General features: G+C 69.6%; 54 protein-coding genes, 2 tRNA genes and 1 pseudogene (1 of these 57 cut by a window edge). 35 read left to right on the top strand and 22 right to left on the bottom strand.

Going from position 1 to position 55,552, the window contains the following annotated elements; all coding sequences use genetic code 11:
* The 5 genes from ASG60_RS06040 to ASG60_RS06020 all read left to right on the top strand — a co-directional run.
* Positions 1–610 carry the 3' portion of a hypothetical protein gene (locus ASG60_RS06040; protein ID WP_056168412.1) on the top strand. The gene continues 104 nt to the left of window position 1, outside the view, so only the last 610 of its 714 coding nucleotides appear in the window; its start codon lies off the left edge, out of view; the stop codon is at positions 608–610.
* 101 nt (positions 611–711) lie between these two features.
* On the top strand, positions 712–3,108 hold the full coding sequence (locus tag ASG60_RS06035; protein WP_244474215.1) for an RNA degradosome polyphosphate kinase: 2,397 nt from the start codon (positions 712–714) through the stop codon (positions 3,106–3,108).
* A gap of 85 nt (positions 3,109–3,193) precedes the next feature.
* Positions 3,194–4,678, top strand: coding sequence for an exopolyphosphatase (ppx, locus tag ASG60_RS06030; protein WP_056262729.1), 1,485 nt, complete (start codon positions 3,194–3,196; stop codon positions 4,676–4,678).
* A gap of 17 nt (positions 4,679–4,695) precedes the next feature.
* Positions 4,696–5,718: a zinc-binding dehydrogenase gene (locus ASG60_RS06025; protein ID WP_056384498.1), complete on the top strand. Its 1,023-nt coding sequence runs from the start codon at positions 4,696–4,698 to the stop codon at positions 5,716–5,718.
* A gap of 120 nt (positions 5,719–5,838) precedes the next feature.
* Complete coding sequence (locus ASG60_RS06020; protein WP_056262619.1) at positions 5,839–6,819, top strand: lipid A biosynthesis lauroyl acyltransferase; 981 nt, start codon at positions 5,839–5,841, stop codon at positions 6,817–6,819.
* Between the two features lie 113 nt (positions 6,820–6,932).
* Here the strand turns inward: ASG60_RS06020 and ASG60_RS06015 are convergent, their stop codons facing one another.
* From ASG60_RS06015 to ASG60_RS06005, 3 genes are all read right to left on the bottom strand, one after another.
* Complete coding sequence (locus tag ASG60_RS06015; protein ID WP_056384497.1) at positions 6,933–8,207, bottom strand: aminopeptidase; 1,275 nt, start codon at positions 8,205–8,207, stop codon at positions 6,933–6,935.
* A 62-nt stretch (positions 8,208–8,269) separates the two neighbouring features.
* A complete protein-coding gene (locus ASG60_RS06010; protein ID WP_056168259.1) occupies positions 8,270–8,563 on the bottom strand; it encodes a DUF2218 domain-containing protein in 294 nt (97 codons plus the stop codon).
* Positions 8,564–8,848: 285 nt separating this feature from the next.
* Positions 8,849–10,324, bottom strand: a complete 1,476-nt coding sequence (locus tag ASG60_RS06005) for an FAD-binding oxidoreductase (RefSeq protein WP_056358838.1) — start codon at positions 10,322–10,324, stop codon at positions 8,849–8,851.
* 191 nt (positions 10,325–10,515) lie between these two features.
* Between ASG60_RS06005 and ASG60_RS06000 the strand changes: the two genes are divergently transcribed.
* The 5 genes from ASG60_RS06000 (at position 10,516) to ASG60_RS05980 (ending at position 13,349) form a co-directional block, all read left to right on the top strand.
* Positions 10,516–11,214, top strand: coding sequence for a fumarylacetoacetate hydrolase family protein (locus ASG60_RS06000; RefSeq protein WP_056384496.1), 699 nt, complete (start codon positions 10,516–10,518; stop codon positions 11,212–11,214).
* Positions 11,215–11,216: 2 nt separating this feature from the next.
* Positions 11,217–11,702 carry an NUDIX domain-containing protein gene (locus ASG60_RS05995; protein ID WP_056168254.1) on the top strand — a complete coding sequence of 162 codons (486 nt, stop codon included), beginning with the start codon at positions 11,217–11,219 and terminating at the stop codon, positions 11,700–11,702.
* 149 nt (positions 11,703–11,851) lie between these two features.
* A tRNA-Gly gene (locus tag ASG60_RS05990) sits at positions 11,852–11,926 on the top strand.
* A 100-nt stretch (positions 11,927–12,026) separates the two neighbouring features.
* A tRNA-Gly gene (locus tag ASG60_RS05985) sits at positions 12,027–12,101 on the top strand.
* A gap of 333 nt (positions 12,102–12,434) precedes the next feature.
* Positions 12,435–13,349 carry a hypothetical protein gene (locus tag ASG60_RS05980; RefSeq protein ID WP_056384495.1) on the top strand — a complete coding sequence of 305 codons (915 nt, stop codon included), beginning with the start codon at positions 12,435–12,437 and terminating at the stop codon, positions 13,347–13,349.
* 111 nt (positions 13,350–13,460) lie between these two features.
* On the opposite strand, the gene ASG60_RS05975 is transcribed toward ASG60_RS05980, so the two are convergent.
* Positions 13,461–15,794 carry an NADP-dependent malic enzyme gene (locus tag ASG60_RS05975; protein WP_056168249.1) on the bottom strand — a complete coding sequence of 778 codons (2,334 nt, stop codon included), beginning with the start codon at positions 15,792–15,794 and terminating at the stop codon, positions 13,461–13,463.
* Positions 15,795–15,878: 84 nt separating this feature from the next.
* Here ASG60_RS05975 and ASG60_RS05970 point away from each other — a divergent pair, with 84 nt between their 5' ends.
* Both ASG60_RS05970 and ASG60_RS05965 read left to right on the top strand, forming a co-directional pair.
* Positions 15,879–16,493, top strand: coding sequence for a CatB-related O-acetyltransferase (locus tag ASG60_RS05970; RefSeq protein WP_056384494.1), 615 nt, complete (start codon positions 15,879–15,881; stop codon positions 16,491–16,493).
* A gap of 47 nt (positions 16,494–16,540) precedes the next feature.
* On the top strand, positions 16,541–16,795 hold the full coding sequence (locus tag ASG60_RS05965; protein ID WP_056384493.1) for a DUF3297 family protein: 255 nt from the start codon (positions 16,541–16,543) through the stop codon (positions 16,793–16,795).
* Between the two features lie 6 nt (positions 16,796–16,801).
* Here the strand turns inward: ASG60_RS05965 and ASG60_RS05960 are convergent, their stop codons facing one another.
* From ASG60_RS05960 to aspS, 7 genes are all read right to left on the bottom strand, one after another.
* Entirely contained in the window at positions 16,802–17,497 is a 696-nt protein-coding gene (locus tag ASG60_RS05960; RefSeq protein WP_056384492.1) for a hypothetical protein, read from the bottom strand.
* Positions 17,498–17,550: 53 nt separating this feature from the next.
* On the bottom strand, positions 17,551–18,240 hold the full coding sequence (locus tag ASG60_RS22530; RefSeq protein WP_156398808.1) for a hypothetical protein: 690 nt from the start codon (positions 18,238–18,240) through the stop codon (positions 17,551–17,553).
* The gene (locus ASG60_RS05950) at positions 18,237–19,271 is read right to left on the bottom strand and encodes a hypothetical protein (protein ID WP_056384490.1); all 1,035 of its coding nucleotides are present in this window, start codon (positions 19,269–19,271) and stop codon (positions 18,237–18,239) included. Before ASG60_RS05950 ends, ASG60_RS22530 begins: the two co-directional genes overlap by 4 nt.
* Before the next feature lie 126 nt (positions 19,272–19,397).
* On the bottom strand, positions 19,398–19,709 hold the full coding sequence (locus ASG60_RS05945) for a hypothetical protein (protein ID WP_056384489.1): 312 nt from the start codon (positions 19,707–19,709) through the stop codon (positions 19,398–19,400).
* On the bottom strand, positions 19,706–20,770 hold the full coding sequence (locus ASG60_RS05940) for an acyltransferase (RefSeq protein ID WP_056384488.1): 1,065 nt from the start codon (positions 20,768–20,770) through the stop codon (positions 19,706–19,708). Before ASG60_RS05940 ends, ASG60_RS05945 begins: the two co-directional genes overlap by 4 nt.
* Positions 20,767–21,651 carry a glycosyltransferase family 2 protein gene (locus ASG60_RS05935; RefSeq protein WP_056384487.1) on the bottom strand — a complete coding sequence of 295 codons (885 nt, stop codon included), beginning with the start codon at positions 21,649–21,651 and terminating at the stop codon, positions 20,767–20,769. Before ASG60_RS05935 ends, ASG60_RS05940 begins: the two co-directional genes overlap by 4 nt.
* 261 nt (positions 21,652–21,912) lie before the next feature.
* On the bottom strand, positions 21,913–23,727 hold the full coding sequence (gene aspS, locus ASG60_RS05930) for an aspartate--tRNA ligase (RefSeq protein ID WP_056384486.1): 1,815 nt from the start codon (positions 23,725–23,727) through the stop codon (positions 21,913–21,915).
* 214 nt (positions 23,728–23,941) lie between these two features.
* Here aspS and ASG60_RS05925 point away from each other — a divergent pair, with 214 nt between their 5' ends.
* The 3 genes from ASG60_RS05925 (at position 23,942) to ASG60_RS05915 (ending at position 26,590) form a co-directional block, all read left to right on the top strand.
* Positions 23,942–24,361, top strand: a complete 420-nt coding sequence (locus ASG60_RS05925) for a hypothetical protein (protein WP_244474213.1) — start codon at positions 23,942–23,944, stop codon at positions 24,359–24,361.
* Positions 24,362–24,503: 142 nt separating this feature from the next.
* On the top strand, positions 24,504–25,655 hold the full coding sequence (gene rnd / locus ASG60_RS05920; protein WP_056168216.1) for a ribonuclease D: 1,152 nt from the start codon (positions 24,504–24,506) through the stop codon (positions 25,653–25,655).
* Between the two features lie 20 nt (positions 25,656–25,675).
* Complete coding sequence (locus ASG60_RS05915) at positions 25,676–26,590, top strand: LysR family transcriptional regulator (RefSeq protein ID WP_056384512.1); 915 nt, start codon at positions 25,676–25,678, stop codon at positions 26,588–26,590.
* A gap of 30 nt (positions 26,591–26,620) precedes the next feature.
* Here ASG60_RS05915 and ASG60_RS05910 read toward each other — a convergent pair whose 3' ends face one another.
* Both ASG60_RS05910 and ASG60_RS05905 read right to left on the bottom strand, forming a co-directional pair.
* The gene (locus ASG60_RS05910) at positions 26,621–28,420 is read right to left on the bottom strand and encodes a hypothetical protein (RefSeq protein ID WP_056384485.1); all 1,800 of its coding nucleotides are present in this window, start codon (positions 28,418–28,420) and stop codon (positions 26,621–26,623) included.
* 141 nt (positions 28,421–28,561) lie between these two features.
* On the bottom strand, positions 28,562–28,888 hold the full coding sequence (locus tag ASG60_RS05905) for an iron-sulfur cluster assembly accessory protein (RefSeq protein ID WP_056384484.1): 327 nt from the start codon (positions 28,886–28,888) through the stop codon (positions 28,562–28,564).
* A 96-nt stretch (positions 28,889–28,984) separates the two neighbouring features.
* Between ASG60_RS05905 and ASG60_RS05900 the strand changes: the two genes are divergently transcribed.
* The 11 genes from ASG60_RS05900 (at position 28,985) to ASG60_RS05850 (ending at position 40,939) form a co-directional block, all read left to right on the top strand.
* Positions 28,985–30,232, top strand: coding sequence for a deoxyguanosinetriphosphate triphosphohydrolase (locus ASG60_RS05900; protein WP_056168207.1), 1,248 nt, complete (start codon positions 28,985–28,987; stop codon positions 30,230–30,232).
* Between the two features lie 86 nt (positions 30,233–30,318).
* A complete protein-coding gene (argS, locus tag ASG60_RS05895) occupies positions 30,319–32,082 on the top strand; it encodes an arginine--tRNA ligase (protein WP_056384483.1) in 1,764 nt (587 codons plus the stop codon).
* A 30-nt stretch (positions 32,083–32,112) separates the two neighbouring features.
* Positions 32,113–33,576, top strand: coding sequence for an SPOR domain-containing protein (locus tag ASG60_RS05890; RefSeq protein ID WP_056384482.1), 1,464 nt, complete (start codon positions 32,113–32,115; stop codon positions 33,574–33,576).
* A 186-nt stretch (positions 33,577–33,762) separates the two neighbouring features.
* Positions 33,763–34,770: a glycoside hydrolase family 3 protein gene (locus tag ASG60_RS05885; protein WP_056384481.1), complete on the top strand. Its 1,008-nt coding sequence runs from the start codon at positions 33,763–33,765 to the stop codon at positions 34,768–34,770.
* Between the two features lie 196 nt (positions 34,771–34,966).
* Positions 34,967–35,218, top strand: coding sequence for a twin-arginine translocase TatA/TatE family subunit (locus ASG60_RS05880; RefSeq protein WP_056168191.1), 252 nt, complete (start codon positions 34,967–34,969; stop codon positions 35,216–35,218).
* A 131-nt stretch (positions 35,219–35,349) separates the two neighbouring features.
* Positions 35,350–35,850: a Sec-independent protein translocase protein TatB gene (gene tatB, locus ASG60_RS21820; RefSeq protein WP_082531630.1), complete on the top strand. Its 501-nt coding sequence runs from the start codon at positions 35,350–35,352 to the stop codon at positions 35,848–35,850.
* The gene (gene tatC / locus ASG60_RS05870) at positions 35,847–36,647 is read left to right on the top strand and encodes a twin-arginine translocase subunit TatC (protein ID WP_056168184.1); all 801 of its coding nucleotides are present in this window, start codon (positions 35,847–35,849) and stop codon (positions 36,645–36,647) included. Before tatB ends, tatC begins: the two co-directional genes overlap by 4 nt.
* A gap of 108 nt (positions 36,648–36,755) precedes the next feature.
* Positions 36,756–38,033 carry a serine--tRNA ligase gene (serS, locus tag ASG60_RS05865; protein WP_056384511.1) on the top strand — a complete coding sequence of 426 codons (1,278 nt, stop codon included), beginning with the start codon at positions 36,756–36,758 and terminating at the stop codon, positions 38,031–38,033.
* Positions 38,033–38,797, top strand: coding sequence for a 5'/3'-nucleotidase SurE (surE, locus tag ASG60_RS05860; RefSeq protein ID WP_056168181.1), 765 nt, complete (start codon positions 38,033–38,035; stop codon positions 38,795–38,797). The genes serS and surE overlap by 1 nt, the downstream gene beginning before the upstream one ends.
* 13 nt (positions 38,798–38,810) lie before the next feature.
* Positions 38,811–39,464: a protein-L-isoaspartate O-methyltransferase gene (locus ASG60_RS05855; protein WP_056262565.1), complete on the top strand. Its 654-nt coding sequence runs from the start codon at positions 38,811–38,813 to the stop codon at positions 39,462–39,464.
* A gap of 116 nt (positions 39,465–39,580) precedes the next feature.
* Positions 39,581–40,939 (top strand): M23 family metallopeptidase, encoded by a 1,359-nt coding sequence (locus tag ASG60_RS05850; protein WP_056384480.1) that lies wholly within the window; start codon positions 39,581–39,583, stop codon positions 40,937–40,939.
* 81 nt (positions 40,940–41,020) lie between these two features.
* On the opposite strand, the gene ASG60_RS05845 is transcribed toward ASG60_RS05850, so the two are convergent.
* From ASG60_RS05845 to ASG60_RS05815, 7 genes are all read right to left on the bottom strand, one after another.
* Positions 41,021–41,923, bottom strand: coding sequence for a YncE family protein (locus tag ASG60_RS05845; protein ID WP_056384510.1), 903 nt, complete (start codon positions 41,921–41,923; stop codon positions 41,021–41,023).
* Positions 41,924–41,991: 68 nt separating this feature from the next.
* The gene (locus ASG60_RS05840; RefSeq protein WP_056262559.1) at positions 41,992–42,525 is read right to left on the bottom strand and encodes an SRPBCC family protein; all 534 of its coding nucleotides are present in this window, start codon (positions 42,523–42,525) and stop codon (positions 41,992–41,994) included.
* Between the two features lie 31 nt (positions 42,526–42,556).
* Positions 42,557–43,153 carry a DUF447 domain-containing protein gene (locus ASG60_RS05835; RefSeq protein WP_056168166.1) on the bottom strand — a complete coding sequence of 199 codons (597 nt, stop codon included), beginning with the start codon at positions 43,151–43,153 and terminating at the stop codon, positions 42,557–42,559.
* A 4-nt stretch (positions 43,154–43,157) separates the two neighbouring features.
* Complete coding sequence (locus tag ASG60_RS05830) at positions 43,158–44,711, bottom strand: DUF6513 domain-containing protein (protein WP_056384479.1); 1,554 nt, start codon at positions 44,709–44,711, stop codon at positions 43,158–43,160.
* Complete coding sequence (locus ASG60_RS05825) at positions 44,708–45,286, bottom strand: uridylate kinase (protein ID WP_056168160.1); 579 nt, start codon at positions 45,284–45,286, stop codon at positions 44,708–44,710. Before ASG60_RS05825 ends, ASG60_RS05830 begins: the two co-directional genes overlap by 4 nt.
* The gene (locus tag ASG60_RS05820; RefSeq protein ID WP_056384478.1) at positions 45,283–46,011 is read right to left on the bottom strand and encodes a (5-formylfuran-3-yl)methyl phosphate synthase; all 729 of its coding nucleotides are present in this window, start codon (positions 46,009–46,011) and stop codon (positions 45,283–45,285) included. The genes ASG60_RS05825 and ASG60_RS05820 overlap by 4 nt, the downstream gene beginning before the upstream one ends.
* Before the next feature lie 143 nt (positions 46,012–46,154).
* On the bottom strand, positions 46,155–46,691 hold the full coding sequence (locus ASG60_RS05815) for a DUF3280 domain-containing protein (RefSeq protein ID WP_056304028.1): 537 nt from the start codon (positions 46,689–46,691) through the stop codon (positions 46,155–46,157).
* 225 nt (positions 46,692–46,916) lie between these two features.
* Between ASG60_RS05815 and ASG60_RS05810 the strand changes: the two genes are divergently transcribed.
* The 9 genes from ASG60_RS05810 (at position 46,917) to ASG60_RS05770 (ending at position 53,501) form a co-directional block, all read left to right on the top strand.
* On the top strand, positions 46,917–48,158 hold the full coding sequence (locus ASG60_RS05810; protein WP_082531629.1) for an ABC transporter substrate-binding protein: 1,242 nt from the start codon (positions 46,917–46,919) through the stop codon (positions 48,156–48,158).
* A 146-nt stretch (positions 48,159–48,304) separates the two neighbouring features.
* A complete protein-coding gene (locus tag ASG60_RS05805) occupies positions 48,305–49,306 on the top strand; it encodes a YVTN family beta-propeller repeat protein (RefSeq protein WP_056384477.1) in 1,002 nt (333 codons plus the stop codon).
* A 79-nt stretch (positions 49,307–49,385) separates the two neighbouring features.
* Positions 49,386–49,820, top strand: a complete 435-nt coding sequence (locus tag ASG60_RS05800) for a hypothetical protein (protein ID WP_056168148.1) — start codon at positions 49,386–49,388, stop codon at positions 49,818–49,820.
* 9 nt (positions 49,821–49,829) lie between these two features.
* A complete protein-coding gene (locus ASG60_RS05795) occupies positions 49,830–50,072 on the top strand; it encodes a hypothetical protein (protein ID WP_156398807.1) in 243 nt (80 codons plus the stop codon).
* Positions 50,069–50,827 carry an ABC transporter ATP-binding protein gene (locus ASG60_RS05790; protein ID WP_056262544.1) on the top strand — a complete coding sequence of 253 codons (759 nt, stop codon included), beginning with the start codon at positions 50,069–50,071 and terminating at the stop codon, positions 50,825–50,827. Before ASG60_RS05795 ends, ASG60_RS05790 begins: the two co-directional genes overlap by 4 nt.
* Complete coding sequence (locus ASG60_RS05785; protein ID WP_056304026.1) at positions 50,824–51,699, top strand: ABC transporter permease; 876 nt, start codon at positions 50,824–50,826, stop codon at positions 51,697–51,699. The genes ASG60_RS05790 and ASG60_RS05785 overlap by 4 nt, the downstream gene beginning before the upstream one ends.
* 8 nt (positions 51,700–51,707) lie before the next feature.
* Positions 51,708–52,328: a hypothetical protein gene (locus ASG60_RS05780; protein ID WP_056168376.1), complete on the top strand. Its 621-nt coding sequence runs from the start codon at positions 51,708–51,710 to the stop codon at positions 52,326–52,328.
* 374 nt (positions 52,329–52,702) lie between these two features.
* Positions 52,703–53,101, top strand: coding sequence for a calcium-binding protein (locus tag ASG60_RS05775; protein WP_056168372.1), 399 nt, complete (start codon positions 52,703–52,705; stop codon positions 53,099–53,101).
* A gap of 40 nt (positions 53,102–53,141) precedes the next feature.
* The gene (locus ASG60_RS05770) at positions 53,142–53,501 is read left to right on the top strand and encodes a hypothetical protein (protein ID WP_056262539.1); all 360 of its coding nucleotides are present in this window, start codon (positions 53,142–53,144) and stop codon (positions 53,499–53,501) included.
* A gap of 64 nt (positions 53,502–53,565) precedes the next feature.
* Here ASG60_RS05770 and ASG60_RS05765 read toward each other — a convergent pair whose 3' ends face one another.
* Positions 53,566–54,924, bottom strand: a complete 1,359-nt coding sequence (locus ASG60_RS05765; RefSeq protein WP_056384475.1) for a leucine-rich repeat-containing protein kinase family protein — start codon at positions 54,922–54,924, stop codon at positions 53,566–53,568.
* A gap of 61 nt (positions 54,925–54,985) precedes the next feature.
* Positions 54,986–55,552: pseudogene (locus ASG60_RS05760) on the bottom strand (sugar transferase); the annotation flags it as partial.

The following is a 55,552-nucleotide window of genomic DNA, read 5'->3' as shown; positions in this document are numbered from 1 at the left end:
CGGCCTCGTGGAAGCCTGGCCGAACTGGCCCGACACGGTCTGCGTCCTCACCGGCCCGCCCGGCAGCGGCAAGAGCCACCTCGCCTCGATCTGGGCGACGCGGGCCCATGCCTGGACCGCCTCCGTCGCCGAGGTCCAGGCCGCACGGGTGCCGCACCTCGTCTCCAACGGCGCCCTCGTCATCGAGGACATCGACCGGCCCGAGGGTCGCGACGAGGCGGCCCTGTTCCATCTCCTCAACCTCGCGCGGGAGCATGGCAGCCCCGTCCTCGTCACGGCGGCGCAAGCCGTGGAGGCCATGGGCCTCGCGACGGCGGATCTGCGCTCCCGCCTGCGCCTGGCGCCCGGCGCCACCATCCTCGCTCCCGACGATGCGCTCCTGCGCGCCGTCCTCGTCAAGCTGTTCGTGGATCGCCAACTCGTGGTCGATCTCGCCGTGGTCGAGGCCTTGGCCCTGCGCATCGACCGCTCGTTCGGCCTCGCCCGACAGGTGGTGAGCGAACTCGACCGCGACGCCCTTGGGCGCGGCCGGCGCATCACCCGGCCCCTGGCGCTGGCCGTGCTCGCCCGCCTCGGCCTCGATGCCACCGACGACGAGGCCGACGATTAGAGGCTGCGGACCGGAAACTGTCATCGAACCGTCAAGAACCGCGCCTTCCCGCATGCTAGGAAGCCGCCCCTCAGCTTTCAGGAGACAGACACTTGGCGGACATGGAATCGGACGCGACCGCATCGGAGACCGGACCCGCCGAGGCCGAGACCACACGTGCGGTGGCCCGTCCCCGGGCCACACGGTCCGCGCCGAAACGCGTCGCTCAGGAAAAGCCCGCGATCGGTGCGGACGGGCCCGCGGCCCTCGCGGCGGAGGCCGGGCCGGACGTCGATCTGCCCCTGGTGGAGGCGCCCCTGCCCGAGCCGGCACCCGACTTGCCCGCCGCCGCCGACGTCCGCGGCACCGTGCGCGAGGCCGGCCTCGCGCTGCGCCACTCGCCCGAGCGCTTCGTCAACCGCGAGCTGTCCTGGCTCCAGTTCAACCGAAGGGTTCTGGAGGAGGCCTCGAACCCCAACCACCCGCTGCTCGAACAGCTGCGCTTCCTCTCGATCTCGGCCAACAACCTCGACGAGTTCTTCATGGTGCGTGTCGCCGGCCTGCACGATCAGGTCCGCGCCGGCCTCGTCGCGCCCTCGCAGGACGGCCTGAGCCCGGCCGAGCAGCTCGCGCGCGTCGGTTCGGACGTGTCGCGCCTGGCGCTCGACCAGCAGCAGCGCTGGCGCGAGTTGCGCGGTGAACTCCTCGGCGTCGGCATCGAACTCGTCGAGCCGGCCGGCCTCACGCCGGAGCACAAGGCCTGGCTGGAGGAGTACTTCCTCAGCCACGTCTTCCCGGTGCTGACGCCGCTCGCCATCGATCCGGCCCATCCGTTCCCGTTCATCCCGAACCTCGGGTCGACCGTCGCCCTGATGCTCATGCGTCCGCGGGACGGGCGGGTGCTGCGCGCCCTCATCCGCCTGCCGGCCCTGGTCGACCGCTTCGTGCGCCTGCCCGATGCGGACGGGGACGCCACGGCGCGGTTCATCGCCATCGAGCAGGTCATCGTCCTGTTCACCGGACGCCTGTTCCCGGGCTACTCCCTGCGCGGCCACGGGGCGTTCCGGGTGATCCGCGATTCCGATCTCGAGATCGAGGAGGAGGCCGAGGACCTCGTCCTGCATTTCGAGACGGCCCTGAAGCAGCGCCGCCGCGGCATCGTCATCCGCCTCGAGGTCGAGGCCGGCATGTCGGAGGATCTGCGTGCGTTCGTCGCCGACGAACTCGAGATCGGCCCCGATGCGGTCTTCATGGTCGAGGGCATGCTGGCGCTCAACGAACTGTCGCAGATCGTCGGGATCGACCGGCCGGAGCTCAAGTTCAAGGCCTACAATCCGCGCTTCCCCGAGCGCATCCGCGAGAGCGGCGGCGACGTGTTCGCGGCCATCCGGCAGAAGGATTTCACCGTCCACCACCCCTACGAGTCGTTCGACGCGGTGGTGCAGTTCCTGGCGCAAGCCGCCCGCGACCCCAACGTGGTCGCGATCAAGCAGACCCTCTACCGCACCTCCTCGAACTCGCCCATCGTGGCGGCCCTGGCGGAAGCTGCCGAACTCGGCAAGTCGGTCACCGCCCTCGTCGAGCTCAAGGCCCGCTTCGACGAGGAGGCGAACATCCGCTGGGCGCGCAACCTCGAGAAGGCCGGCGCGCAGGTGGTGTTCGGCTTCGTCGAGCTGAAAACCCACGCCAAGCTGTCGATGGTGGTCCGGCGCGAGGGCGACAAGCTCGTGAGCTACTGCCACGTCGGCACCGGCAACTATCACCCGATCACGGCGCGCATCTACACCGACCTGTCGTTCTTCACCGCCGATCCGGTGGTGGCCCGCGACGTGTCGCGCATCTTCAACTACATCACCGGCTACGCCGAGCCCGCGGGTCTCGAGCGCATGGCGGTCTCACCCCTGACCCTGAAGCCCCGCCTCCTCGAGAACATCGAGCAGGAGATCGCCCACGCCAAGGCCGGGCGCCCGGCGGCGATCTGGATCAAGTGCAACTCCCTGGTCGATCAGCAGATCATCGACGCCCTGTACGACGCCAGCGCGGCGGGCGTGCAGATCGATTGCGTGGTCCGCGGCATCTGCTGCCTCCGGCCGGGCATCCCCGGCCTGTCGGAGACCATCCGGGTGAAATCCATCGTCGGGCGCTTCCTCGAGCACGGGCGCATCTACTGCTTCGGCAACGGCGTCGGGCTGCCTCACCCCAAGGCGACGGTGTACATCTCCTCGGCCGATCTCATGAGCCGCAACCTCGATCGCCGGGTCGAGGCGCTCCTGCCCATCACCAATCCCACGGTGCATCAGCAGGTGCTCGATCAGATCATGCTGGCTAACCTCCTCGACAACCGCCAGAGCTGGCGTGTACTGGCGTCTGGCGCGAGTGAGCGGATCCAGCCGGCCGAGGGCGAGGAACCGTTCAACGCCCATAAATATTTCATGACGAATCCGAGCCTGTCCGGGCGCGGCAAATCGTCGAAGAAATCGAGCCCGCGCGCCCTGAGCCGCCGTGCCCAGCGCGCCTGAGCGCCTTGCCGAAGGAACATGCATGGGCCTCCACCATGCCGGCCCACCCCGCGGCGAGTCCGGGGCCGACGCGTCGCCGGCCTCGATGCGCCGCGAGCCCGTGGCCATCATCGACATCGGCTCGAACTCCGTGCGGCTCGTCGCCTATGACGGGCTGACGCGGGCGCCGACGCCCCTCTACAACGAGAAGGTCCTGTGCGGGCTCGGCCGCAACGTGCTCACCACCGGTCGCCTCAACGAGGAGGCCGTCCGGCGTGCCCTGATCGCCCTCGCGCGGTTCCGGGTGCTGTGCGAGACCATGCGGGTCGCCCGGGTCTTCGTGCTCGCCACGGCCGCCGCCCGGGACGCGCAGAACGGCGCCGAGTTCCTCGCGGCCGCGCAGGCCGCCTGCGGCCACCCCATCGAGCTCCTGTCGGGGCGGCGCGAGGCCGAGCTGTCGGCGCTTGGCGTCGTATCGAGCTTCCACGCGCCGGACGGCGTGGTCGGCGATCTCGGCGGCGGTTCCCTCGAACTCGTGGACGTGCGCGGCGCCACCGTGGGCACGGGCGTGACCATGCCGCTCGGCGGACTGGCCCTTCAGGACCTCTCGGGCAATTCGCCCAAGAAGGCCATCAAGATCGTGCGCGAGCACCTGAAGAAGGCCGCCCCCCAACTCGAGACCCTGCGCGGACGCAGCTTCTACGCCGTCGGCGGCACCTGGCGGGCCCTGGCCCGCTTGCATCAGGCCGCGCGGGGCTACCCGCTCCACGTGATGCACGGCTACAGCGTCGAGCCCTCGGACGAACTCAACTTCCTCGAAGTGGTGGAGCGCACGGACGCGGCCCTGCTGCAGGACGTCGAGAGCGTCTCCGAGGCCCGCCGGCCACTGCTCGCCTACGGGGCGGTGGTGCTGGAGGAAATCCTCCGGGTCGGGCGCCCGCGCGAACTCGCGGTCTCGGCCGCGGGCGTGCGCGAGGGCCTGCTCTACGAGCAGCTCGACCGGGACGCGCGGCTGGCCGATCCGCTCCTGGTGGCGGCCGCCGAACTCAATGCCCTGCGGGCCCGCTCGCCGGGGCATGCCACGGATCTCATCGCCTGGACCGACCGCTTCATCGCCTCCCTCGACGCGCCCGAGACGGCGGACGAGCGTCGTCTGCGGCACGCCGCCTGCCTGCTCTCGGATATCGGCTGGCGGGCCCACCCTGACTATCGCGGCGAGCAGAGCGTCAACGTGATCACCCACGCGGCCTTCGTCGGCATCGACCATCCCGGTCGGGCCTATCTGGCGCTCGCCGTATACTTCCGCCACGAGGGCGTCGCGCCGGAAAAGGCGAGCCCGATGCTGCGCAACCTCGCCGGGGCCCGCCTGTTCGACCGGGCCCGCCTGCTCGGCGCCCTCCTGCGCCTCGCCTTCCCGCTGACGGCCGGAATGACGGGCAGCCTCGGCAATCTTCCCGTCGCCGTCGTGGAGGGGCGCGTCACCCTGACCATGCCGCCCGATTGCGAGACCCTGGCGGGTGACCGCATCCTCAACCGCGTCCGCGGCGTCGGCCGCGTCATCGGCCTCGACGGCCGCATCGTGATCGCCTGAGTTCGGATCGAGACCCCATGCAAGCCCTCCAGCTCTTCGGCGACCGCGACCTGCGCGTGAGCGAGATCGAGGCCCCGGCTCTCCCCAGCCCCGGCGAGGTCCGGATCCGCGTCCGGGCGGTTGGCCTCAATTTCATCGACGTGTGGGGCTTTCGCGGCATGGCCTTCGCCAAGCGCAAGCTGCCCCTCACCGTGGGCGCCGAAGCTTCGGGCGAGATCGCCTGCGTCGGCGAGGGCGTCGAGGGCCTGGCCGAGGGCGACCGCGTGGCCCTCTACGGCGCCCAGACCTGCGGCCAGTGCAAGGCCTGCCGGGAGGGCCGCGACAATCTCTGCGAGAACGTCGCCGGCGTGATGGGCTTCCACATCGATGGGTTCGCCCGCGAGTTCGTGACCATGCCGGCCCGTCTCGTGGTCCGGGTGCCGGACGGGGTCGGCTTCACCGATGCCGCCTGCGCGCCCATCGCCTTCGGCACCGTGCAGCACATGCTGTTCGACAACGCGAAGCTGGAGCCCGGCGAAAGCATCCTGGTCCATGCCGGCGGCTCCGGCATCGGCACGGCGGCGATCAAGATGGCCAAGGCCATCGGCTGCACGGTGTTCACCACGGTCGGCGACGACGCCAAGGGGGAGAAGGCCAAGGCGCTCGGCGCCGACCACGTCATCAACTACCGCGACGAACGCTTCGAGGGCGAGGTCCGCCGGCTGACGAAGCGCAAGGGCGTCGACGTGGTGTTCGAGCATGTCGGGCCCGACACCTGGAACGGCTCGCTCCTGTGCCTCAAGCGCGGCGGGCGCCTCGTCACCTGCGGGTCGACCTCGGGCGTCTCCACCACCATGAACCTGATGCAGCTGTTCCAGCAGCAATACCGCATCACCGGCTCGTTCGGCTGCTCCATGGCCAACATCCGCCAGTCGCTCGCCAAGATGGCCGAGGGCCTCACCCCCGTGGTGGATACGATCCTGCCGCTCGCCGATTTCGCCCAGGGGCTGGAGCGCCTCGAATCCCGCAAGGTGTTCGGCAAGATTCTCGTCACCCTGTGACGGAGCGTCTCGCCGGGACCGCCCGGCTGTTGGACGCAGACCGGGTGCACCCCCGCGAGAAAATGATCTAAGCGGGGAGGGTGAGCGTCGCCGTGAGCGCTCGTCCGCACGGAAATCGCCTTGCTCCGCCTCGCTCTGGTCCTGAAACGCCACCTGCCGCGCCTTGCCGGGCTGGCGATGATCCCCCTGATCCGGACCCTGTTCTGGCTGGCGCGCCGGCTCGGCACCGACCGGGCGAGCCGGATCGGCGGGCGCTTGGTCCGGACCGTCGGCCCGTTCCTGCCGGCCCATCGGACCGCCATGGCCAACCTCGCGGCCGCGTTCCCCGACCTCGATCCGGCCGCCCGGCGGGCGCTGGCGGCGGAGGCTTGGGACAATCTCGGCCGAACGGGCGCCGAATACGCCCACCTCCACACCCTGTTCGATGCCGACGACACCGATCCGTCGAGCCAGCGCATGCAGGTCTCGGGCGAGGGCCATTTCGCGGACCTGCGCGACGACGGGAAGCCGGGGCTGATCTTCTCGGCGCACCTCGCCAACTGGGAATTGCCGGCGATCTGCGCGGCCCGCTACGGCCTCGACGCCACGGCGATCTTCCGGCCGCCCAACGACGCGGCCTCCGCGCGGCTCGTGCAGGAGGTGCGCCGCCAGACCATGGGCGGCCTGGCGGCGGCCGGGCAGGGCGCCGTCTTCGCCATGCAGGGCGTGGTGGAGCGCGGCGGACACCTCGGCCAGCTCATCGACCAGCATTTCACCCGGGGCGTCGTGGTCGAGTTCTTCGGCCGCCCCGTCCTCGTCAACCCCCTGCTCGGCAAGCTCGCCCGACACTACGAATGCCCGGTCCACGGCGTGCGCGTGGTGCGGCGGGAGGGCGCGCGCTTCGCCCTCGAACTCACCCCACCCCTCGACCTGCCGCGCGACGCCAAGGGCGAGATCGACGTCCAGGGCGCCATGCAGGCCATGACCCGGGTGGTCGAGGACTGGATCCGCGAGAATCCCGGACAATGGCTCTGGATGCACCGGCGCTGGCGCCCGGCCATGCTGCCGAAGCCGAAGGCGCCGGCGACATCCGCCACCGAGGCGGCTGCGCCCGCCACCTGATCCGGGTTCGAAGGGCCAGCCCTTCGCGGGTCCAGGGCAGCGCCCTGGGTTCTTCGTCGGGCTCCGCCCGACACCCGCCGAAGGGCTGGCCCTTCGGAATCCCGGAACTGCGCTCAGTCGATCCACTCGCCGGCGCGCATCACCGGGATCGCCCGGCCCTCCGCCGTGAGGCCATCGACGTCGACCGCGGCCGAACCGATCATCCAGTCGATGTGGATCAGGCTGCGGTTGGCCCCGCGCGCCACCAGATCCGCCTCGCTGAAATCCGCGCCGCCGTTGAGGAAGCACTTGCTGTAGGCTTGGCCGAGCGCGATGTGGCTCGCGGCATTCTCGTCGTAGAGGGTGTTGTAGAACAGCAGCCCCGAGGCCGAGATCGCCGAGGAGGCCGGCACCAGGGCGACCTCGCCGAGTTGGCGCGCACCCGCGTCGGTCTCCAGGACCTTGGCGAGCACCGCGCCACCCGTGCGCGCCTCGGCCTCGACGATGCGGCCCGCCTCGAACCGCACCCGGATGCCGTCGATGAGGGTGCCCTGATAGGACAGGGGCTTGGTGCTCGTGACGAACCCGTCGACCCGATCCTTGTGGGGGGTGGTGAACACCTCCTCGGTGGGGATGTTGGCGTTGCAGGTGATGCCGCTGCGCGAGACCGAGGCGCCGCCGCACCATTCGTGGTCGTCGGCGAGCCCCACCGTGAGGTCCGTGCCCGGCCCCTGGAAGCGCAGGGCCGCGAAGCGATGGGCGTTGAGGGTGCCCATGCGGGCGTGGAGCGCGGCGTTGTGCGCCTCCCAGGCGCCGATGGGGTCCGGCCCGTCGACCCGCGAGGCTGCGAAGATCGCGTCCCACAGGCGGGCCACGGCTGCGTCCTCGGGGAGATCGGGGAACACCGTGCGGGCCCACGGCACGGTGGCGGCCGAGACGATGGTCCAGTTCGTGGCGAAGTTGGCGATGAGTTCGAGGGCCGGCACGTAGGCCTGCGAGCGGGCGCGGTTGGCGCGCGACACCCGCGCCGTGTCCTGGCCGGCGAGCAGAGAGGGGTCGTCACCCGCCACGGCGAGGCGCGCGGCGCCGTTGCGGTAGGCTTCCGCCATGCCGGAATAGAGCCATCCGGCGGCCGTGTCGAAGGCCTCCTCCGGGGCGTAGGCGAAGCGCGCCAGGGTGGCGTCGTCGTCGGAGTAGAACGTGGTGACCAGGGAGGCGCCGGCCTTGTACGCCTCGACCGTGATCGCCCGCACGAGGGCGACGGTCTCCAGGGGCGCCGTGATCACGAGTTCCTGGCCGGGCCGCAGCCCGAGGCCGACCTTGACGGCCACTTCCGCGAGGCGTTCCAGGCGTGTGGCATGGGCGGATGGAGCCGAGCCCGCTCCGCCGGCCTGACCGTGCGTATCCATCCCTTGATCTCCCTCGAACCTGCTGTGAGCGTTCGCTCAAGATCAGGTCCCGGGAGATCAGGTCAAGCGGCGCGCGACCAAGTGATCTCGCCGAGGTTCTCGCGGAAGGCAAAGCGCAGGAGGTGATCGGAGACCACGTTCTCGAGGCGGGTCAGGGCCGCGGGATCGGGCGTCGCCACCCGCATCAGGAGGGCGTCGGCCTCGGCCTCGAAGGTGCAGACCCGATCCTCGCCGAACGGCACGCGGCCGGCGTCATCGGTGGCCTCGACGGGGAACTTGTGGCTCCAGTGCCGGCAGAGCTGCTTCAGGTAGCGGCTCGCCTCGGCCGTGGGGACTCTCGCCTGAGAGGTCGGCATCGTCGGATCTCCATCGCTGCCCCAGAGGGGCGGGGTCGCGCCACGGCGCAATCGAATCTTCGGGGCGGAATCTTCGGACCGATTGAAGGGGGTGACGGTTAAGGCGGGGTAACCTGCCGCACCGCACTGTCCGAAAAACCGCCGTCTCCTCATATCCTTGGGGCCATTGACGCCGATTCTATGGCGCGGCGCGAAACGCAGTCTGAACGGGATTGGTGCGTTGCACAATGACAATCCGGCAATGCGCGTTCGGGTTCCGGCAAAAGAGCGCGTGGACTCCCCGGCTCAGAGGAGGGCGGCCGGCCCGGTGCCCCCGGGCTCCGCGTGCGCGCCCGGTGGAGCCTGCTCCGGGACCACCTTGCCGGGGTTCAGGATTCCGTGCGGATCGAGGGCCGTCTTGAGGCGGCGCATGAGGTCGAGGGCGACGGGGTCGCCGTAGCGGGCGAGTTCGTCGCGCTTGATCAGACCGACGCCGTGTTCGGCGGCGATGGAACCGCCGAGGCTCTCCACCACGTCGTGGACGATGCGGTTGAAGCGCCCCCATTGGTCGAGGAACGCCGCCCGGTCCATGCCGATGGGCTGGCTCAGGTTGAAGTGGATGTTGCCGTCGCCGAAATGGCCGAAGGCGCAGACGCGCAGGCCCGGCATCGCCGCTTCGCAGGCCCGGGTCGCCCGATCGAGGAACGCGGGAAGCGCCGTCAGCGGTACCGAGACGTCGTGCTTGATCGAGCCGCCCTCGCGCCGCTGCACCTCCGACAGGTTCTCGCGCAGGGTCCACAGGGCCTGGTTCTGGGCCTCGCTGGCGCCCAGGGTCGCATCCTCCACGAGGCCGGCCTCGATGGCCTCGCCGAGCGCCATTTCGAGGGCTTCCGTGGCCGGCGCGTCGGGCCGGGTCGAGGAGAATTCGATGAGCGCGTAGGTGCCGTGCCGGCCCGCCAGGGGGGGCGTCGCGCCCGGCGTATGGCGCAGGACGATCTCCAGCCCGAAGGGCGGGATCACCTCGAAGGCGGTGAGGTCGCGCCCCGCCCGGGTGCGCAGGTGGGCGAACAGGGCGAGCGCGGCGGCCGGATCGGCGAGGCCGACGAAACCGACGCCCCGGCTCACGGGCTTGGGAAACAGCTTCAGGACGGCGGCGGTGATGATGCCCAGCGTCCCCTCCGAGCCGACGAAGAGGTGCTTCAGGTCGTAGCCGGCGTTGTCCTTCCGCAAACCCTTGAGCCCGTTCCAGATCCGGCCGTCCGCCAGCACCACTTCGAGCCCGAGGACGAGGTCGCGGGCGTTGCCGTAGGCCAGCACCGCCGTGCCGCCGGCGTTGGTCGAGAGATTGCCGCCGATGCGGCACGAGCCCTCCGAGGCCAGCGACAGGGGGAACAGCATTCCGGCCGCCTCCGCCGCCGCCTGGACGTCCGCCAGGGTGACGCCGGCCTCGACGGTGATGGTGGCGTTGGTGGGATCGACGGACCGCACCCGGGCGAGGCGGGCCAGCGACAGGACGATCCCGCCCTGGGGCACGCCGCCGCCGACGAGGCCGGTGTTGCCGCCCTGAGCCACCACGGGCACTCCGGCGGCGGCGCACCGCTCCACCACGAAGGCCGCCTCGGCCGCGTCGGCCGGGCGCGCCACCGCGAGGGCTCGGCCGCGGTGCAGCCCGCGCGTCTCGACGAGGTAGGGCTCGAGATCCTCGGATGCGGTGAGCACGTGAGCCGCGCCGAGACGGCCGGTCAGGGCGGCCAGCAAGTCGCGGCTCAGGACGTCCTGAATGGGCGAGTTTTGGGCGGGCGAGTTTTGGGCGGGCAAGTCGGGAGAAGGAGGCACGGGAGGATCTCGCGGGGCGATCGTCGAAGGCGCGCGTCGCCGGGATGGCGTGGCCGGGCGCTCTCCCTATGATAGGGGGCGCGCGGCCTCTGTGCAGGGCGGGGGGCCGCGCGTCCGATCCCCGGGAGACCTCAACGATGCTGTCCGTGATCCCCAACCCGCCGCGTATCGCGCTGCCCATCGTCGGCAGCGCGGACCTGTTTCCCGTCCGGCGCGTCTACTGCGTCGGGCGCAACTACGCGGCCCATGCCCGTGAGATGGGCAAGGACCCCGAGCGCGAGCCGCCGTTCTTCTTCATGAAGCCCGCCGACGCCCTGCAGATCGTGGCCGGCCCGCACGCGGTGGAGCACCCCTATCCGCCCCGCACGGAGAATTATCATTTCGAAGTCGAGATGGTGGTGGCCCTGTCCACCGGGGGCGCCGACATCGCCGTCGCATCCGCCCTCGACCACGTCTACGGCTACGCGGTCGGGCTCGACATGACCCGGCGCGATGTCCAGGACGAGGCCAAGCGCCTCGCGCGGCCATGGGACCTCGCCAAGGCGGCCGATGCCTCCGGGCCCATCGGCCCGCTCCATCCCGTCTCGGCCATCGGGCATCCGGACCACGGCGCCATCACCCTCGACGTCGACGGCACCGAGCACCAGCGCGGCGACCTGTCGGAGATGCTGTGGTCCGTCTCTGAGCAGATCGCCTACCTGTCGGCCTACTTCACCCTGCAGCCGGGCGACCTCATCTTCACCGGGACGCCCTCCGGCGTCGGGGCGGTGACGCGGGGCCAGACCCTGCGCGCGGCCATCGACGGCCTCGGTGCGATCGAACTGCGCGTGGTGTGAGGATGCCCTCGACGCTGGGGCTTCTGGACCGGCCGCTGCTGCGCCGCCTGTTCCATCTGGGCGCCCTGGCCACGCGCGGGATGACGCTCGGGGTACGCGGCGCGGCCATCGACGGGCAGGGCCGCGTCTGCCTCGTACGCCACACCTATGTGGCCGGGTGGCACCTGCCGGGCGGCGGGGTCGAGGTGGGGGAGAATGCTGTCGCGGCGATGATCCGCGAGTTCCGTGAGGAGGCCGGGATCGTCGTCGATCCGGGGGAGACCCTTCGGCTGCACGGGTTCTACCACCACGCGACGGGAGCGGGCCGCGATCACGTCGCCCTCTACCTCGCCCCGGCCTTCACCGTGCCGGCCGCCAAGCGTCCCGATCGGGAGATCGCCGAAAGTGGGTTCTTCCGCCTCGATGCGCTCCCCGAGGCGACGACGTCCGCCACCCGCGCGCGCCTGCGCGAGATCCGCGAAGGCCTGCCGCCGGCGGCGCAGTGGTGAGGTGCGATCGCCCCGGGGCCCGCTGAATTCCACGAAACGCGCCGGCTACGGGAATCGGCCGGACGGCCCTTGCAACGCTCGGCGGAATGGTGTTTAGAGACGCCGTCCGGGGCCGCCGGCGGTTCTTTCCACCAGCGGCGCGGTTGTGAGCGGGTGTAGCTCAGGGGTAGAGCACAACCTTGCCAAGGTTGGGGTCGAGGGTTCGAATCCCTTCGCCCGCTCCAATTCGACCGAGACGACGCGACGCCGCGGCCCACCCAGGCCTGGTGGCTTCGTGAAGAAGACGATCCCGATCGCCAGCTCCGTGCCGGCATCGTGGCGTGAGCGGGTGTAGCTCAGGGGTAGAGCACAACCTTGCCAAGGTTGGGGTCGAGGGTTCGAATCCCTTCGCCCGCTCCAATTTAAATTTACCAAAGTTTCGGCGCAGTCAGGACGGTCCTTCGGGGCCGTTTTTGCGTTTCAGGGCCATGGCTGCGACTCGCCGGTCGCCCCGCCCCGCCCGAAGGGTCGATCCCGACGGCAACGGCGAAGCACCGCGAACAATTCTCGGAACCGCACGTTGGGACCGGCGATGACCTGTGATGGCGTGTCGGCGGGCAGGATGTGCCCGCTCGCGTGCAATCCGGTTCATCGCCTCCATCCCTCGGCCGCCGGGTCGAGCCGACATCCCACCGCGCACCACCCCGGCCGTTCCAATCCGAATCGCCGTCTTCAGATCCTCGGGAGTTCATCTTGGCCGTTACACCCACACGCACGCCCATCGCATCGTCAGCCGCCATCGAGCCGCGCAGCCCGCTCCTGCTGCATCAGGTCTCCTGGGGCGCGATCTTCGCCGGCGCGGTCATCGCCCTCGTGGCACAGATGATCCTCAACATGGTCGGCCTCGGCATCGGCCTCGCGACCCTGAACCCCACGGGCAACGACACGCCCACCGCCGCCAGCCTGTCGACGGGCGCCGGGATCTGGTGGGTCGCCTCGGGCATCGTCGCCTCGCTCATCGGCGGCTTCCTCGCCGGACGCCTGTCGGGCAAGCCCTCGGCCGGCACCAGCGGCTACCACGGCCTCGTGTCGTGGGCGGTGACCACCCTGGTCATCGTCTACCTGCTCACGTCGGCGGTCGGCGGCCTCATCGGCGGCGCGTTCGGCGGCCTCACCAGCGTCCTCGGCGGCGCGGGTTCGGCCATCGGCGGTGCCACCCAGACGGCGGCCCAGGCTGCGGCCCCCTCGCTCACCAAGCTGACCAACCCCCTCGACGGCATCGAGAACAAGGTCCGTCAGACCTCGGGTGGCCAGGACCCCGCCGCCCTGCGCGACACCGCCGCCCAGGCCGTGCGGGCCTACCTCTCGGGTGATGCGGCCCAGCAGGCCGAGGCCGAGGCCCGCGCCACCGATGCCCTCGCCAAGGCGCAGGGCATCTCGCCCGACGAGGCCAAGGCTCAGGTCCAGAACTACCGCAAGCAGTACGAGCAGGCCGCAGCGGACGCCAAGCAGAAGGCCGCCGCCGCCGCCGAGGCGACCCGCACCGCTGCGACGCAGGGTGCGCTCTACGCGTCCCTGGCCCTGGTTCTCGGTGCCCTCGCGGCCTTCCTGGGTGGCCGCTTCGGCGCCGTCGATCCGGCCTTGGCGTACGGCACCCGTCGCGACTGATCCGAACCGCCCGCCGGCTCCCGGCCGGCGGGACAGTGCCGAACATGGAAAAGGCCCCCGGATCGCTCCGGGGGCCTTTTAGCGTTTCGGTCCGCTGGATGGGAGAGGCGACTATTCGGCGGTCGGCGCCGCGCCCTTTTCGGCTAGAGCCGTGATCGCGGCGACATCGCCGGCCTGGGCCTCGACCACGGCGGCGGCGGTGATGTTGACGATGCCGCGGGCCGTCACCGAGGGCGAGAGAATGTGGGCGGGCTTGGCCGGGCCGATGAGGAGCGGCCCGACCGGAAGGGCGTCGGCGAGCACCTTGGCGAACTGGAACGCGATGTTGGCCGCGTCGAGGTTGGGCAGAATCAGCACGTTGGCCGCACCCTTGAGGTACGAATCCGGCATCACCCGGTCGCGGATGAGTTCCGAGAGGGCGGTGTCGGCCTGCATCTCGCCGTCCACCTGCAGGGCGGGTTCCCGGGACCGGATCAGGCCGAGGGCCGAGCGCATCTTCAGGGACGAGCGCGAATCCGATTGTCCGAAATCCGAGTGGCTGAGCAGGGCGATCTTCGGGGTGAGGCCGAAGCGGCGCACGTGCTCGGCGCAGGCCACCGCCACGTCGGCGATCTCCTCGGCACTCGGATCCTGGCGCACATGGGTGTCGGCGAGGAAGTAGGCACCCTTCTTCGTGACGATGAGGCTCATGGCGGCGAAATCGAGGACGCCCGGCGCCATGCCGATGACGTCGCGGATCACCCGCAGCCGCGTCTCGAACCGGCCCTCCAGGCCGCAGATCAGCGCGTCGGCCTCGCCCCGGCGTACGGCGATGGCGCCGATCACCGTGTTGTTGGTGCGCACCAGGGTGCGGGCGGCGTCCGGCGTGATGCCGCGCCGGCCGGCGACTTCGAGATAGGTGGCGACGTAGTCGCGGTAGCGCGGATCGTCCTCGGGATCGATGAGGTCGAAATGCTCGCCCTGTCGCAGGGTCAGGCCGAAGCGCTTGATCCGGGTCTCGATCACGCGCGGGCGCCCGACCAGGATGGGCCGCGCCACCCCGTCCTCGACGATGGCCTGGGCGGCGCGCAGGACGCGCTCGTCCTCGCCCTCGGCGTAGATGACGCGCTTGGGGTTCTCCTTCGCCTTCGTGAAGATCGGCTTCATGATGAAGCCCGAGCGGTGGACGAAGCGGTCGAGGCTGTCGGCGTAGGCCTGGAGATTCTCCAACGGCCGGCCGGCGACGCCGGATTCCATCGCCGCCTGCGCGACCGCGGGAGCGATGCGCAGGATCAGGCGCGGGTCGAACGGGCTCGGGATGAGCGAGTGCCGGCCGAAGGGGCGGGCCTCGCCGCCATACGCGCGGGCGACCACGTCGGAGGGGGTCTCGCGGGCGAGCGCCGCGATGGCCTTCACGGCGGCCTTCTTCATCTCCTCGTTGATCGAGGTGGCGCCAACATCGAGGGCGCCGCGGAAGATGTAGGGGAAGCACAGGACGTTGTTGACCTGGTTCGGGAAGTCCGAACGCCCGGTGCAGATCATCGCGTCGGGGCGCTTCTCCTGCGCGAGATCGGGCATGATCTCCGGATAGGGGTTGGCCAGCGCCATGATCAGGGGCTTCTCGGCCATCTTCTCGAGGTATTCGGGCTTGAGCACCCCGCCGGCCGAGAGGCCGATGAACACGTCCGCCCCGGGGATCACTTCGGCCAGCGTCCGGGCCTCGGTCTCCTGCGCGTAGATGTCCTTCCACCGGTCCATCAACTCGGGGCGGCCCTTGTAGACCACGCCCTTGATGTCCGTGACGGTGATGTTCTGGACCTTCGCGCCGAGGGACACGAGGAGATTGAGGCAGGCGAGGGCCGCCGCCCCCGCGCCCGAGGTGACGATGCGGACATCGCCGAGCTGCTTGCCGGACAGTTCGAGGGCGTTGAGGACGGCGGCCGCCACGATGATCGCGGTGCCGTGCTGGTCGTCGTGGAAGACCGGGATGTTCATCCGGGCGCGACAGCGCTCCTCGACCTCGAAGCACTCGGGGGCCTTGATGTCCTCGAGGTTGATGCCGCCGAAGGTCGGCTCCAGGGCGCAGACCACGTCGACGAGCTTGTCGACGTCGTTCTGGTCGACCTCGATGTCGAACACGTCGATGCCGGCGAACTTCTTGAACAGGACCGCCTTGCCTTCCATCACGGGCTTCGAGGCGAGGGGGCCGATGTTGCCGAGGCCCAACACCGCCGTGCCGTTGGTGAGAACGGCGACGAGGTTCTGGCGGATGGTGAGGGTGGCGGCCTCCTGCGGATCGGCCGCGATGGCCTCGCAGGCGGCGGCGACGCCGGGGGAATAGGCGAGCGCCAAGTCGCGCTGGTTGCCTAGCGGCTTGGTGGCCTGGATCTCGAGCTTTCCGGGACGCGGCAGGCGGTGGTAGACGAGCGCTCCGGACTTGAGATCGTCGGACATGTTGTCGCCCATGAGCCTCACTCCCAGGAACCTGCGCCGTGCGCGTTGTGGAGCACCGTTCCGGTCGGGTCCGGGGTGCTTCGGTTGAGGACCCTGTTGCACCGCCTGCGGAGTGGGCGCAACCCGAACAACGAGACCCGGATTCACCTCGCCCGCCTCGCCGCGCGCTACGGTTTCTCCATCGGCGCCTACTCTTACGGGCGCCCGAAGGTCCGGTTTCCCGAATCGGGGCGGAGCCTGACGATCGGCCGGTTTTGTTCCATCGCCGACAAGGTCGAGATCCTGCTCGGCGGGGGGCATCGCCTCGACTGGGTCTCGACCTACCCGTTCGCCGCCCTGCCGGGCCTGTGGCCGGGCCTCGACGCGCCGGGCGATTACCATGTCTCGCGCGGCGACGTCGTGATCGGCTCGGATGTGTGGCTCGGCTCGGGCTGCCTCGTCCTGTCGGGCGTCACCATCGGCCACGGCGCCGTGGTGGCGGCCCACGCCGTGGTGAGCCGGGACGTGCCGCCCTACGCGGTGGTCGCCGGCAACCCGGCCCGGGTGGTGCGCCACCGCTTCGATCCCGCCACCGTCGCGGCGCTCATCGAGACCGCGTGGTGGGACCTGCCGCACTCGGCGGTGGCGGGCCTCGTGCCGCTGCTCCAGAGCGGGCGCACGGACGACCTCATCGCGGCGGCCAAAGCCCTGAACGTTGCGGGCGGCGCCTGAATCCCTTACCCGCTTCTCTCGAAACCGATCGACAAGGCCGCCCGACGATGTCCGACACGCCCCCCGACCGCCTCGCCGTGAACCCCAACAGCCCGTTCTACGACGAGAAGATCCTCGAGCGCGGCATCGGCATCCGCTTCAAGGGCGTCGAGAAGACCAACGTCGAGGAATACTGCGTCAGCGAGGGCTGGGTCCGCCTCTCGGCCGGCAAGACCCTCGACCGGGCCGGCAACCCGATGACGGTGAAGCTGAAGGGCGTGGTCGAGCCGTATTTTCGCGATGATGCGGTGGTCGAGGGCTGAGGGCGTTCAGGTCGGCGCCCGCTCCAGGGGAAACGGCGTCGGCTCCCAGTAGCGCTCGAGCTTCGCGGTGCGGATGTTTTCGGCTTCCCAGCCGTGGAGGATCGCCGCCAGCGCCGGCCGGTCGTCGGCCAGGAGCGGCTCGGCGACGGGCAGGATCAGGCTGCGCATGTATTGGTACATCGGCTGATCCGGATGCTTGTTCTCCCGGAAATGCGGGAGGAGTTTGGCGAGCTGCGCGTGCGCGGCCGGCAGGTTGCCCAGGGCGATGTCGAGGATGAGCCGCTCGTGCGGGAAGCCCTTCAGGGCGATCGGGAAGGTTTCGCGGTAATAGGTCGCCCACGACTCCAGGCCATCGAACGACCGCAGGTGCGGCAGGGCTTCGGCTTCGATTATGGGGATTGCGGCACTTATCGCGGCGGGGTCGGACCACTCCCAGTATGCGAACTGATCCTGAGCGAACGGGTAAAGCTTGCCTGCGCAGTTTCCGATTGTCCCAGGCAGGCTATGCTCGGGAATGAACGTTGCGAGGATGGCCCACCCAATTTGGAATGAGCCTGAATCGGAGGTGCGATCAATGAAGACGCGCGACACCGTGTGGCGAATGGGCGTGAGCCAAAGGCTGCGCCCGCCGGTATAGGCGAAGTCGGGGTTACGCTTGGCAAGCGGACGGAAGATGGTTCTGGCTTGGCGTGCGGTCGTCATCGGAGTGGTCTCACCTTCGTCGCGGGTGACGTGTCCGTGGTGCTGAACTTCCTTCAGGTCGATGACCGTTCCAGTGGAAACGGCGTCGGCTCCCAATAGGGCTCGAGCTTCGTGCCCCGGATGTTGTCGGCCTCCCAACCGTGGAGGATCGTTGCGAGCGTTACGCGGTCTCCGATGCGGAGGGGCTCGGCGACGGCCAGGAACTTTCTGCGTCGGTTCTGGACCCAGATGTCGTTCGGAAACGAGTCCCCTCGCAGCTCCGGTTCCAGGGTTTCGCAAATGGCGCGCGCTGCGTCGATGTCGCCGAGCGCGATGAGGCAGATCATGCGGTCTTCTGGCCATTGCTGTGCGAAGATGTGATCGCTGCCGTCATAAATAGTCCAGAACGCTTCAAGCGAATCGATCGCGCGGAGTCGTGGTAACCCCTCCGTCTCTATAGAGGAAACGAGATCCGCGATCATTTCGGGATCGGACCAGTACCAGTGCTGATGTGAAAGCGAAGGGCGATCCAATTGAATGGAATATCCAATGCTTGTCTGAGGTTGGACGTCTGGAATAAATGTGTTCAGCATCGTGAGTTGCGGCTTGCATAGATTCTTATCGGATGTTCTATCAATCAGAATGCGGAGCGCGACGTGGCGAATAGGGGATATGTAGAGCCAGTGGCTGCCGATTTGGGTAAGATCGGCGTGCCGATTGATCAATGGTTTAAAGATATGCTTGATTTGCTTGGCGCTCGTCATCTGGTCGGCCTTATTTCTGTGACGATGATCCGCTGCGTGTCTGGAAAGTTCCTCGCAATCATTTCGGCGATGGTCGTGGCGCGAACTGCACTGATCTGACTCTCTCCGGTCTTGTGATCGTGGATGCAGACCGTGCGTGGGACGCTTCGTTCGAGTACGTCGAGACGAAGTGAAGACCGAATGCCATATGGCTGGGCTGCTGATTTGCCAGGAACGTATGAGACTTCCGCGACAAGGTTCGGATCTTTGAGATTGGTAATCTTGCGAGCAGCCACCGCATGGACCTTGTTGCCAAAATCTTGTGCGTCCTTGAAGCCGCCGCTTGCTCGCACTTCATCGACGGCCTCATCGAGAATCACCTGAACCTCGCCGCGACGCGGGCAGGCGGCCCTCAGTTCCTGCTCCTCGACCAAACCAACCCAAACCACTGGCTTGTCCGGGCCCTGCCGGCGCTCGTACAGGCTGGCTGGCGCCTCAAAGATCGCTGAACCATCTCGGCTTTTTCGGACGGAGAGTGCAGCGAGCAATGCTGCACCGGCATTGTAGAGGGCTCTGGAACTTGCCCGGGCAAGGGTCGAAGCCCCCGTCTGCTGAACGAAGGCCTCTGGCTCCGCCCAGCCGTTGACCAGAGTGCTGCGGGCAAGGATCGTCCCAGTTTCGCCGTCGCGGATGGTCTGGGTCCGGCCCGCCATCTCGAAGATGGTGCGCGTGCCGTCGGAGGCGATGACGGTGTGCTGCTCGTCCCAGTCCTGATGAGGCTGGCTGCGGATGCGCAGGGACAGGACCCGCGACCCGTCCTCGGTGACGGTCTCCTCCGCACCCGACGAACTCTGTCCGGATGTGCCCTGGCCGCCGCCGTTCGACGCCCAGCGTCCGCCGCCGGGGCTTCCCGCGGGCTCTCGGGGTTGATCCGGATCGTACTTGCGGGACAGCGCCCGCTGCAGGCGCACGAAGCCGAGGGTGACGGACAGGCCGGCGATCGTGGAACGCAGGCGGAGGAGCTTGGTGCGGTGATCGGGGGAAAGCGACATCGATGGGGCTCCGCAAGCGAATCCAACCATCGGTTGTGTATCAAGGCATCATCTAAATATCAATAAAAACCTATCTTAGGCGCGGTGTCATGATGTGGTCGGGATGCGAAGGCCCCCGGTTCCCGCTCAGTCGATGGTCGGAAGCGCCTCGCGGCTCCGGCGGGCACCGGCGAAATTCCGCAGGGCTTCCGTCACGAGGGCGTCGACGCCGCGCTCCGTCTGCGGGGTGCGGATGACGAGGCTCGCAATGGCGTCGGGGTGGTTCTTGCGCTGCTTCGGCGTACGAGCGTGGTTGGAGATCCGCAGGGCGAAGGCACAGCCCTCGGGCTTGAGGTAGACGCTGTCCCCCCGGGTGTTGCGGGCCACGATGGCAAAGCCGTGGGCGATCACCCCGGCCACCGCCCGGGCGAGGGCCGCCTGCGGGGCGAGGAGACTCACGACACCACCGCCCGGGGCGCCCGTCCCGCCAGGGCCCGTGCCTTGAGCCGCAGGGCCGGCTTCTCGACGGTGACCCACGACGCGGCCGCCACGAGGCCGGTGAGCGCCATGGACGGGAGCAGCAGCAGCCACGGTGAAGCGCTGGGCACCAGGGCGTGCAGGCTCTGCTGGATCGGCCAGCCGTAGAGGTAGATCCCGTAGGAGAGGTCGGCCCGCGGCGCGAAGGCCGGGCGGGCCAGCGCCGGGCACAGGGCCAGCCAGATGGCGCCGTAGGCCTCCGTGAGGAACAGGAGGCTCCGATACAGCGGCGTGCCCTGTAGGAGGGCGGTCGCCAGGGCGAGGAGCGCCAGGGGCCACGCCCGGTGGCCGAGCCGGTCGCGCCAGAGGTAGAGGGCGGAGCCCGAGGCGAACAGCAGCGGCAGGCGAAAGCGCGTCTCCGCGCCCTCGGACAGGCCGGGATGGAGGAACGCCGCCGCCGCCAGACCGAGGGCGAGGGCCGCCACGAGCGCAAGGGCCGGCCCGCGCCGCAGGAGGCCCGCGAGCCCGGCGGCCAATAGCCCGAGGTAGCACAACACCTCGTATTTCAGGGTCCAGACCGTGCCCAGCGGCGAACGGTAGGGGTTGTCGGCAAACACCCCCGGCAGGCTCGCGTTGCTCTTGAACGTCGTCAGGGTGTCGCGGATGAAAAGCCACGGGCCGGGGGCCTGGAGGTATTCGGCCAGGGGCAGGCGGGTCAGGGCGGGGCCGAGGACCAGGGTCACGATGAGGGTCGCCACGACCACGCCCGGCAGGATGCGCAGGGCGCGGGCCAGCACGTAGTCGCCGGCGCCCCGCCGCTCCAGGCTCATGGCGACGAGAAACCCCGAGACGGCGAAGAAGCCGTTGACCGCATGCGCCCCGAGCGAGAAGCCCGTCATCCGCGCAAGGGGCTCGTCGAGGGGCTGTCCGCTCGTGACGCTGAAGGCGTGGGACACCACCACGGCGGTGGCCAGCGCGAGGCGCAGGACGGAGAAGCCATTGTGCGGCCGGGCCAGGGCCTGCCCGAAGGTTTTCGCGGTCACACGGACTCCTCGCGGTCCAGTCCTTCGTGATCGAGGGCGCTGCGGCCGCGCAGGGCGGCCAGCGCCCCGGCCGTCGAGCCGCCGTAGCGCTCCCATAGGGCGCGGTGCCCGACGAGGCGGGCGAGCGCCGCCTTGGGTGCGTTGACGGCGAGCATCCCCGGGCTCGGGTCGGGCAGGCCGTATTTGCGGGAGACGTAGGCACGGGACCACGCCTGATGCCAGCGGGTGCGGAACACCCGGCCGGGCTCCGGCGCCGAGGAGCCCCCGCGCCCGTGCAGGGCTTGCGCACCGTGGACGTGCACGAGGGCGCGGCCCGCATCGGCCACGCGCCGGCACAGGTCGTCGTCCTCGTAGAACAGGAACAGGTTCGGGTCGAAGCCGCCGAGATCGAGAAACAGGTCGCGCCGGATCATCAGGCAGGCGCCGGACAGGAACGGCGCGCAGGCATCGCCCTCGGGCGGGGCGCGCTTGCCCTTGCGATTGGTCAGGTACGGCGCGAGCAGCGAGCGCGGCTGGTAGAAGAACCGCCCGTCCGGCTCCACGAGGCGGGGGGCCAGGAGCCCCGCATCCGGGTAGGCGCGGGCGGCGGCCAGCAGGGCGTCGACGGCCCCGGACCCGAGGGTCACGTCGGGGTTGAGGATGAGGACGCGCTCGGCCTGGACGGCGGCACGGACCCCGCGATTGTTGGCCCGGCCGTAGCCCTCGTTGCGGGCGTTGCGCACCACCTGCGCGCCCGCCGCTTCGGCGAGGGCCACGGACGCGTCCCGGCTGGCATTGTCCACCACAAGCGCCGGCACGTGCTCGGCGGCGAGTGCGGCGAGGCAGCCCGGCAGGGCGTGCGCGCTGTCATGGGTGACGACGATGGCGACGAGGCTCGGCACGGCAACGTCTCCTGTCCAGCGTCATCCGATGAACGGCGAGGCCGGACAATCCGCCCTGCCTGTCGATCGGGTCTTTCGTCCCCCCCACGCGACCTCATCCTGAGATGCCGCGAAGCGGCCTCGAAGGAGGCCTCCAGGGATGCGGTGATATCTGGAGCCCTCCTTCGAGGCCTCCGCTGCGCTCCGGCACCTCAGGATGAGGTGTGTGGGGGGGCCGTCCCCCACACATCCTTCAGGACAAAGCGCGGGGGAGGGCGCGCCTCAGGCGCTCTTCTCGGGCAGGTTGAGGCGGATGTGCAACTCGCGCAGCTGCTTCGGCGTCGCCTCGGCGGGGGCGCCCATCATCAGGTCCTCGGCGCGCTGGTTCATGGGGAACAGCACCACCTCGCGCAGGTTCTGCTCGCCGCAGAGCAGCATGACGATGCGGTCGATGCCCGGCGCGATGCCGCCATGCGGCGGGGCGCCGAGCTTCAGCGCGTTGAGCATGCCGCCGAATTTTTCTTCGAGCACGTCCTGGCCGTAGCCGGCGAGACCGAAGGCCTTCTCCATCACCTCGGGGCGATGGTTGCGGATGGCCCCCGACGAGAGTTCGGTGCCGTTGCAGACGATGTCGTACTGGAACGCCTTGATGCCGAGGATCGTCTTCTCGTCCGAAGGGTCGAGGGCGAGGAACGCCTCGCGGTCGAAGTTCGGCATCGAGAACGGGTTGTGGGAGAAGTCGATCTTCTTGTCGTCCTCGTTCCACTCGTACATCGGGAAGTCGGTGATCCAGCAGAACGCGAACTGGTCCTTGTCGGACAGGTTCAGTTCGTCGGCGATCCGGATGCGGGCCTTGCCGGCGAGGGCGGCCGCCTTGGCCTCGGTGCCGGCGGAGAAGAACACCGCGTCGCCGGCCTTGGTGCCGGTGGTGTCGGCGATCAGGGCCTGGACCTCGGCCGGGATGAACTTCGCGATGGGACCCTTGCCCGTGAGCACGCCGTCGACATCCTCGAACACGATGTAGCCGAGGCCCGGCGCACCCTCGGCGCGGGCGAAGTCGTTGAGCTTGTCGAAGAACGAGCGCGGCTGCGTCGCGGCGCCGGTCGCCGGGATGGCGCGGACCACGCCGCCGGACGCGATCACGCCCTTGAACGCCTTGAACGCCACGTCCTCGCGGGCGAACGCCTCCGTCACGTCGGCGATGATCAGTGGGTTGCGCAGGTCCGGCTTGTCGACGCCGTATTTCAGCATCGACTCGGCGTAGGGAATGCGCGGGAAGGTCTCGGTGACGCGCTTGCCGTCGGCGAATTCGAGGAAGACGTCCCGCAGCACCGGCTCGACGGACTGGAACACGTCCTCCTGCGTGACGAAGCTCATCTCGATGTCGAGCTGGTAGAACTCGCCCGGCGAGCGGTCGGCGCGGGCGTCCTCGTCGCGAAAGCACGGGGCGATCTGGAAGTAGCGATCGAAGCCGGCGATCATCGTCAGCTGCTTGAACTGCTGCGGCGCCTGCGGCAGCGCGTAGAATTTTCCGGGATGGACGCGGGACGGCACGAGGTAGTCGCGCGCACCTTCGGGGGACGAAGCGGTGAGGATCGGCGTCTGGAACTCGAAGAACCCGCCCTCGCGCATGCGGCGGCGAAGCGAATCGATGATCGCGCCGCGCTTCATGATGTTGGCGTGCAGCTTGTCCCGGCGCAGATCGAGGAAGCGGTACTTCAGCCGCGTCTCCTCCGGGTAGTCCTGGTCGCCGAACACCGGGACCGGCAATTCGCCGGCCGGGCCGAGCACTTCGAGGTCGTCGATGTAGACCTCGATGGTGCCGGTGGGCAGGTCGGGGTTCTCGGTGCCGGCCGGGCGGGTCCGCACGCGGCCGTCGATGCGGATCACCCATTCGGAGCGGGCGAGGTTCGCGCCCTGGAATGCCTTCGAGTCCGAATCCACCACGCACTGGGTGCGGCCGTAATGGTCGCGCAGGTCGATGAACAGCACGCCGCCATGGTCGCGGATGCGGTGGCACCAGCCCGAGAGGCGAACGGTCTGGCCGACGTCCGAGGGGCGGAGCGCCCCGCAGGTGTGGGTACGATAACGGTGCATGGCGGGCTCTATCGAATGAGCCCGGCACCATTCACGCGGGGGCGTTCAAGTCAAGGCGAGCGCGGCTTCGAGGGGAGCGTGGCATCGAGGCGGACGGGTCGCCGCGACGATGCCCCGTCGTTGCCCCCTGATGGGGGCCGGACGCAGCGGGGATGACGTCGGCAAAGCGCGTGGGGGCCTTTCGGAGAAGGCACACGATCCCCATATCAGGTCCATGAATTCAAACGCTTTTTTTGATATTCTGAATGTGGCGTCCGTCGCCGCTTCGGGGCGCGGAACCGGTGCCGGCCAAGCCACGCATCAGGCCGGCGCATGGCAGGTTCTGCCGCTCGATGGCCGCTTCGAGATCACCTACGAGGATTCCCGCGGAATCTGGAGCCGCCGCGTTCTCGACGCGCGGGAATTACGGCTCGGGCCGGGCCGGACCCTGCTGGGCGGCATCGACCGGGCGCGTGGCGGCTATCGCGGCTTCCGGGTCGACCGCATCCGGCGCCTCACGGAGGAGGGCGGGACGCGGATCGAGACGGGAATCCTCGACTGGCTCCTCGCCCGTGCCGAGGCGCAGCGGCGTCAGCGCGCCGATCTGGTGCGGCGCCTCGCCCGCCGGAACCGCTCCGGCCAGCGCGCCGCGTAACGGGATCGCGGGGGGCGGTAAGAGAATCTCGGCGGGGGCCTTCGGTTGAGCTGCGTCGGCTCGCCGGTATTAGGGGGATAGGCGAGCGCGGCGCGGGATACGATCTCGCCTGAGGCGTCAACCTCCGATATAGCCGAATTCCATGGACCTGATCTCGACCACGCACGCCCTCGCCGAGGCCTGCGACCGCTTTGCCGCGCACCCCTTCGTGACCGTCGACACGGAGTTCATGCGCGAGACCACCTACTACCCGAAGCTCTGCCTCATCCAGATGGCGGGGCCGGACGGTTCGGGGGTGCTCGTCGATCCGCTCTCGCCCGACCTCGACCTCGCGCCGTTCTTCGCGCTGATGGCCGACGAGGGCGTGGTCAAGGTGTTCCACTCGGCCCGGCAGGACCTCGAGATCATCTGGTTGCTCGGAGGCCTGCTGCCACAGCCGTTCTTCGACACGCAAGTGGCCGCCATGGTGTGTGGCTACGGCGATTCGGTCTCCTACGAACAGCTCGTCAACGATGTGGCCAAGGCCAAGATCGACAAGTCCTCGCGCTTCACCGACTGGTCGCGGCGCCCGCTTTCCGACGCGCAGTCGAGCTACGCCCTCTCGGACGTCACCCACCTCGTGAAGGTCTACGAGGTGCTCGCCGGGCAGCTCCTCTCCACGGACCGGGGCGAGTGGCTCGACGAGGAGATGAGCGTCCTCACCTCGCCGGAGACCTACAAGGCCGACCCGTCGCAGGCGTGGCGCCGCCTCGCGGGGCGCATGCGCAAGCCGCGCGAGATCGCCGTGCTCATCGAGGTCGCGGCCTGGCGCGAGCGCGAGGCGCAGAGCCGCAACGTACCGCGCGGGCGCATCCTCAAGGACGAGGCCGTGATCGACGTCGCGTCCTCGGCCCCCCGCAGCGTCGAGGCCCTCGGCCGCCTGCGCTCCATCCCCGCCGGGTTCGAGCGCTCGCGCACGGGTACGGACATCCTGGCGGCGGTGGAGCGGGGCTTCGCCCGCGATCTCACCGACATCGCCCTGCCCGAGCGCAGCCGCGGCCGCGGCGGCAACGGGGCCCTTGTCGAACTCCTCAAGGTTCTGCTGAAGGCCGTGTGCGAGACCGAAGGCGTCGCCCCGAAGATCATCGCCTCCGTGGACGATCTCGAAGCCATCGCCGACGACGACGCGGCCGACGTGCCGGTGCTGCACGGCTGGCGCCGGGCGCTGTTCGGCGAGAAGGCCCTCGCCCTCAAGGCCGGCCGCCTCGCCCTCTCGGCCGAGCGCGGGCGCGTGGTGGTGCGCGAACTGGATTGATCATCGGCGAGGAGCGCGCGGTGGAGCTGAAATGGCTGGAGGATTTCCTCAGCCTCGCCGAGACCCGCAGCTTCTCCCGCTCGGCCGAGGCGCGCCACGTCACCCAATCGGCCTTCAGCCGCCGGATCCAGGCCCTGGAACTCTGGCTCGGCGTCGGCCTCATCGACCGCAGCACCTACCCCACCACCCTGACGCCGGCGGGCCGGCGCTTCCGCGAGACCGCGGAGGAGACCGTGCGGATGCTCCAGGCGAGCCGCGTCGATCTGCGCGCCGGCACGGGATCGGGCGGTCCGGTGGTGAGTGTCGCCGCCCTGCACACCCTGTCGCTCGCCTTCTTCCCCGCCTGGTTCCGGGCCATCGAGGCGCGCACCGGTCCCATCGGGACACGGCTTCTGCCGGACGATTTTCACAACTGCCTCCAGGCCATCGCCGAGGGCGGCTACGACTTCCTGCTCACCTTCCACCACCCCAGCGTGCCGATCCTCCTCGATCCGGAGTTCTATCCCCACCGCGTGGTCGGGGCGGATGCGCTGGTGGCGGTGCATGGGCCGACCCTGCCGGTGCCGAGCGCGGATGCGCCGACGCCGCTGCTGGCCTATGCCGCCGACTCCTTTCTCGGCCGCGTGAGCCTGTTCGCGCAGGCGCAGGGGACGGCGCAGGGGGAGGTGCCGCCGGGGCGTGTCGCGCACACCAACGCCAACGCCATGGCGGAGGCGTTGAAGGCCATGGCGCTGGAGGGCCACGGCCTCGCCTGGGTGCCGCGCAGCCTCGTCACCCGCGAACTGGCCGAAGGCCGCCTGGTCGCCACCGGGGCGGCGGTCCCCCTGGAGATCCGGCTCTACCGTGATCGTGCCCGAACCCGCGCCGCCGTCGAGGCGGTGTGGGCAGCGGCCGAGGCCGATGCGCGGACCGCTCAAGACGAGCCGGCACCTTAGCACCGCGCATCGGGCCGCGTGCGGTGCGGCTCAGTTCGCCTTGGCGTCGATGGTCAGACGGTCGAGGACGGCGGCCGGGGTCGGGCTGGCGCTGAACTCCAGCATGCCGATGCCGGTTCCGTTCCGGGGGCGGACGCTCAGGGACAGGGTGCCGGGCTTGGCCACGAACTGGCCCATGGCCGCGCCGATGGCCTTGGCGCCGGCCGAATTGCCCAGGATCGCCGGCACGCCGTAGAGGCTCGCCGTGACGTATTCCTGCTTCAGTTCCTCGGGCTTGAGGCTGAGGACCTTGGACTGGGCCGCGATGAAGCGCTCGAACAGGCCGGTGTTCTCGATGGTGAGATCGAGGGCCTTGGCGGTGGCCGACAGCATGGCGAAGCCCGACACGCCGGCATCGGGGTCGAACACCTCGGGGCCGATGCCGCCGAGCATGCCGTTGACCCGCACCGTGCCCATGTCCTTGCCCGAGATCGAGATCTCGCCGAGCTTGAGTTCCTTGGCCGCAGCATCCCAGGCGGTGTCGGCCACCACGGTGAGATCGAGGTCGCGGTAGCCGTAGAGGCCGAGGGACCCGAGGCCGGGCACGCCCGCCACGGCGGAGGCCGGCAGGGTCAGGCCCGCGAGGTCGATGCGCCCGGCCGTGGGGACGCCGTCGCGGGGTGGCCCGAAATTGAACGTCGCCGCGCGCAGGCCCACATGCAACGGCTCGGTCTTCACCACCGGATCCTGGGCCTTCGCACCCGGATCGCCGGACAGGTCGAGGCTGAGGTCGCTGAGGGCGAGGGTCCCGATCACCGGAGTCAGCCGGCGCAGGTCCTCGTCCGTGGCGTCGGGCGTCGCTGCGAGTTTGCGCAGCGCCGCGATGGTGGGGGCGATGGAGAAGCCGTTCAACGACAGGCGCGCGGCCTTCGCATCGAGCCCGTTGCTCGCCAGGGTGATGCCCTCGAGGCTCGCATCCGAGCCGCCGACCTGGATGCGGTCGATGGCGAGGTTCAGCGGCGTCGGCCCCGTGGTGTGCTGGACGCTGAGGCCGGTGGCCTCGAAGCCGCCGAGCGTCACCGCTTCGGCGAGGTCCGCGGCGTTGGCCGACAGCTTGGCGCGGGTGGCGGGCGGCGCTTCGGCGAGACCGGGGGCGGTCAGCGCCGCCAAGGCCCCGGCCCATGTGCCCGGCACCGGCCGGGCGCTGAGGTCGCGACCCTGGATGCGGGCGAATTTCACTGCCATGCCCTTGGCGTCGACGAAGGCGATGTCCGCCACGGCGAACGTGCCGTAGATCCGCTGCAGGGCACCCTTGCCGTCACCCGGTTCGGCATAGAGCCGGGCCAGGGCCGCCAGATCGAGGTCGGTGGCCTGGAGCGGACCGTAGGACCCGGCACCCTTGCGCTCGCCCTCCACGGTGAGGACCGCCCCCGTGGAGGTGAGCTCGGCGATCCGTCCGGCGCGCACGTCCTTGGCGACGACGTTGCCGTAGGTCACCGTCTCCCGCACGCCCTTGGACCCACCCTCGATGCGCAGGTCCGGGATCACGAGGCTCGCCGCATCGAGGCGGGCGAGGCGCGACGCCACGGGCTCGGGGCCGGGGCGGAGCAGGGCGAGGAGTTCGTCCTTCGACAGGCGCGTGCCGCTGACCGTGACGCGCGCGGCCTTCAGCACCGCGTCGCCCAGCGGCAGAGTCACGTCCGTCAGGGTCACGTCCTGAACGGCGGAGGCGGCCTCCTGGGCCCAGGCGGGCCCGGGTCCCACCGGCAGGCCGGCGCCGAGGAGGACGAGGACGCAGGCCGAGGCGCCGGTCGCCCAGCGCAGGAGGGGGCGGCCTTTCGAGCAGGTCATGGGGTTTTCCGGATCGCTGGCAAACGGCGCTTCAGGGGAGGGCGCGCCGCGGGGGCGCCATGGACGACGCATCCGTGCCGCAGTTCGCGGGATGTGGCAATTGCCGGGGGCGTCCGGATCGACGGACGTGCGGGCGAAACCCTACAGGGAGAACGACGTGCCGCAACCGCAGGACGCGGTGGCCAGCGGGTTCTCGATCTTGAACGACTGGCCGATGAGGTCGTTGACGAAGTCGATGACCGAGCCACTCATGTATTCGAGCGACATGGGGTCGACGAGCACCGTGGCACCGTCGCGCTCGATGGCCACGTCGTCGGTGGCCCGTGCCCGCTCGATGTCGAAGGCGTAGGAGAAGCCCGAGCAGCCGCCGCCGTTCACGCTGATCCGCAGGGACGCGCCCGGGGGCTCGGCGCCCATGATCTCGTTGATGCGCTTCGCCGCGCGCGGGGTCAGGGTGATGTCGGCCATCGTGATGCTCGGGTCTCGTCGATTGCCAGATGCGCTCAGGCGCACAAGATAGGCTCGGCAAGCACGCGCTGCAACGCGGCGCGACGGGGGGATGACGTGCGGCACAACGGTGAGCGCTGGAGGGCGCCCTATGCGACGGACCCGGCCACGACGCGCGGGCGGCTGATTCCCGAAGCGTCCTCGCCGACGCGCAGCGACTTCCAGCGCGACCGCGACCGTATCATCCACTCCTCCGCCTTCCGGCGCCTCAAGCACAAGACCCAGGTCTTCGTGCACCACGAGGGCGACCACTATCGCACCCGCCTCACCCATACCCTGGAGGTGAGCCAGATCGCCCGCGCGCTCGCCCGGGCGCTCGGCCTCGACGAGGATCTCGCCGAGGCCCTCGCCCTCAGCCACGACCTCGGCCACACCTGCTTCGGCCACACCGGCGAGGATGCCCTGGACGCGCTGATGCGTGGGCACGGTGGCTTCGACCACAACGCCCAGGCCCTGCGCATCGTCACCCGGCTGGAGCGGCGCTACGCCGGCTTCGACGGACTCAACCTCGCCTGGGAGACCCTGGAGGGCCTGGTCAAGCACAACGGTCCCCTGCTGGAGGCGGACGGGACGCCGACCCCGCGCTGGGCGACGCGCGGCATTCCGGCGGCGATCCTCGAATACGATCGCCTGAACGATCTCGAACTCGCGCGCTTCGCCGGGCCGGAAGCGCAGGCGGCGGCGCTCGCCGACGACATCGCCTACGACAGCCACGACCTCGACGACGGCCTGCGCGCCGGCCTGTTCGATCTCGCCGACCTCGACGCCGTGCCGTTCCTCGCCGAGATCCTGGCGGAAATCGACGGGCTCTATCCGACCCTCGACCCATCGCGAAAGATTCACGAGCTGGCGCGGCGGGTGATCACCCGCTTCGTCGAGGACGTCATCGCCGAGAGCGGGCGCCGCATCGCCGCCCTGGCGCCCGGCGACGTCGCCGCCATCCGGGCGGCGTCCGCCCCCGTCGTCGCGTTCTCGCCCGCCATCGCGGCGGCGGATGCGGCGATCAAGACCTTCCTGTTCGCCCGCATGTACCGCCATCCCGGCGTCCTCGCCGTGCGCGCCAAGGCGGACATCATCGTCGCCGACCTGTTTTCGCGGTTCACCGCCGAGCCCCGCGCCATGCCGGAGGAATGGTCGGACGGGCTGGAGGGCGCGAGCGCGGGTCGCGTCGCCCGCCGGGTGGCCGACTACATCGCCGGCATGACCGACACCTACGCGGTGCTCGCCCACAAGCGCCTTTTCACGGCGACGCCCGACCTGCATTGGAGCCCGGAGAGCAAGGGCCTGCCGCTGGCCGAGCCGTGACACCCGTGCGCCCGGTTGGTATGCCCCCCACTTGAGGCGTGGGCCGTCGTGACGCGGCGGCCGTCGCGAGCGGAAACCGATCACCGATGAACATCTTCGCCACCTTCGAGGCGCGCGTGCGCGCGGCCGTGCAGGGCCTGATCCGGGCCGGACAGCTGCCCGAGGGGCTCGACCTGTCGCGCGTGGTGGTGGAGCCGCCCCGCGACGCGAGCCACGGGGATCTCGCCACCAACGCCGCCCTTGTGCTGGCCAAGGAGGCGAAGACCAACCCGAAGGCGCTGGGCGAGGCCCTGGCGGCGGAGTTGCGCAAGGACCCGGACGTGGTCGAGGCGAGCGTCGCCGGTCCCGGCTTCATCAACCTTCGGCTGGCGCCGGACCTGTTCCACGCCGTGGTGCGGGCGGCCTTGAGCGAGGGCGATGCCTACGGGCGTGGCGTCAGGCAGGCGGCACACGGCTCTGCGGGCAGGGTCAACATCGAGTACGTCTCGGCCAATCCCACCGGGCCGATGCATGTCGGCCATGGGCGCGGTGCGGTGTTCGGCGATGCGCTCGCCAACCTCCTCGTCGCCTCGGGCCGCGACGTGACGCGCGAATACTACATCAACGATGCGGGCGCGCAGGTCGACGTGCTCGCCCGCTCCGCCTTCCTCCGGTACCGCGAGGCCCTCGGCGAAGATGTCGGGCCGGTCCCCGAGGGCCTCTATCCAGGCGACTACCTCGTGCCCGTGGGCCGGGCGCTGGCCGAGACGCATGGGCGGGCCCTCCTGGACCAACCGGAAGCCGAATGGCTTCCCACCGTGCGGGCCTTTTCCATCGACGCGATGATGGATCTGATCCGGGGCGATCTGGCCCGGCTCGGCATCCACCACGACGTGTTCTTCTCCGAAGCCACCCTCGCGCAGGCGGTGCCGGTCCTCCTCGCGGAACTCCGTGAGAAGGGCCTCGTCTACGAGGGCCGCCTGCCGCCGCCCAAGGGCCAGCTGCCCGAGGATTGGGAGGACCGCGAGCAGACCCTGTTCCGCACGGTGGAGTTCGGCGACGACGTCGACCGGCCGCTCCTGAAGTCGGACGGCTCGTTCACCTACTTCGCCTCCGACATCGCCTACCACCGGACCAAGATCGAGCGCGGCGCCACCGACCTCATCGACGTGCTCGGGGCCGATCACGGCGGCTACGTCAAGCGCATGCAGGCGGCGGTGAAGGCGGTGAGCGGGGGGCACGCCACCCTCGACGTCAAGCTGTGCCAGCTCGTGCGGCTGTTGCGCGCGGGCGAGCCCGTGAAGATGTCGAAGCGCGCCGGCGAATTTATCACCCTGGCCGAGGTCGTCGACGAGGTCGGGCGCGACGCGATCCGTTTCATGATGCTCTACCGCAAGAACGACGCGACCCTCGATTTCGACCTCGCCAAGGTGGTCGAGCAATCCAAGGACAACCCGGTCTTCTACGTGCAGTACGCCCATGCGCGCTGCTTCTCGGTGTTCCGCCAGGCCCGGGAGGCGATGCCGACGGAGGACTTTTCGCGGGATGGCCTGCTTCGCGACGCCGACCTCGGGCTGCTCACCGATTCCGGCGAGGCCGAGATCATGCGGCTCATCGCCCAGTATCCGCGCGTGATCGAGGCGGCGGCCGGGGCACACGAGCCGCACCGCGTGGCCTTCTACCTCTACGAGCTCGCCAGTTCGCTGCATGGTTTCTGGAACAAGGGCAAAGACTTGCCGCAATTACGGTTTGTTAATCCAACCGACCGAAACTCAACCCGGGCCCGATTGGCCCTCGTGGAGGCATTGCGGGGCGTGATCGCCTCCGGCCTCGCGGTGTTGGGCGTCACTGCGCCGGACGAAATGCGGTGAGGTGACCGCGGCGTGAAGGGGAATGCTGCCATGACGACGAACGCTTCGCGAGCGACGGTCGATTTCGACGCCTTCGCGCGTGATCTGCAGCAGCCCCAAGGGCCCGCTTCGCATGGGCTTGCTTCGCAAGGGCCCGCTTCACAGGGAGCCGGCCCTCAAGGGCAGCCCGTCCGCGCGCCGCAGGCCCATGCCAAATCCGATCCCTTGGCCGAACTCGCCCGCATCGTCGGCCAGGACGATCCGTTCCGCGCCATCTTGGAGGCCCGCGATGGACGGTCCGACCCGGCCTCGGGCCGGCGCATCGAACCGAGCTTCGTCGATGCGTCCGTGGCGCCCGGCCGCCCGGCCCAACCGCAGGCCCCGGCCCATCAACCGCCCGCCGCGTCCTCGCCGACGGATGCCTTCGACCAGTATCTCGCGTCCGTGGAGCAGGACCCCTATCAGAGCCAAGGAGCCGATTCTGCGCCTCAGGCCGAGCAGGATGCGTTCGCCTCCGGCGAGCGCGCCACCCTGGGCCGGCCGCGTCAGCGCAGCCGCCTCGTTTCCGTCGGCGCCGGTCTCGGCGTGCTGGCAGTCTGCATCACCGGCGGCCTCGCCTGGCGCGGCCTGCATGCGGGCGGCGGCGCCAGCGGCGGCGTGCCCACCATCCTGGCCGACACGGCGCCCCTCAAGATCGCGCCGCAGAAGGCCGACGGCGTCGAGATCCCCGACCAGAACAAGCAGATCTACGACCGCACCGCCAAGGACGGGCAGATCCGCATCGTCAACCGCGAGGAACAGCCACTCGACGTGGCGCAGGCGGCCCGCTCGGCCCAGCGTACGGGCGAAGGCGGCGCCACCCCCGGCAGTTCCAGCCCGCAGCAGACCGGGACCCTGACCGAATCCCTCGGGGAGCCGCGCCGGGTCCGGACCGTCTCGGTCAAGCCGGACACGCCGGTTCCGCCATCGCAGCCCGAGGCCGCCGAGGCTGCGCCGGCATCCGTGATCCCGACCATGACCCTGCCGGGCGCTCCCGCCGAGGGCAGCACCGCCGCCGGTTCCCTGCGGCCGCGCAGCGCCCGGGTCACCGCGCCCGTGTCGGTTCCGACCACGACGCCCGTGGCCGAGGCGCCCGCACCCGAGCCGGTCGTTCCGGCCCCCGCTCCCGTACCGCGCGTCAAGGCGCCCCAGCGCGTCGCGGCCGTGGCACCGGAGACCACAGCCGCCGTGAGCCCAACGGCTGCAGCCGTCGCCGAATCCCCCGCGCCCGCCGCCGGCTCCTTCTCGGTCCAGCTCGGCGTGCGCGCCAGCGCCGCCGAGGCCCAGGCCGCCTTCAGGCAGCTGCAGGGCAAGTTCACTCAACTCGCCGGCCAGCCGGCCCTGATCCGTCAGGCCGAGGTCAACGGGAAGTCCCTCTACCGCGTGCGCGTCGGGCCGCTGGGCAAGAACGAAGCGACGAGCCTGTGCACCCAGCTCCAGGGTGCCGGCGGCCAGTGCTTCGTCGCCAAGAACTGAGGCCTAGAACCACCGCCCGGAGAAGAACCGAGGTTCTCGCTCCCTGCGGAGCGGTGCCGGCCGAGGCTTTCGGCTTGCGTCCGCCCGCCGTTCCGTCCGATTCTCCCTCCCAGCGCTTCCCGTCGCGCCGCCGGCCCGGCCCAAGTGGGCCGGCGCGCGTCACCGAGTCCCGAGGACGCCGCGTTCATGACCACCCGTGCCCTGATCCTCGGTTGCGCCGGCAAGTCCCTCTCGGCGGGGGAGGCCGCGTTCTTTCGCGACGTGGCGCCCTGGGGCTTCATTCTGTTCAAGCGCAACATCGGCACGCCCGACGAGGTGCTGGCGCTGACCCGGGCCTTGCGCGACACCGTGGGCCGCGCCGACGCGCCGATCCTCATCGATCAGGAGGGCGGCCGGGTGCAGCGCATGGGGCCGCCGCACTGGCCGGCCTATCCGGCCGGCGGGCGTTTCGGGCGCCTCGACGGCTCGGCCGTCGCCATGGCCGAGCTCGGCGCCCGTCTCATGGCGCACGATCTGGCAAACGTCGGCATCAACGTCGACTGCGCCCCCGTCCTCGACGTGCCCGTGGCCGGTGCCCACGACGTCATCGGCGACCGGGCCTACGGCAACACCCCCGAGCGCGTCGCCGAGATCGGCCGGGCCGTGGCGCTGGGCTTGATGCAGGGCGGCGTGCTGCCGGTGATGAAGCACATCCCCGGCCATGGCCGCGCCGGATGCGACAGCCACAAGGGCCTGCCCGTGGTGGACGCCGACCTCGCGAGCCTCACGGCGCAGGATTTCGCACCGTTCCGTGCCCTGGCCGACCTGCCCATGGCCATGAGCGCCCACGTGGTCTTCACCGCCCTCGATCCCGACCATCCGGCGACGCAGTCGGCCCTCGTCATCGAACGGGTGATTCGCGGGATCATCGGCTTCGACGGTCTCCTGATGACCGACGACCTGTCCATGCATGCGCTTCAGGGCGGGTTTCGCCCACGCACCGAGGCCGCGTTCGCGGCGGGGATCGATGTCGGCCTGCATTGCAACGGCGATCTCACGGAGATGCGCGGGGTGGCCGAGGGCGCGCCGGCCCTGGCCGGAGCGTCCCTGCGCCGGGCGCACGACGCCCTCGCTCGCCTGCCCGCCGGAGCGCCGGCCTTCGACGTGCGCGAGGCGCGCGCCCGGTTCGAGGCCGCCTTGGCGATGGCTGCCTGAGCCGGCCGACCCCCGGAGCCGGCGCGGCATTCCGCCTCGCTCCCGCCCGCGAACGGGCCTCGTCGTTCGCTCACGCGAGCGCACTGGTTTCCAAGCGGTTCTTGTGCTGGGCGGGCGCGATCCTTAGGTTCGCCGGAACTGGATCACACGCGTGGGTGCCGTGCGGGCTTCGAGCCCCCCGGCGCGGGAGGTTGCCATGGGCAGCATGAGTATCTGGCACTGGATCATCGTCGCCGGCATCGTGATGCTGCTGTTCGGGCGCGGCAAGATCTCCGACCTGATGGGCGACGTCGCCAAGGGCATCAAGGCGTTCAAGAAGGGGATGGCCGAGGACGAGGCGCCGACGGCCGTGCCGCCGCCGAGCACGGGCGAGCCCGTGCGGACCTTGCCGCACCAGGGCGAGCCGGCGACCGCCAACACCGTCACGGCCGACCGCAAGGTCGTCTGAGCGTTCGGCGTTTCGCGTGACGGCGGGGCCCGGCTTCGGCCGGCCGGCGCCGGGGTCTGGCGGAACCCCGCGCGACCTGCGATAGGCACCCCGCCGTCACCGGCATCGCGCGAGCGCGGGACAGTCCACGAATGTTCGACATGAGTTGGGGCGAGGTGATGCTGATCGGCGGCGTCGCCCTCATCGTCATCGGTCCAAAGGACCTGCCCAAGGCCCTGCGCACGGTCGGGCAGATCACGACCAAGATGCGCCGCATGGCCGGCGAGTTCCAATCGCAGTTCAACGAAGCGGTGCGCGAGGCGGAGTTCGACGAAATCCGCCGTGAGGTCGACGGGGTCCGCAAGGCCGCCGGGACCATGGGGCCGGTGTTCAATCCGGTCCAGACCATCCGCGACGAGATCAAGGGCGCCGTGGACGGTCAAACCAAGACAACGCCGTCGCCGACCCAGCCGCTCGCCAACGTCGCCGCCCAGCTCGCCGAGAGCGATCCGGCGCCCGCCCCCGAGCCGGCTTCGATCGACCCCGCTCCCTCCGCCGATCCCCTCGCTTCCCCGCCGCCGGCCGAGACGCCGGACCGTCCGGTCGTGGCCAGGAATTCCCCGGCCAACTCGCAGTCCGATCAAGCCCGATGACCAACGCCACGGATGACGCCGACATCGAGGCGTCGCGGGCCCCGCTCCTCGACCACCTCATCGAATTGCGATCGCGGCTCATCAAGTCGCTCGCCGCCTTCGTGGTGATGTTCTTCGCCTGCTTCTTCGTCTCGCGGCACATCTACAACATCCTCGTCTGGCCCTACGTCTCCATCGTGGGGGCCGAGAACGCCAAGCTCATCGCCACGCATTTCCTTGAGCAGGTGTTCACCAACATCAAGCTCAGCGTGTTCGGGGCCGGGTTCCTGGCGTTTCCGGTGATCGCGACGCAGATCTACGCCTTCGTGGCGCCGGGCCTCTACCGCAACGAGCGCCAGGCCTTCCTGCCCTACCTCGTGGCGACGCCGGTGTTCTTCATCCTCGGCGCCCTGGTGGTGTTCTTCCTGGCGATGCCGCTGCTCATCCAGTTCTCGGTGTCGCTGCAGCAGATCGGGCAGCCGGGAGAGGCGACCATCGCCCTCCTGCCGAAGGTGGACGAGTACCTCTCGCTCATCATGACGCTGATCTTCGCCTTCGGGATCGCGTTCCAGCTGCCGGTGATCCTGACCCTGCTCGGCCAGATCGGCATCATCGACACGGCGTTCCTCCGCGAAAAGCGCCGCTACGCCATCGTGCTCGTCTTCGTGGTCGCCGCCGTGCTGACGCCCCCGGACGTGATCTCGCAGCTCTCCCTCGCGATCCCGATGATCCTGCTCTACGAAGCCTCGATCTTCTCCGTGGGCCGCGTCGAGCGGAGGCGCGCAGCCAAGCGCAAGGCCGAGGGCTTGGAGCCGTAGGCATGGGGTGAGGGTGGATCGGCTCGGGAGCCGCCCGCCCTTGTCGCGCTGGCGTCGATGCTGCAAAGCCTCGTCGTCTATCCAGAAAGCCTGCGCCCGAGCGACCCCATGCACGACATCCGCGTCATCCGCGAGAATCCGGACGCTTTCGACGACGCACTGCGCCGTCGTGGGCTGGCGCCGCTCGCGGCCGAGCTGATCGCCCTCGACGACGTGCGCAAGGGCGCTACCTCGGCAGCGCAGGCCAATCAGGAGCGGCGCAACGCGCTCGCCAAGGAGATCGGTGGGGCCAAGAAGTCCAAGGACGAGGCCCGCGCCGCCGAACTCATGGAAGAGGTCGCCCGCCTCAAGGACGAGGCGCCCGTGCTGGAGGCGGCCCAGGCCGAGGCCGGCAGGACCCTGGACGAGAAGCTCGCCGCGATCCCGAATCGCCCGAACCTCGACGTACCCGAGGGCGCCGACGAGCACGGCAACGTCGAGTACCGCCGGTTCGCGGCGACCCGCCCGCAGCTCGCCACGGGCCAGCAGCATTTCGAGATCGGCGAGGCCTCGGGGCTGATGGATTTCGAGGCGGCCTCGCGGATGTCGGGCGCGCGCTTCGTGGTGCTCAAGGGCCAGCTCGCCCGGCTGGAGCGGGCACTCGGTCAGTTCATGCTCGATCTGCACACGGGCGAGCACGGCTACACCGAGGTGGCGCCCCCGCTCATGGTGCGGGACGAAGCGATGTTCGGCACCGCCCAGTTGCCGAAGTTCCGGGACGACCAGTTCGCGGTCCGTGAGCATTGGCTCATCCCCACGGCCGAAGTCCCGCTGACCAACCTCGTGCGCGAGAGCATTCTGCGCGAGGAAGAACTCCCCTTACGCTTCACCGCCCTGACCCCGTGCTTCCGCGCCGAGGCCGGCTCGGCGGGCCGGGACACGCGCGGCATGCTGCGCCAGCACCAGTTCAACAAGGTCGAGCTCGTCTCGATCACCACGCCGGACCAGTCGGCCGCCGAGCACGAGCGCATGCTGGGGTCGGCGGAAGCGGTGCTGAAGAAGCTCGATCTGCCCTACCGGATCATGACGCTGTGCACCGGCGACATGGGGTTCGCCAGCCAGAAGACCTACGACATCGAGGTCTGGATGCCGGGACAGGAGACCTTTCGCGAGATCTCGTCCTGCTCGGTCTGCGGCGACTTCCAGGCACGGCGCATGAACGCGCGCTTCCGGGCGGGCAAGGCGGTGAATTACGTCCACACCCTCAACGGCTCGGGGGTGGCGGTGGGCCGCACCCTCATCGCCGTGATGGAAAACTACCAGAACCCCGACGGCAGCGTCACGGTGCCCTCGGCACTGAAGGCCTACATGGGCGGGATCGACCGGATCGAGGGACACAAAGTCTGATGCGCATTCTCGTCACCAACGACGACGGCATCCACGCGCCGGGGCTCGAAACCCTTGAGGGGATCGCCCGGGCCATCTCCGACGACGTCTGGGTGGTGGCGCCCGAGACCGACCAGTCGGGCGTCTCGCACTCCCTGTCGCTCAACGATCCGTTGCGCCTGCGTCAGGTGTCGGAGAAGCGCTTCGCCGTGAAGGGCACGCCGTCCGATTGCGTGATCATGGGGGTGCGCCACATTCTCAAGGATCATGGGCCGGACCTCGTCCTGTCGGGGGTCAACCGCGGCCAGAACGTCGCCGAGGACGTGACCTATTCGGGCACCATCGCGGCGGCCATGGAGGGGACGATCCTCAACGTGAAGTCCATCGCGCTGAGCCAGGCCTACGGGGCCGGCGGCCGGGGCGCGATCAAGTGGCAATGCGCGGCCGAGCACGGCCCGGGGGTGGTGCGCAAGATCCTGGAGATCGGGATCGAGCCCGGCATCGTCGTCAATGTGAACTTTCCCGATTGCGAGCCGGGGGAGGTCCAGGGCACGTCGGTGACCGCGCAGGGGTTCCGCAATCAGGCGCTGCTCGCCATCGACGCACGCCAGGACGGGCGCGGCAACCCGTATTTCTGGCTGGCCTTCGCCAAGGCGACGTTCCAGCCGGGGAACGGCACCGACCTCAAGGCGATCGCCGAGAAGCGCATCTCGGTGACCCCCCTGCGCCTCGACCTCACGGACGAGCCGAGCCTGACCCGATTCGCGCAGGGCTTTTCCGGCTGAGGCCGAGCGTCCCATGACGACGGACGGCTCCATCGAGGCGGCGGCCTTCGTCATGGCCCTGCGGGGGCGGGGGGTGCGCGACACCGACACCCTGCGCGCCCTGGAGCGGGTGCCGCGCGAGCGCTTCGCTCCGGGCGCCCATCGCGACCTCGCCCGGCGCGACCTCGCCCTGCCGCTGCCCTGCGGGCAGACCATGACGGCGCCGAGCGCCATCGCGGCCATGCTGACGGCACTCGGCGCGCGCCCCGGCATGCGCCTCCTCGAAATCGGCACCGGCTCGGGCTACGTGACCACCCTGCTGCTGCGGCTCGGGGCAGCCCACGTCCACAGCGTCGAGCGCTACGCGCTTCTCGCCGAGGATGCCCGCGTCGCACTCCTGCCCGAGGACCGGGTGCGGGCCACCATCGCGGTGGGTGACGGGCTCGACGTTGGCAGCGTGCCCGAGGGGCGCTTCGACCGCATCCTCCTCAACGGCACCGTAGCCGCCCTGCCGCCCCACCTTTTCGGATTTCTGGCGCCGGGGGGACGTCTCGTCGGAGCACTGGGCTCGGTCGAAACGGCGCGTCTCGTCGTTCTCGCAATGGGGGCCGACGGCGTCGTTCAGGAGCGTATCGGCGGTGGGTTGCGGCTCGCACCGCTGACCCCGGGACGCGCCCGCGTCCTGTAATGGAGCAACGCGCAGGGTTTCCGATCGACGCGAACGTGGTGAATCGGAACGGTTGTTTAACCTGAATCCCGTTTGAATGACGTCATCAAGTTGCGTCAGGTCAGACAGGTGCGTCGATGCGGGTTCGCGGGACTGGTCGAGGGTTGAAGACGCTGTCGCGCTTCGCACTCATCGGAGTGATTGGAGGCGGCGCGGCCGCCTGTTCGTCGGATGCGTCGCGCCTCGGCGACCCCTTCGGCAATCCGTTCGCTTCCAATATGGCGAGCGAGCCGGTCGCCACGGGGAGCCTTCCGGACGGGGAGATCGCCCCGGCTCCGGTGGTGCGCACGAGCCGCATCCAGTCCCAGGCGCTCGGCGCCCCCGGGGTGGCGATGTCGCCCCGGCCCATGGCCGCGGTGCCGCCGGCCCCCCGGGCGCAGACGAGCCGCGTCGCCTCGACGGAGCCCGTCTCCGGCATGGTGTCCGGCATGAACCCGGATGCGGGCCGCGCCATGACGACCCGCACCGTTCCGGCGGCGCCCGCTCCCAAGGTCGTCGACCGCGCCGCCGAGCGCAAGGCCGCCGAAGTCGCCGCCCTGGCTGCCCGCAAGGAGGCCGAATCCGAGAAGCTCGCCGAGGCGCGCCGTCTCGTCGAGACCAGCAAGGCCGCCGAGAGGAAGGCCGCCGAGGCCAAGCTCACGGACGCCCGCAAGCTCGCCGAGGCGAAGAAGCTCGTCGAGACCCGCAAGGCCGAGGCCGCCAAGGCGGTGGCCGAGTCCAAGGCCGCCGATGCCAGGAAGGCGCATCCGCGTCCGGGCCAGGCCGTCGCCAAGGCCGACGACAAGGCCGTGCGGAAGATCGAGATCAAGGAGGCCAAGGCCGAGACGAAGCCCGATGCCGCCAAGGTGAAGGCCGACGCGGCCAAGGAGACGGCGAAGAAGGCCGCCGAGGCCGAGGCCAAGGTCGCCAAGCTCGAAGCCGCCAAGGCGGCCAAGCAGGTTGTCGAGGCCAAGGCCGCCGAAGCCGCCGCCAAGGAAACTGCCAAGGAAGCCGCGAAGACGCCCGTGAAGGTCGCCGCCGTCGAGACGCCGAAGGCCGAGCCCGCCAGCACCGGCTCGGTCGCGTCCGACACCTCGTTCCGCTGGCCTGCTAAGGGCCGGGTGATCTCGGGCTACGGCTCGTCCGGCAACGAAGGCATCAACATCTCGGTGCCCGAGGGTACGGCGGTGAAGGCGGCCGAGGACGGCACGGTGGCCTATGCCGGCTCAGACGTGAAGGGCTACGGCAAGCTCGTCCTCGTGCGCCACACCAACGGCTACGTCTCGGCCTACGCCCATAACGGCGAACTCGATGTCCGCCCCGGCGAGAAGGTCAAGCGCGGCCAGACCATCGCCAAGTCTGGCGCATCCGGCAACGTGACCTCGCCTCAGCTCCACTTCGAGATCCGCAAGGGCGCGACCCCCGTCGATCCGATGCCGCATCTCGCCAGCAACTGAAGCGGCCCGCAGGGGCTGAAACGAAGAACGGCGGCTCCCCAGGGAGCCGCCGTTCTTCGTTTGGGGAAAGGCGACCTGCCTTCAGCGCAAGAAGTCGCCGAAGGATCGGGGACCGTCGGGGACCGGGATCTCCTTCGTCACCTTGAGGGTGGCGGCGTCGAGGATGCTGAGGGTGTTCGAGCCCCAGTTCGCCACCACCAGGCTCGTGCCGTCGCGGGTGGCGGCGATGCCCTCGGGGTGGTCGCCGACTTCGATGGCCGCGACGCTGGTGAGGGTCTGGAGATTGAACACGCTCACCGTGCCCGCATACTGGTCGGTGACGAAGCCGCGGTTGCCGGCAAGGGCCACCACGTAGGGCCGCTCGCCCGTGGTCACCCGGCCGATTTCGGTGCCGGCCGCGACATCGATCACAGAGACGTCGTTCGAGGTGACGTTGGCGGTGTAGGCGCGGGCGCCCGCCGCATCGAGGGTGAGACCGAACGGGTGCCGGCCGACGGGAATCGTGCGGGTCAGGGCCAGGGTGGCGGCATCGACGACGGAGACCGAATCGCCCTCACGGTTGGCCACCAAGATCGTGGCGCCGTCCGGCGTCACGGCGATGCCGGAGGGCGAGGCGCCGACCTGGAACTCGGTCTCGAGGCGGGAGCCATCGGCAGGGATCACGAAGACCCGGCTGCCGTACCAATCGGCCACGTAGACGACACCGGACTTCGGGTTCACGGCGATCCCGAGCGGGCCACCCGGCAGGGCGAGGGTGGTGGTGACGGTGCGGGTCGCGAGGTCCACCACCGCGAGGCCCGGGCCCTCGGGGCGGGTGACGTAGGCGGTCTTGCGGTCCGGCGAGAGCGCGATGCCGGCGGGCGCGCCGTCCATGGCGATCTGGCCCACCACCGCACCGGCCTCGAGGTCGACCACGGCCAGGACATTGGCGCCCTGCGCCGTGACGAGGGCTTCTTCGGCGCGTGCCTGCGCCGTGACGAGCATCAGGGCGAGGAGGAGAGGGCCGGCATGACGCCGGCCCTTCCGTGCTGCGCGATGCGAGCGGATGTCGCTCAAGAACCGCTCTTCTCGACCTTAGCCTTGAGGGCGTCGAGACCGGTGCGGTAGAGGCCGCGCACGGCCTTCTGGGACGCTTCGTCGTTCAGCTCGGGCGGCGGATCGTTGTTCATGTAGCCGCGGTAGAACGCGCCGTCCCACGACACTTTGGTCTTGCCGCCGGCATCTTCGACCTTGATGGTGGACGAGTAGTCGTTCACCGGTAGGGTCTTCACGTCGACCTTGGTGATCCGGTACGAGTAGCTCATCTTCTCGGCCGAGTACTTGTACAGCTCCTCGTCCACCGTGGCGCCGCCCTTCAGGGTCAGGGTCCGGGTGGCCTTGATCTCGTTGCCGCCCTTGCCCTCGGTCTTCTCGACCGGAGGCAGCCAGCTCATGTCCTGGAAGTTCGAGATCACGGCCCAGACCTTATCCGGCGTGGCGTTGATCTCGACGGTCTCCTCGACCTTCTTGCGGGTGGGGCCGTGCGCCTGGGCGCCGAACGAGACGAGGGCGAAGGCCGCCGCCGTCGTGAGTGCCAAAAACTTCATCGGGGTCTCGTCTCCTCGGGAACACACACTCTTAAGGTGCTGCGGGGGGCTTATCGAGGATGCGGTCGTCGCGCCCGAGGGCGGCGGCGACCTTGTCCTCGATCCAGTCCCAGGCCTCGCGCTCGGCGGGCCCGGCGGTCTTGGCGATCGCGATGGCGTGGTAGCGCATCTCGGTCAAAATCTTGTCGGGGTCCAGCATCTGGAGGCGCGTCGAGAGGATCGCCGCCTCCAGCACGGCGGCCTGCGCCCGGTTGTAGCCGAAGAACGGGATATGGGCGGCGGAATGGACCATGCGTCCCCGATAGCGCGGACGGGTCTCGTCCGGTTCCACCCCCACCACCTCGAATTCGGCGTGGCCAAAGCTGTCGGCGAGGCGCCGGCCGGGAATGCGGTCGCAGGGCAGGGTGGCCCAATCGCGCCGGCCGGTGACGGCGCCGGCGATGACCCGGATGTCGCTGGGGCTCGATGCGGCGAAGACCGGATTGGATTCGAGGTTGAGGATGGTGGGCGACGGCCGGAACGGGGCCAACACCCACTCCGCCCCGTCCTGGATCAGACCGAAGGGCACGAGGTGCAGGTCGCCGGCGGGCGAGGTCGTGGTGACGACGGTCTCGAGGATCAGCGGCACGGCGTTACGCTTTCCCGGCCGGTACGAGCTTGCCGCAGACGATGCGGGCGCCGGCCTCCGACGGCACCTCCGACACCGCATCGGCGGCGGACGTCTCCCCTGGGCCCAAGGTCTCGGGCCGGCCCGCATCGGCCTCGGGCGATGTGGTATCGCGGCTCGCGCCGTCCGGGCCGGAATGCTTGGTGTGCCCGGCCTTCTTGAAGGCGGTGGTGTCCTCGATTTCGGCGTCGGCGGCCGCACCCCAGACCAGGGCCTCGTCCTGTACGTAGCGCTTGCCGAGACGCCAGGCGGTCTCGGCCTTGGTGAGTTCGCCGCCGAGGTAGAAGGCGTGGGCGCCGTCCTGCGCCACGTCGAGATCGGGGAAGAACGCCATGGCGTCGGTGCCGATGGCATGGGTGTCGCGGTTGAACACGTGGATGCCGTCCTCCGCGACCGCGATGCGGTAGTTCGGGTCCTTCACCTCGGCCGCCTGGGCCGCGATCTCGTCCGGGGTCTGCACATAGGGGCGCTTGTCGTGGAGCGCCAGGAGGGAGCGGCCGTAACCTTTCGGCAGGGCCGAATCCGCCTTGGCCGCGTACATCACCCGCCGCGCCGCGTCGTGCTCCTCCACCGTGCGGCGGGTATGGTTCGAGACCTGGACGATGAGCACGTTGCGGATGGCGAGTTCCGAGCACATGCCCACCAGCAGCGCCGTGACCCCGAGGCTGTCGGCCTCGGTGAGTTCGGTGAGATTGCCGGTGCCCATCATCATCTCGATGCCGGGCCAGCGTCGCCGGGTCTCGTGATAACGCGTGATGGATTCGACGAAGCCGAAATGGATCGGCTCCAGGATCGGGTCGGCCATGTAGGGACGCCCGGCCTTCTCCATGCGCTCGATGGCCCGGTCGAGGGAGGCGAGATCGTCGGGCCGCACGGGCACGAGGACCGGCACCGCGTCGGTCTCGAAGGCGAGATCGAGGGTGTCCTCGTTGAGGCTCAGGAGGAAATCGGCGCCCGCCTTGGCGCCGCGGGTGAGTTCGTCGAGGGAGAAGGAATCGACGCTGACCTTGAGGCCGGCGCCCTTCAGGAGGCGCACGCAGTCCTCGAGGTGCGGGAAATCGGTGTCGGGCAGACCGCCGAGATCGATGACGTCCGCGCCACGGCGGGCGAGGTCGAGGCCTTTCGCGAGGATCTGATCGGGCGTCATCTTGGAGGCGTCGACGATCTCGGAGAAGATCCGCAGGTCGTGGCGCGACAGATCCACCGTGCGTCCGGCGAGGCCGAGATAGGCCGGCAGGTCGACGATCTCGTCGGGGCCGCGCTCCACCGGCAGGCCGAAATGTTGGGCCAGGGCCTCCGGGTTCGCCCGGCAACGGCCCGGCAGGACGATGCGGGTGGCGCCCTCGGGAATCGTCACCCGGCGTCGGATGATTTCTTCCGTCATCAGGGCCGCGACCTTCACCCCGGCATCGGCGATGCTCCAGGCGAAGCGATCGGCCGGGAGCGTGGCGGCGACCTTCTCGAGGCGCGCCTTGGCCATGCGACCGGTAATGAAGACGAGGTGTTCGGGGGGGCTCATGCGGCGGCCCTGGTCTCGGCTGGGCCACGCAGGACGACGGCACCGGTGTAGCGCGCCGCGAAGGCCGGGAACGCGGCGTCGACGAGGCCGAGACGGGCGAGATCCTCGAACGATGCTCCCATGGGCACGAGGGCGGATTTCACCAGGACGCAGCGCGGCGCGTTCCATTGCGTGGCGAGCCACACGGCGAGACTGTCGGAGGTGACGTCCCAGGTCTCCGGGATGTCGGGATGCCCGGCCTTGAGGGTGATGGGGTCCCAGACCGGCACACCGCCGCGGGCGAGGATCGCCGATGCCGCATCCCACGTCGTGGCGATGGCCAAGCGCGGCTCGAACGCCGAAAAGATCTCGGCCATGCGGCCCATAGCGTCGAGGGCGAGGCGGTGGGCCAGCGCATCGCCGAAGCCGAGCGCCGCCTGAGAGGTCCGCACGGCCTCGGCGAACGGGCCGCCGCCGGGGACCACCACGCAGGGGCCGTCCCGGCCCTCCGCGAGGCCGGCGAGGACAGCGCGCAGGCGGCCGGCGTCGGACAGGAGGCTGCCGCCGACCTTCACGACCATGACTTCGGAACTCATGCGGCGTCTCGGCGGGCGCAAGCGCGCAAAATCCGCACGGCCTCCGCCACCCGGGCCGGATCGAGGCCTTTCGTGCGATCGCTGTCGTGGCACAGGCCGCCGCGGAAGCCGAGGTAGTGCGGGCCGACGGGAGCCAGGCTCTCGATGTCGGCGAGCGCGAGGGAGCCGGCGAGGCCCGAGACGAGGTCGTGCCGACGGCAGGCGCGGGTGAAGGCCGTCAGGACCGGAATCGGCAGGAGGTCGGGCAGGCGGCGCCCGTCCTTGGTCGCCGTGTCGATCATGGCACCGACGAATCCGGCCGCCGCCACACGCGCCACGAGAGCGGGCGCGGGTTCATGCTCGGCGAACAGCACGGCGATGAGCCGGCCGGGCGCGGCCGCGGCGGCCTCGGCCAGTGCCGTGTCGGGAAAGTCCCCTTGCACGGCGACTTTCACGTAGTTCACCCCCGTGGCGGCCATGGCGGCGACGCAAGGGGCGAGGGCGGTCGCGTCCGTCGGCTCGCCCGCCACGGCGCTGGTGACGGCGCGTCCAGCGATGCGATCGACGAGGGCGCGCACCGTCGTGACGGGGAGGGCACCGAGGGCCCCCCGGTCCGGGTCCTTGGCATCGACCAGATCCGCGCCCGCGGCGGCGGCGGCCAGGGCCTCGTCGGCGTCGCGTACGCTCACGAGGAGACGCGGAACGGCGTCGTCGGGATACGCACCGCGTTCGAAGGGGGAGGGCATCAACAACGGTGGTTTCGACTCGCTCGGACTCATGGGATCGGCAACGTTCGGGATCGGCAACGTTCGGGATCGACAACGTTCAGCTGGCTTTCCGCGCAACCCTGCGCGGATGCGACGTTGGCCCTAGCAAAAAACCGGACGCATCACGAGCGGTTCGGTAGGGGTTCGGCGAGCAGGCGGTTCTTCACCACCCAGCGCATGGCATGCGCCCAGGTGTCGTCGGTGTCGGCCCGGATCACCACCCGGCCGCCGCGCACGATCTTGCCGGTGGCGGCCTCCGCGATGGTCACCGTGAGGTTGAAGATCTGATTCGAGCCCTTCTCGACGTAGCCGCTGATGGCGAGGTCCGCCCCAAGGGTCTTGGCGATGCTGGCGGCGCAGCCGTCGCACTTGTAGAGCGGTGCTTGCTTGGCGATCTCGGCGGCCTGCGGCGCGACGTCGATGGGCTCGACCGCTTCACCGAGGGCCTTGCGCAGCTCCTCCGTGACGAGGACGAGGCGCCGGGTCTCGTCCGGCCGCGCCTTACGGCCCCCGACCACGCCGGGATCGAACAGTTCGATGCCGAAGATCGCCGCTTTCTCGGGGGCGGCTTGTGCGGGTGCTCCCACAGCCAGGGCCAGCAGGAGACCGAGGCTCGCGCAAACGTGTCCGGCACGGGGGAGGGGGATCGGTCGCGTCATGACTTCGCTCGTCTCGCGTCGGGCGCAGCCCGGGCCTGTCGGCAGCATGATACCCGAACCACCGGCTGGCAACGCCGGGGGAGGCAGGGTGATCCCTGCATCCCGGCGGTATCCTGCCGCGTGCACCGTGCGCCCGGAACGGCTCGGGCTGCAGGCGGGGCTTATGATTTCCTTATCAAACGCCGATTGAGCGTGGCGGAACAATGTTGTTAGCGTGATCGCCTCATGCAGGCTTCGACGCGCTCCCCCCTCGCCCCATTCGCTCTCCTCCTCGGGTTGTGCGGCTCGTGGTGTCTCCCCGCCGTCGCGCAGGAGCCCGCACGCTCGGAGGCGGCGGCGGCGGCTCCGACGCCCGCCGCGACGGAAACCCGGATCGGGCTGATCTACCGGCCCGAGCTCGCCCCCTCCTCCTACGATGCCGAGGCCGCGCCCGAGGACGAGGGCGTGGCCGGCGCGCGCATGGCGATCAAGGACAACAACACGACCGGCCGCTTCACCAAGCAGACGTACGCCCTCGATGAGATCGCCCTCGACGCCACGAAGAGCCCCGTCGATGCCGCCCGCGAGCTGACGGGGCGGGGCATCAAGTTCCTCGTCCTGGCACTTCCCGCCGACGCGGTGCTGGCCGTCGCCGATGCGCTGAAGGGGGAGGGCGTCACGGTCTTCAACGTCGCGGCCCCCGACGACCGCCTGCGCGGAGTCGATTGCCGGAGGAACGTGTTCCATGTCTTGCCCAGCCGGGCGATGCAGACGGACGCGCTGGCGCAGTTCTTCACCCTGATGCGCTGGCGCAAGATGTTCCTCATCACCGGCCCGCAGGACGGGGACCGGCTCTACGCCGAGGCGTTCAAGAACTCGGCCCGCAAGTTCAACCTCAAGATCACGGCCGAGAAGCCCTGGACCTTCGGGCCGCTCGCCAAGGCGCGGGGCGACACGCCGACCCGCTCCGAGGCGATGGTGTTCACCCGCGGCGTCGATTACGACCTCGCCATCGTGGCCGACGAGGCCAACGACTGGGGCGACTACGTCCCGTTCCGCACCGTCGATCCGCGCCCCGTGGCCGGCACGCAGGGGCTCATCGCCACCACCTGGCATCCGACCCTGGAGACCTGGGGCGCGGCGCAGGCGCAGAACCGGTTCCGGCGCCAGGCCGGGCGGCTCATGCGGCCTCTCGATTATCAGGCCTGGGCGGCCGTGCGCTCCATCGGCGAGGCGGCGACGCAGAAGAAGACCGCCGACCCCGCCGTGCTCGCCCCCTACTTCGCCGACCCCGCCTTCAGCCTGCCGGCCTACAAGGGCGTATCGCTCACCTACCGGCCGTGGGACCACCAGTTGCGCCAGCCGGTGATCGTGGTTCAGCCCAAAGCCATGGTCTCGGTGGCGCCCGAGCAGGGCTTCACCCACCAGCGCACGCCGCTCGATACCCTCGGGATCGATCTCCCCGAGACCACCTGCAAATTTCCCTGACGGGGGTCCCTGATCGACCGGGGCCTGCGGCAATGGGTGACCGTCCCGCTTGCGGTCCGGCGCTCCCCGTGAGACGGGGCTGCACTATAGTAACGCTGCATGCCCAACCGCGCGCGAGACAGCGGTGGGCGCGAGGAGGACACAGGATGAGCCGCGGCTTCAAGGCGAACGCGTCGGGACCGGTCTTGGCATGGGTGCTCCTCGCCGCCACGACTCTCGCCGGGACCGGTTCGGCCAGCGCCTACACCGTCTACGTGACCAACGAGAAGGGCAACTCGGTCAGCGTCATCGACAGCGAGACCCTGGCGGTGACGGGCACCTGGAAGGTCGGCCGCCGCCCCCGCGGCGTCACCACCAGCAAGGACGGCAAGGAACTCTTCGTCTGCGCCAGCGACGACGACCGCATCGACGTCCTCGACACCGCCACCGGCAAGGTGGTGCGCTCGCTCCGCTCGGGGCCCGATCCGGAGCAGTTCATCCTGGGGCCAACGGGGAACCTGCTCTACGTCGCCAACGAGGACGACAGCCAGGTCACTGTGATCGACGTCGAGAAGAACAAGGTCATGGCCGAGGTGCCCGTGGGCGTCGAGCCGGAGGGGATGGGCCTGTCGCCCGATGGGAAAATCCTGGTCAACACCTCCGAGACCACCAACATGGCCCACTTCATCGACACCACCACGTTCCAGGTGATCGACAACGTGCTGGTGGATGCCCGCCCCCGCTTCGCCGAGTTCACCGCAGACGGGAAGTTCCTCTGGGTCTCGGCCGAGGTCGGCGGCACGGTGAGCATCATCGATGTCGCCGCGCGCCGCGTGGTCAAGAAGATCGCCTTCAAGATCCCGAGCGTGAACGACGAGGCGATCCAGCCCGTGGGCATCCGCATCACCAAGGACGGCTCGAAGGCCTTCGTGGCGCTGGGCCCCGCCAACCGCATCGCGGTCATCGACGCCAAGACCCACACGGTGGAGAAGTACCTCCCCGTCGGCCAGCGCGTCTGGCAGCTCGCCTTCACCCCCGACCAGAAGCTGCTGTTCTCCACCAACGGCTCGTCGAACGACATCTCGGTGGTGGATGTGGCCGCCGAGAAGGTGGTGAAGAGCATTCCAGTGGGATTGCTGCCGTGGGGCGTCGCGGTCTCACCGAACTGATCTTTTTGGGTGCGTTCGCCCTTCCCGGCGTGGGGAGGCAAACGCCATGGGGCGGCAAACGGGAGGATCCGCGGACGTGATGAAGCGAACGATGCGTGCGGCGGCCCTCGGGCTCGCGGCCTGGATGATGGCCGGACCTGCCTCCGCCGTCGATCTCACCAAGAAGCGGTCGAACCTGCCCGATCTCGTCCTCGGCAACGAGGAGGGCAACGATTACGTCGTCGAGAACCGGGAGATCGAGCTCGAATCCGGCAAGGCCTACCGCCTGCGCATCGTCGCCAAGGGCCGGCAGGAGTACAAGTTCTACGCCACCGAGTTCTTCCGCAACATCTGGTTCAACCAGATCGTCATCCAGCACCTCGAGATCCACGGCAGCGGTCCGCCGGACCACCTCGAATTCGACGATCCGGGCGAGATCGCCATCGAGTTCGTGACGATCAAGCCGGGCGAATACCCCTGGTCAGTCCATGGACTGGAGTCCAAGGGCATGACCGGCAAGTTCATCGTGAAGTAGGGGATGTTCATGCGCTTGCCCCTCCTCGCCCTCGCTGCCGCCGCCCTGGCGAGCCCGGCGCTCGCCGACGAAAAGACCGCCTGCACGGACGGCATCGGCATGATCCGGATGGAGCTCGGCAAGAACCCGGCCGAACCCCTCCAGGGCAAGCTCAAGAAGGCGCTCCGAGTCGCCGAGCGCGAGCTGGGCGAGGGCGAGTTCGACGAGTGCCTCGACGCCGTCGGCGACGCCCGCCGGGCCCTGAAGCCTTGAGCGCCGACCTCGTGACGGAGAGCACCGCCCTCGAGGTCGCGAACGTGAGCCATCGTTTCGGCTCCCGCGCGGCCCTGTCCGACGTGTCCCTCAGCGTCGTTCGCGGCCGGTTCACCGCCCTCCTCGGCCCCAACGGAGCCGGCAAGACGACATTGTTCTCGGTGATCACGCGGCTCTACGCCAACCAGGACGGACGGGTCTCGATCCTCGGCCATGCCCTCGACCGGGAGCCGAGCCGGGCGCTCGCCCGCCTCGGTGTGGTGTTCCAGGCCCGCACCCTGGATACCGACCTCACGGTGGCGCAGAACCTCCTCTACCATGCGAGTCTCCACGGCATGACCCGCAGGGCGGCCAAGGAACGGATCCAGACGCTGCTCACCCGCGTCGGGCTCCTTGATCGGCGCGACGACAAGGTCCGGACCCTGTCGGGCGGCCAGTCCCGGCGCATCGAGATCGCCCGCTCCCTCATCCACGGTCCGCGCCTGCTTCTGCTCGACGAGCCCACCGTCGGCCTCGACCTCGAATCGCGGGCCGACATCGTCGCCATCGTGCGGGCGCTGGTGCGCGAGGAGGGCCTGTCGGTCCTGTGGGCGACCCACATTTTCGAGGAGATCGAAGCAGGCGACGCCGCCATCGTCCTGCACAAGGGCCGCATCGTCGCGCGCGGCACCGCCGGCTCCATCGCCCAAGGAACCGAGTCCCTGGAAGCCGCCTTCCGCCGCCTCGTCGCCGAACCCGCCAAGCAGGCCGCATGAGCAAGACCCTCGCACCGGCCCCCGTCGACAAACCCGTGACTCATCTCGGACGCCTCGACGCCGTCGGCTACCTCATCTGCCTCGGCGGTATTGTTCGGCGTGAGCTGCTGCGGTTCTTCAATCAGAAGGAGCGGTTCTTCTCCGCCTTGGTGCGGCCCCTGGTGTGGCTGTTCATCTTCGCGGCGGGGTTCCGCAACACGCTGGGCGTCTCCATCGAGCCGCCCTACCAGACCTACGTGCTCTACGAGGTCTACGTGGTGCCGGGTCTCGCCGTGATGATCCAGTTGTTCAACGGCATGCAATCGTCCCTGTCGATGGTTTACGACCGCGAGGTCGGCTCGATGAAGGTGCTGCTTACCAGCCCCTATCCGCGCTGGCTGCTGTTGCTCGCCAAGCTGATCGCCGGCGTCACCGTCTCGGTGGTGCAGGCTTACGCGTTTCTGGCCATCGCCTGGTTCTGGGAACTCGACATTCCGACCATCGGCTACGTCGCGGCCCTGCCCGCCTTCATCGCGGCGGGGCTCATGCTCGGCTCCATCGGCTTGCTGCTGTCGTCGATGGTCAAGCAGCTCGAGAATTTCGCCAGCGTGATGAACTTCGTGATCTTCCCGATGTTCTTCGCCTCCTCGGCCCTCTACCCGCTCTGGCGCATCCGCGAATCCTCCGAGACCCTCTACCTCATCTGCATGGCGAACCCCTTCACCCATGCGGTGCAGCTCGTGCGCTTCGCCCTCTACGGGCAGTTCGCACCCGTCGCCTGCGCGGTCGTCCTCGGGACGACCCTCGCCTTCTTCACCCTCGCCGTCGTCGCCTACGATCCCGGCCGTGGCATCATGGCCCGGCGCGGTGGCCCGGCCGGAGACCCCGCATGATCCGCTCCATGATCCGTTCTTGCACCCTCTCGCTCCTCGCCCTCGGTCTGCTGGCCGGACCGGCCCTCGCCCAGCCCAAGGGCGATCCCGATTGGCCCTGCGTCCAGCGCAAGGTCTCCACCCTCAGCCCCGGCACGGTTTGGACCGGGCCGGATCTCGCCGAGGCCGGCGCCTGGGGCGACGATTTCGAGGCGGCGCAACTCGCGCAGAAGATCGCCTCGCGCCGGACGCCGCTCAACGAGGTCGATCCGCTCCTCGACGCCTTCGGCGAGACCGCCGGAGCGGAGAAGGGCAAGCGTCTGACCCGGGTCTTCGCCGGGGTGTTCGAGGTCCTCAACGGCGAGCGCAACAAGGTCATCGCCGGCATCGGCCGCTACGCCCAGGGACAGCGCCGCATGGCCGAACGCATTCGCGACGAGGCCGACAAGATCAGCGCGACGAAGGACGGTCCGAGCGCGCAGGACGCGCGCGACATGCCCAAGGAAGCGTCCGAATTGGAGACCAAGTTCGCCTGGGACCGGCGCATCTTCCAGGAGCGCAGCCAGTCCCTGACCTATGTCTGCGAGGTTCCGACCCTCCTGGAGCAGCGCCTGGGCGAGATCGCCCGCAAGATCCAGGCACGCCTCTGATCTCCCAGGCACGCCTCTGATCTCCCAGGCGCGCCTCTGATCTCCAGGACCGGTCCGCCCCCTGCTCGCCGTGCCGGCGAGGCGCGGGGACCGGTCTTCTCGCTCGGCATTCGGCGCGGCTCCCTCGGAGCCGCGCCGTTCGCGTTTCGGCCTGCGCGATGGCCCGCTTCGATGCGGGCACCCGCTGGCCGGGCTCCAGGTTCCGAATCAGGGAAAAGTCCCAGTGGGTATTGCCAGATTCTCCCGGGTCAATTAGGCAATGCGGCGAGACGGCGTAGCTCGCCGCGGGGGGCTTCGGTACCCCGAGACCAGATCCGCCCTCGACCTCGGAGAACGGTTTCGTTCTGCGTCCTGATTTTAGGAGACTTCTTATGATGACGTCGCGTTTGTCCGCTGCCGCCCTTCTGTTCGCCGCCCTCGGCCTCGGTGTCGCCGCCCCCGCCTTCGCCGCCCCGGCCAGCGTCGCGGCGTTCGATCCCGACAAGGATGGCACCATCGATCTCAAGGAGGCTCAGGCCGCTGCTGCGAAGCAGTTCGACATGCTCGACCCGGACAAGGACGGCACCCTCGACGCCAAGGAGCTGAACGGCCGCCTCACCGCCGCCGAGCTGAAGGCCGCCGATCCGGACAGCGACGGCACCCTCGACAAGAAGGAATACCTCGCCGTGGTGGCTGCGCGCTTTAAGGCCGCAGACCCGGATGCCGAGGGCACCATCGATGCCAAGGAACTCGCTTCGCCCGCCGGCGCTTCTCTTGCGACGCTGTTGCAGTAAGCCGTTCCTCAGGAGCGGCCGTCCCTCAAGGAAATAATTGATGCAGATTCGCTACGTTCTGCCGGCCGCCCTCCTGATGCTCGGTTCTGCCGGGCCTGTCCTCGCCTCCTCCTGTACCGATCAGATCGCCACCATCGAGCGGCGTCTCGACAGCACCGGTGCGGAGAAGGTGACCGGCAAGGAGCCGGCCGGTGGTCCGACGACATCCAACTCGGACAAGGCCCTCGACAAGCCCCCGGCCGGCAAGCCCACCGATCCCTCGACCAAGGCGAGCGCCGGTGGCGTCGCCGAGGCGCGCGACCTGATCAAGAAAGCGCGTGCTCAGGACAAGGCCGGCGATACCAAGGGATGTGAGGATACCATGACCCAGGTGAAGGAGAAGGCCGGCGCCCTGCCGTAGCCCTTCCGTCTCCGGCTCGTGTCAGAGAGGGTCGTTCCCGGTCGGGAGCGGCCCTCTTCGCATATCAGGCGAGGGCCATGACGACCTCGGCCATGAGGGGCCTTCGCATCACCTCGGGCTGCGTGCAGGCTTCCGCGAGGGCGACGAGGTCCGGCAAGGGGGCGGAGCAGCGGGCCAGCAGCTCGCCGAGCAGAATTCCCCAAGCCCGCACCTCGATCCGCCGAAGGGACGCGCCGGCATCGCCGGGCGGCAGACGGCAGGCGGCGCCGAAATCGCTCAGGACGGCTTCGCCCATCGTCCCGTCCCACAGAACGTTGTGAGCGTAGAGATCGCCGTGCAGGAGGCCGCCCGCGTGCAGATGGCACGCCGCCGTCGCGATGCTCCGGGCGATGGCACGGACCACCTCCTCGTCGAAGCTCAGGCCAGGCTCGTAGACGTCGCGGCTACAGCTTTCCAGGCTCGGCGGCCCGGCCAGCACCCGCCAATCACCGGGCAGGCGCGGCATGATGAGTCCTTGCGCTCCTTCCGGATGATCGACGAGGCGGCCGAGGCCCCCGGTGAGGTTCGGGTGCGGCCCCGCTGCGAGGCATGCCTCCATCTCGCGGTCCGGCAACCCGTCGCTGGTCATGGCGCCCTTGAACATCTTCAGGGCGACGGGCGTGTTCGGGGTGGCAGGCTTGTTCGAGGTGGAAGGCTTGTTCGAGGTGACAGACTTGCCGGCTTCGATTCCGTCGCGTTTCCACTGGGCCGCGAAGACCTGCCCCGATGCGCCCTCGCCGAGACGTTCGCCGACCGCGAGGTCGGACCACGGGATTCTTCTGTCATCCGCCGGTAGGGGACCGCCTTCCAACGGGTTGCCGGCCCAGGTCGGCCAAGCCAGGGACGGCAGCGCTGCGAGCCAAGCCGGCAGGGCATCCAGCGCGTTGGCGGAGAGCCTGAGCAATTCGAGGTGTGCGGCGTCCGCGAGACTTTCGGGCAGGGCGGTGAGTCGGTTTCCCGACAGCATCAGCTTCTGCAACCCTCGCCGTTGCCCGATGGCGTCGGGCAGGCGGGCGATCCGGTTGTCCGTCAGGGTCAGCCAACGCAGGAGCGGCGGCAGGGCCTCGCCGGGAACCTCCCTCAGGCCGCAGCCGCGAAAGCCGATCTGGCTGAGGGCCGAGCAGTCACCGAGCGCGGGCGGCAGCCGGTCGAAGGGATTGCCGGAGCAGAACAGCACTCGAAGCTTGGTCAATCGCCCCAGATCGTCGGGCAAGCGGGTCAAGGAGCCGGCGCCGAGGTCGAGAATTTCCAGGCTGTCGGCGAGACCGAAGAGATCGCGCGGAAACTCCGTGAGGCCGCCTGACAGGCGTAGTTCACGGATGCCGCCGAGATCGCCGCGTCCCAGCGCATCGAGCTGTCGAGCCGTCCCTGCGTTCGTTGTCATGCCGTCGCTCCCGCCTCGATCGTTCGCCCCCGAAAGGGCGTCTTCGATCCGGGCGTGCGGATCAATATGCGTTCTGGGTCCGGAACAGCGACAGAGGTGTCGCGAGCATGATCTTGATGTCGAACAGGACCGACCAGTTTTCGATCGCCACGCCAGCCGTTGACCTGCGCCCAGCCGGTGATCCCCGGCTTGACCTTGTGGCGGGCGAAATAACCGTCCACCACCTGATCGTAGAGCGTGTTGGCGGCCTTGGCCTGAAGGGCATGGGGGCGTGGTCCGACGAGGGACAACTCGCCCTTGATCACGTTGAACAGCTGCGGCAACTCGTCCAGGGACGTCCGGCGGATGAAGCGGCCCACTGGCGTCACCCGTGGGTCGTTGCGCGTCACCAGCTTGGCGGCTCCCGCATCGCTCTGGGTCACGTACATCGAGCGGAACTTGTAGACCTCGATGAGTTCGTTGTTGAAGCCGTAGCGCTTCTGCCGGAACAGGACCGGACCGGGCGAGGTGAGGGCGACGGCCAAGGCCACGCCGAGCATCACCGGGCTGAGCGCCACCAGCATGGCGAGACCGACGAGGCGGTCGAACACGCTCTTGGCGATGATGTCCCAGTCGGCCATCGGCTTTT

Source organism: Methylobacterium sp. Leaf469, assembly GCF_001424745.1.
Classification (GTDB): domain Bacteria; phylum Pseudomonadota; class Alphaproteobacteria; order Rhizobiales; family Beijerinckiaceae; genus Methylobacterium.
The sequence above is the reverse complement of the archived record's forward strand: the minus strand, read 5'-3'. Positions and strand labels throughout refer to the sequence as shown.

What these genes read in the sequence shown, in the direction of transcription:
- ASG60_RS06000 (WP_056384496.1), top strand. Translation starts at nt 10,516, where the DNA reads ATGCTGTCCGTGATCCCCAACCCGCCGCGTATCGCGCTGCCCATCGTC.
- ASG60_RS05925 (WP_244474213.1), top strand. Translation starts at nt 23,942, where the DNA reads ATGAATTCAAACGCTTTTTTTGATATTCTGAATGTGGCGTCCGTCGCC.
- ASG60_RS22530 (WP_156398808.1), bottom strand. Translation starts at nt 18,240, where the DNA reads ATGACGAGCGCCAAGCAAATCAAGCATATCTTTAAACCATTGATCAAT.
- ASG60_RS05850 (WP_056384480.1), top strand. Translation starts at nt 39,581, where the DNA reads ATGCGGGTTCGCGGGACTGGTCGAGGGTTGAAGACGCTGTCGCGCTTC.
- ASG60_RS05800 (WP_056168148.1), top strand. Translation starts at nt 49,386, where the DNA reads ATGAAGCGAACGATGCGTGCGGCGGCCCTCGGGCTCGCGGCCTGGATG.
- tatB (WP_082531630.1), top strand. Translation starts at nt 35,350, where the DNA reads ATGTTCGACATGAGTTGGGGCGAGGTGATGCTGATCGGCGGCGTCGCC.
- ASG60_RS05830 (WP_056384479.1), bottom strand. Translation starts at nt 44,711, where the DNA reads ATGAGCCCCCCCGAACACCTCGTCTTCATTACCGGTCGCATGGCCAAG.
- ASG60_RS05890 (WP_056384482.1), top strand. Translation starts at nt 32,113, where the DNA reads ATGACGACGAACGCTTCGCGAGCGACGGTCGATTTCGACGCCTTCGCG.
- ASG60_RS05845 (WP_056384510.1), bottom strand. Translation starts at nt 41,923, where the DNA reads ATGCTCGTCACGGCGCAGGCACGCGCCGAAGAAGCCCTCGTCACGGCG.
- ASG60_RS05785 (WP_056304026.1), top strand. Translation starts at nt 50,824, where the DNA reads ATGAGCAAGACCCTCGCACCGGCCCCCGTCGACAAACCCGTGACTCAT.
- ASG60_RS06025 (WP_056384498.1), top strand. Translation starts at nt 4,696, where the DNA reads ATGCAAGCCCTCCAGCTCTTCGGCGACCGCGACCTGCGCGTGAGCGAG.
- ASG60_RS05965 (WP_056384493.1), top strand. Translation starts at nt 16,541, where the DNA reads ATGTCCGACACGCCCCCCGACCGCCTCGCCGTGAACCCCAACAGCCCG.
- ASG60_RS05770 (WP_056262539.1), top strand. Translation starts at nt 53,142, where the DNA reads ATGCAGATTCGCTACGTTCTGCCGGCCGCCCTCCTGATGCTCGGTTCT.
- ASG60_RS05880 (WP_056168191.1), top strand. Translation starts at nt 34,967, where the DNA reads ATGGGCAGCATGAGTATCTGGCACTGGATCATCGTCGCCGGCATCGTG.
- ASG60_RS05765 (WP_056384475.1), bottom strand. Translation starts at nt 54,924, where the DNA reads ATGACAACGAACGCAGGGACGGCTCGACAGCTCGATGCGCTGGGACGC.
- ASG60_RS05840 (WP_056262559.1), bottom strand. Translation starts at nt 42,525, where the DNA reads ATGAAGTTTTTGGCACTCACGACGGCGGCGGCCTTCGCCCTCGTCTCG.
- ASG60_RS05950 (WP_056384490.1), bottom strand. Translation starts at nt 19,271, where the DNA reads ATGTCGCTTTCCCCCGATCACCGCACCAAGCTCCTCCGCCTGCGTTCC.
- ASG60_RS06035 (WP_244474215.1), top strand. Translation starts at nt 712, where the DNA reads ATGGAATCGGACGCGACCGCATCGGAGACCGGACCCGCCGAGGCCGAG.
- ASG60_RS05885 (WP_056384481.1), top strand. Translation starts at nt 33,763, where the DNA reads ATGACCACCCGTGCCCTGATCCTCGGTTGCGCCGGCAAGTCCCTCTCG.
- tatC (WP_056168184.1), top strand. Translation starts at nt 35,847, where the DNA reads ATGACCAACGCCACGGATGACGCCGACATCGAGGCGTCGCGGGCCCCG.
- ASG60_RS05795 (WP_156398807.1), top strand. Translation starts at nt 49,830, where the DNA reads ATGCGCTTGCCCCTCCTCGCCCTCGCTGCCGCCGCCCTGGCGAGCCCG.
- ASG60_RS05820 (WP_056384478.1), bottom strand. Translation starts at nt 46,011, where the DNA reads ATGCCCTCCCCCTTCGAACGCGGTGCGTATCCCGACGACGCCGTTCCG.
- ASG60_RS05775 (WP_056168372.1), top strand. Translation starts at nt 52,703, where the DNA reads ATGACGTCGCGTTTGTCCGCTGCCGCCCTTCTGTTCGCCGCCCTCGGC.
- ASG60_RS05810 (WP_082531629.1), top strand. Translation starts at nt 46,917, where the DNA reads ATGCAGGCTTCGACGCGCTCCCCCCTCGCCCCATTCGCTCTCCTCCTC.
- ppx (WP_056262729.1), top strand. Translation starts at nt 3,194, where the DNA reads ATGCGCCGCGAGCCCGTGGCCATCATCGACATCGGCTCGAACTCCGTG.
- argS (WP_056384483.1), top strand. Translation starts at nt 30,319, where the DNA reads ATGAACATCTTCGCCACCTTCGAGGCGCGCGTGCGCGCGGCCGTGCAG.
- serS (WP_056384511.1), top strand. Translation starts at nt 36,756, where the DNA reads ATGCACGACATCCGCGTCATCCGCGAGAATCCGGACGCTTTCGACGAC.
- ASG60_RS05905 (WP_056384484.1), bottom strand. Translation starts at nt 28,888, where the DNA reads ATGGCCGACATCACCCTGACCCCGCGCGCGGCGAAGCGCATCAACGAG.
- ASG60_RS05960 (WP_056384492.1), bottom strand. Translation starts at nt 17,497, where the DNA reads ATGACGACCGCACGCCAAGCCAGAACCATCTTCCGTCCGCTTGCCAAG.
- ASG60_RS05815 (WP_056304028.1), bottom strand. Translation starts at nt 46,691, where the DNA reads ATGACGCGACCGATCCCCCTCCCCCGTGCCGGACACGTTTGCGCGAGC.
- surE (WP_056168181.1), top strand. Translation starts at nt 38,033, where the DNA reads ATGCGCATTCTCGTCACCAACGACGACGGCATCCACGCGCCGGGGCTC.
- rnd (WP_056168216.1), top strand. Translation starts at nt 24,504, where the DNA reads ATGGACCTGATCTCGACCACGCACGCCCTCGCCGAGGCCTGCGACCGC.
- ASG60_RS05855 (WP_056262565.1), top strand. Translation starts at nt 38,811, where the DNA reads ATGACGACGGACGGCTCCATCGAGGCGGCGGCCTTCGTCATGGCCCTG.
- ASG60_RS05780 (WP_056168376.1), top strand. Translation starts at nt 51,708, where the DNA reads ATGATCCGTTCTTGCACCCTCTCGCTCCTCGCCCTCGGTCTGCTGGCC.
- aspS (WP_056384486.1), bottom strand. Translation starts at nt 23,727, where the DNA reads ATGCACCGTTATCGTACCCACACCTGCGGGGCGCTCCGCCCCTCGGAC.
- ASG60_RS05975 (WP_056168249.1), bottom strand. Translation starts at nt 15,794, where the DNA reads ATGGGCGACAACATGTCCGACGATCTCAAGTCCGGAGCGCTCGTCTAC.
- ASG60_RS06015 (WP_056384497.1), bottom strand. Translation starts at nt 8,207, where the DNA reads ATGGATACGCACGGTCAGGCCGGCGGAGCGGGCTCGGCTCCATCCGCC.
- ASG60_RS05995 (WP_056168254.1), top strand. Translation starts at nt 11,217, where the DNA reads ATGCCCTCGACGCTGGGGCTTCTGGACCGGCCGCTGCTGCGCCGCCTG.
- ASG60_RS05805 (WP_056384477.1), top strand. Translation starts at nt 48,305, where the DNA reads ATGAGCCGCGGCTTCAAGGCGAACGCGTCGGGACCGGTCTTGGCATGG.
- ASG60_RS06010 (WP_056168259.1), bottom strand. Translation starts at nt 8,563, where the DNA reads ATGCCGACCTCTCAGGCGAGAGTCCCCACGGCCGAGGCGAGCCGCTAC.
- ASG60_RS05910 (WP_056384485.1), bottom strand. Translation starts at nt 28,420, where the DNA reads ATGACCTGCTCGAAAGGCCGCCCCCTCCTGCGCTGGGCGACCGGCGCC.
- ASG60_RS05825 (WP_056168160.1), bottom strand. Translation starts at nt 45,286, where the DNA reads ATGAGTTCCGAAGTCATGGTCGTGAAGGTCGGCGGCAGCCTCCTGTCC.